Origin of the sequence: Ancylobacter amanitiformis (assembly GCF_030814815.1) — a bacterium.
GTDB lineage: Bacteria > Pseudomonadota > Alphaproteobacteria > Rhizobiales > Xanthobacteraceae > Ancylobacter > Ancylobacter amanitiformis.
Genome location: NZ_JAUSVR010000003.1, coordinates 339119 through 396789, shown reverse-complemented (window position 1 = coordinate 396789; position 57671 = coordinate 339119). Strand labels below are relative to the sequence as shown.

Here is a 57671-nt window from a genome sequence, read left to right as displayed (position 1 = left end):
GCGCGGCGATCTCGGCCGGCGACATGGCGGGCATCGTCGTCTCCTTCGTGATGACGGCGAGCTGGGCGGGGCTGCTGGTGCAGGCCAAGAAGCACGCCGCGCTCGACCTGACGCTGGTCAGCCTGCTCTCGTCGCTCGGCGCGATGATCCTCGTCCTGCCCCTCGTGCCCCTGAGCCTGCCCCCGCTCGATTCCCTGCTCGTCTGCGCCCTGCTTGGCGTGCTGACCTCGGGCCTTGCCACGGTGCTCGCGCTGGTCGGCGGGCGGCATATAGGTTCGGGCGAAACCGGGCTGCTCATGCTGCTGGACGTCGTGCTGGCGCCGCTCTGGGTATGGCTCGCCTTCGGGGAAACGGTCGGGCTGCCCGTGCTGATCGGCGGCGCGCTGGTCGTTGCGGCGGTGGCCGGTTATCTCGTCAGTGGCACGGCCCGCCGCCCCGCGAGCTGCCCGGCCGCGTAGGCGGGCCGGAAAGCGTCCGTCTCACAGCATTTCCAGCGCCCGCTTGCGGCCCGGCGGCGGAAAGGCGGCATCCAGCGCGGCGAGATCGTCGGCATCCAGCGCGATATCCCTGGCGCGCGCGTTCTCGCGCATGTGCTCTGGATCGGACGCTTTCGGGATCGCGATGTTGCCGGGCGCGCGCAGCACCCAGGCCAGCGCGATCTGAAACGGCTTGGCGCCATGCTTGGCGGCAATGTCGCCCAGCACGCCGCGCGTCTTGATGCGGCCCTGCTCGATCGGGCTATAGGCCATGAGCGGCACGTGGTGCTGAGCCAGCCACGGCAGCAGATCGAATTCCGGTCCACGCCTGGTGAGGTTGTAGAGCACCTGGTTGGCGGCGCAGCCCTCCCCGCCCGGCGTCTCGGACAGCTCGTTCATGTCATCCGTGTCGAAATTCGACACGCCCCAGTGGCGGATCTTGCCCTGGCTCCTGAGATGCTCGAATCCGGCAATGGTCTCGGCCAGCGGCACGCCGCCCCGCCAGTGCAGCAGATAAAGATCCAGATGGTCGGTCTTCAGCCGCTTCATACTGCGCTCGCAGGCCGCCACGACACCGGCGCGGCTGGCATTGTGCGGATAGACCTTGCTGACGAGGAACACCTTGTCGCGCAGGCCGGCCAGCGCCTCGCCGAGAAAGCTCTCGCAGGCGCCCTCGCCATACATTTCGGCGGTGTCGACCAGCGTGAGGCCAAGTTCGATGCCGAGGCGGATCGATTCGGTCTCCGCCTTCCGCGCCCCGGCGCGCTCGCCCATCATCCAGGTGCCGATGCCGAGCGCGGGAACACGCGTCCCGCCGGGAAGAACCACGCCGCTCATCATCCGACCTCCCTATTCATACATGCTGCGGAGTGCCATTGCCGCGCGCGCCGCGCAAGCATGCTATCAAGTGCGCCGCAGGAAGTCCCCGCGCCGTGGAGCCCGATGACCCCGTCCCCCGGACCCGACGCACCGCATAGCCAAGAGCCCGACTGCCGGGAGCCCGACAGCCCGGAGCCCGACAGCCCGGAGCCGGGCCTCGCCATCGGCCTCTCCGCCGTCATCGTCGCTGTGACCGGCGATGATCCGAAAGTGCTGGCCATCCGCCACGCCAATGGCCGCGAGGGGCTGCCCTCCGGCCCGCTGGAGCGCGGCCACCGCACGCTGGAAATGGGGCTGCGCTCCTGGGTCGAGCGGCAGACGCTGCAGGAACTCGGCTATGTCGAGCAGCTCTACACGTTCGGCGATCGCGACCGGGGCGAGGATGGCGCGCGCGCGCTCTCCCTCGCCTATCTCGCCCTGGTGCGCGAGGCGCGACCAGCGGGCGACGCCGATGCCGCCTGGCAGAGCTGGTACCGCTACTTTCCCTGGGAGGACTGGCGCGACGGCCGGCCGGCCGTGCTCGACCGGCTGGAACCGGGCCTGCGCGCCTGGGCCGCCGCCGCCGTCAATCCACGCATGGCGGAGACCCGCGTCGAGCGCATGAGGCTGTGCTTCGGCAGCGCGGCGAGTGGACAGGAAGCGGGCTGGCAGGGAGCGGGCTGGAACGAGGCCGGCTGGAATGAGGAGCGCGTGCTGGAGCGCTATGAACTGCTCTATGAGGCGGGGCTGGTCGCCGAGGCCCTGCGCGAGCGCGGCGCGGCGCGCACCGCCGGCACGCCGTCCGGCATCGAGATGCGCGAGGACCACCGGCGCATGCTGGCGCTCGCCATTGCCCGGCTGCGCGGCAAGATCAAGTACCGCCCCGTGGTGTTCGAACTGATGCCGCCCAGTTTCACCCTGCTGCAATTGCAGCGCACGGTGGAGGCGCTGTCGGGCGGGCGCCTGCACAAGCAGAATTTCCGCCGGCTGGTCGAGCAGCAGCGCCTCGTCGAGGAGACCGGCGAGACCACCAGCGAGACCGGCGGGCGCCCGGCCCGCCTCGTGCGCTTCCGCCGCGAGGTGCTGCTGGAACGCCCGGCGCCCGGCGTACGGCTGCCCGGCGGCCATGGGCGGCGGGCGTAGGCACGATTCTTCCGGCCATGGCCGCCGGTGGGCCGCTCGTCCGTTTCGCGGTCAAGCGGCAGGCCGTGCCGTGGAGAGCCGGCACGATCCCCGATTCTCGCGCTATCCCGGCTCGACGGCTTCGCCTTCGGCCGGGATGACGGCGTGAAACGAGCGGCGCGCCGACGCCCGCTCTTCCAGTGCCTAATCCTCCATCGCCTCCAGCTCCGCGATCATCCGCTCGATCAGGCCGAGGCCCGTCTGCCAGAAGGCCGGATCGCGCGCGTCAAGCCCGAACGGCTTGAGCAATTCCGAATGATGCTTGGTGCCGCCCGCCGCCAGCATGGCGAGGTAGCGCTCGGCGAAGCCGTCGGCGGCATTCTCGTAGACGGCGTAAAGCGAGTTCACCAGGCAGTCGCCGAAGGCATAGGCATAGACATAGAACGGCGAATGGATGAAGTGACCGATATAGACCCAGTAATTTTCATAGCCGGGGCCGAGATGAATGGCCTCGCCAAGGCTCTCGCCCTGAACTTCCAGCCAGATCTGGCTGATGCGCTCGGCGGTCAGCTCGCCATTGCGGCGTTCGGTGTGGATGCGGCGCTCGAATGTGTAGAAGGCGATCTGGCGCACGACCGTGTTGATCATGTCCTCCACCTTCGAGGCCAGCATCGCCTTGCGCGCCTTGGCATCCGGCGCGGCCGCCAGCAGGCGCTGGAAGGTGAGCATCTCGCCGAACACCGAGGCGGTTTCCGCGAGGGTGAGCGGGGTCGGCGCCATCAGCGCGCCATTGGGCGCGGCGAGCACCTGGTGCACGCCATGGCCCAGTTCATGGGCCAGCGTCATCACATCACGCGGCTTGCCCATGTAGTTGAGCAACACATAGGGATGAGCCGAGGGCACGGTGGGGTGCGCGAAGGCGCCGGACGCCTTGCCGGGACGCACGCCGGCATCGATCCAGCTCTTGTCGAAGAAATCGCCGGCAATGGTCGCCATGCGCGGCGAGAAGGACGAATAGGCGCCCAGCACCGTGTCGCGCGCCTCGTCCCAGCCGATGGTGCGGGTTTCGACCTCCGGCAGCGGCGCGTTGCGATCCCAGTATTCCAGCTTGTCCTTGCCGAACCACTTGGCCTTGAGCTTGTAGTAGCGGTGCGCGAGCCGCGGATAGGCCTCGTGCACCGAGGACACCAGCGCATCCACGACCGAGCGTTCGACGCGATTGGCGAGATGGCGGGAATCGGCAATGTCCTCGAAGCCGCGCCAGCGGTCGGAAATTTCCTTGTCCTTGGCCAGCGTGTTGGTCACGAGCGTTAACAGCCGGGCATTCTCGTTGAATACCTTGGCAAGCGCCTCCGCGCCGGCCCGGCGCTTGTCCTCCTGCGACTCCGCGAGGAAGTTCAGCGTCTGTTCGAGCGGCAGCTTCTCGCCCTCCACCTCGAAGCGCAGGCCGGCAATGGTCTCGTCGAACAGGCGGTTCCAGGCCCCGCGCGCGGTGACGCCCTTCTCGTGGAACAGTTGTTCGATGCGGTCGTCGAGCTGATAGGGCTTCTCGGCCCGCACATCCTCGATCCACGGCCGGTACCGACCGAAGGCGGGGTCGCCCAGCGCCGCTTCCATCCTGGCGTCATCAAGCCGGTTGAGTTCGAGCGAGAAGAACAGGAGATGCGTGGAGGCGTCGGTCAGCTTCTCCTGCACGTCGCCGTAGAACTTGGCGCGCACCGGATCGGTGGTATCGCCGGAATAGACCAGGCCCGCATAGGAATAGAGCCGGCCCAGGCGATCCTCGATCTTCTCGTAGCGCGCGACGATGTCGGCGAACTGGCCGCCGGCGTCGGCCGCATCGAGAATGCCGGCGAGCTTGCCCTTGTAGGCCTCCTCGAACGCCGCGGTCTCGGCGGCGGCGCGTTCGAGATCGGCGGACAGCTCGGGCGAATCGAGCCCGGGATAGAGATCGCTGAGGTCCCACTGGGGCAGCGTGCCGAGAGCGGTGGCGGCTGCGGAATCAGGCGAGCGGGTGGTGAAGGCGTTCAGGTCGAAACGGCGCAGCATGATCACTCCGGCGGGGAAACGTTCCTCTGTGCCTTGAATATCGTGCGTAGCGGCTCGCTATCAACCACGCCGGCGGCATTCATTGTCGCCACCTGCCCGCCGTTGCGCTCCCCGCCCCCAACCCATCACGGCGCTTGCCGCCGCTTGCAGGTATCTTCATGCTGTCGCCCGAACAGGGATGGAGGGAACTCGCGTGGCGCCGAAACGGGCTGGAATCATCGTCGCGATCGTCACCGCGCTGACGGCGGCGCTCGGCAGCGCGCAGGCGGCGCCGCAGCGCATCATCATCGTTCGCCACGGCGAGAAGCAGGCGCCGCTCACCCTGTGCAGCATCGGCAAGGAGCGCGCGCGGGCGCTGGCGGCGCAATATCTCAGCCCCACCAGCGACATGAGCCTGCTGAAGGACGTGAAGCCGGCCGCCATCCTCGCCATCACGCTGCACACGCTGGAAACCGCCCGCCCGGTCGCGGCGGCGTGGGACATGGCCATCGCCACCAACTCCCTGATGCTCATGCCCATTCGCAACACGCCCTACTTCAACGGCCTGATCAATGTGCAGAACCGCAAGGTGGTGCGCGACCTCATGGAGAACCCGCGCTGGCATGGACAGACGGTGGTCATGGTGTGGGAGCATTTCCACATCGCCAGCGAGGCGCTGGAGAAGGAATTCGCCGGCCAGAAGGTGACGCTGCGCCAGCTGCTGAACCTCGACAAGGTGAAGGGCGTGCCGGGCGGCGTTCCCAAGACCTGGCCGAACGATAACTATAATTTCTTCTGGATACTGGACTATGACAGCGTGAACGCAACGATTCCGGCAAAATTTACCGTCATACGTCAGTTTTTCGCGCCACCCTTCGCGAACCTGCCGTCCAATGACTGGGGAGCGCCGGAGGTGCTGCCGGCGGGAACCGGCTGCACCTGAAGCGCCCTCGCGCGGCGACAGGATTCAGCGACGCCGCGCTCGGCGCCGCGCCGTCATCAGTTGAAGCTGCGCTTCACCTTCTGGCCGGGCGAGTTATAGCCTTGGTAGAGCGGCGCGAAAATCGGCTCGAACAGGCCGTTGCGGTGGTTGTCGCGCACCTGCTGGCGGCGCACCTTCTCGCGGCCCAGCACGTCTTTCTGCTCTTCGCTGCCGATCGTCGGCAGCGGCCGGGTCGAGGTTGAGGTGGCGTGCGCCGGCAGCGCGGCACCCAGCACAAAGGACGCGGCAATCGCGATGGTCGCGGTGACGCCGAAAGTTTTTGACAACATTTCCGTCTCCCGTTGAAGTTGAACTGAAGTCATAACGCTGCCCTCGCGTCCAAGTTCCCCAGGCCGCTGCACCAGCCCCCGCAAGCGCTGTACGCCTGCCCTCGCCAGATCCGGGCCTCCAGCCTGAGGATCGCCTGCGTTCCGCCGGGCGCCCGGAAGCCACGCCTTGGCCAAACGTGCTCCATGGGAACTTGCGCGCGGCGGAAGCGTTGAACCGGCATGTCCCATGCGTCCGCGCCGCCCGCTCTCACGTCGCCCGTGCTCGATCCCCCGCTATGCCTGCGCACGGCGGATGGCGTGGCCTATGTCGGCTCGCTCGACGAGGCTCTCGCCTTCGCGCTGACCCACCCGCTGCCGAAGGGCGATTTTGAGGGGCTGATCCGTCGCCTTGAGGTTGCGCGCGAAAGGGAAGACGTCATCGAGGCCGGCAATGCGTTCCGCTGGTGGGCGCAATCGAACGGAATTCTGATCGAGAACGGCACCGCGCGCTGAACGGCGGGCACATTTCCACGCCGCTCGCTCGATTGGCCGCGCGCCGTATCTGAAACGCACGCATCGGCCCGGCGAAACCAGGCCGGGGCCCTCGCCGTCGACAGAGGGGGCACGCTTGGGTCGCTGCGGCAGGCATAGCGTGAGCCTGTGAGCCTGACGTCCCGGCTCCACGCCGGCATGTTGCCGCAACCCCATCACCATCTTGTTACCTGTCGATGGATCCGCGCGCGCGCCGGCGACCATCCTCACAGGCACGTATTTCGTAAATGAACGAATTGTGCGAGAAAATGACGAGAAATCATTTCGACCCTTGAGACGCATGAGTTACGGCCGAATGCTTCTGGATACCGTCAAACATCGCGTGGTGGCGCGGGTTTCAGGCTGGCCGACATGAAGCCCGCTGTCCGAGACATCCTTGTTCTCGGCCTGATCGGAATTGTCGCCTATGGTATCGCGCTCTATTTCGGCCTGCATGAAACGCTGCACGCGGTTTTTGGGCGTAGCGAAAGCTGGCATGCCGACGAGCTGATCGTCGCCATCCAGATCATGGCGCTGTGCGGCTTCGCCTATGGCGTGATGCGCCTCAAGGATCTGCACGCAGAGGTCGCACGGCGCGGCGCGGCCGAGGCCAAGGCGGAGTATCTCGCCTTCCATGATCTCCTCACCGATCTGCCCAACCGCCACTTCGTCGAGCAGCGTCTGCCCTCGCTCTGCCGGGCGCGGCGATTGAGGTCGTTCTTCCTTGTCGATCTCGACAATTTCAAGCGGGTGAACGACGTGGCCGGGCATCGCGGCGGCGACGCCACGCTGCGGACAATCACCAGACGCCTGAGCGCGGAGCTTCCGCTGGCGGTCATCGCCCGGATGGGCGGCGATGAATTTCTCGTGGCCCTCCCGGTTGGGGCTCCCGAGCAGGCGCAGGCCCTCGCCGAGAGGATCCGCGAGGTGATAAACGGCCCCATCACGTTCAGCGGCATGACGCTGCACGTGACGGCCTGCATCGGCTTCACCACGCTGGCGGCGGCCGACGATCTCAAGGATGCCGTCACCTGCGCCGACCTCGCCCTGCACGAGGCCAAGCGCAACGGCCCGGCCAGTTGCTGCGCCTACACGCCCGAACTGCGGCGGGAACTGGCGGCCCGGCTGGCAACCGAAAGCCGCCTGCGCGAGGCCGTGGCCGCCGACCGGATCGACGTGCACTTCCAACCGCTGGTGCGCCTGACCGATGGCAGCATTCACGGCTTCGAGGCGCTGGCGCGCTGGAAGCTGGAGGATGGCTCCAGCGTGCCGCCGGACGTGTTCATCCCGATCGCCGAGGAGGCCGGCCTGATCAGCGATCTGTCGACGCACCTCCTGCGCCGGGCCTGCAGGACCGCGCTGACCTGGCCGAGCGGCCTGATCCTCGCCTTCAACATTTCGCCGCTGCAACTCGTCGACATCCTGCTGCCGGAACGTATTCTTGCCGTGCTCGCCGAGACCGGCTTTCCCGCGCATCGGCTATCGGTGGAAATCACCGAATCGGGGTTCGCGGCCGATCTGGAGCGGGCGCTGGACATCATCGGCCGGCTTCGCGAACAGGGCGTTCGCATCGCCATCGACGATTTTGGCACCGGCTATTCCAGCCTGTCGCAGCTCGCCAATTTCCCCGTCGACAAGCTGAAGATCGACCGCCAGTTCATCGCCAACTTCCTCACCAGCGACAAGCAGATGAAGATCGTCCGCGCCATCGTGCAGATCGGCCTGGGGCTGGGGATCGCGACACTCGCCGAAGGGGTGGAAACCGAGGAGGAGCATCGCCGCCTGCGCGCGCTGGGCTGTCAGCTCGGACAGGGCTACCTGTTCGCGGCGCCCATGCCGGCCGACGAGGTGGCGACCTATCTCGCGGGTCTGTCCGATCCGGGCGCACCGTAGCGGGCGGCGTCGAAACCCTGGCATTCGGCGCGAGACGTTCCGAGAGGAGACGTTCCGAGAGGAGACGTGCTGACGAGAGACCCGCTGTGGTCACGCTCGGGCGCAATGCCCCATAGGCACGCAGCCACCCTCCCCGGCCGATAGCGTTTCCAGCAAAGCCGATTGCGTGTCGCGCAACGAAACGCGCGTCAGCGCCTGTTCTGCAACTCGCTTGGAAGAAGACCGCCATCCCGGTCGCTGCCGGAGGCAGAGATCTGGAACCGGCCACGACACCGTTGCGATCCCGTACATGGCCTGCGGCCCTTACAGGAGGACGCTGGCGGAGGACGCTGGCGAAATAGGTGCCAGACGGGCTGTCGCAACAGACCCCTGCCCCGGCCCAACCGAAGGGCCGCTCCATGGCGCGGCCCTTCCTCACAAGCGGATGTCGATGATCGCTCGGCCTGGCCCCGCGATCGACGCCGAAGGCCGGGTGCCGGGCCCGTTTTCAGAACTTGTAGTTCACGCCGGCCCGGACAACGCTGAACGCCGTGTCCAGCGTGACGCCGCCGGCGATGACCGGGTCGGTGACGCTGTAGACGACCTGGCTGCCGAGATCGACATAGAGATATTCCGCCCGAATGGTCCAGTTATCGGTCAGCGCGTATTCGGCGCCACCGCCCACGGTCCAGCCCCACTGCGTCTGCGAGGTGCCCTGCGTGGTTGCCATCGTGTAGCCCGTGAGCGAGCCGGACACCGCTACATCCGTGTCGACCGAGCCATAGGCGACGCCGCCCGTGCCGTAGACCAACAGGCGATCCCAGGCATAGCCCAGGCGCGCGCGCACCGTGCCGAACCACTCGACCTTGCTGCCGATGCTGTACTGCGTGCCGCCAATGGCGACCAGCGAACTGAGCGGGCCGTAGAACAGGTTGCTGCCACCGGCACTGTCGCTGAGGTCGGCCCACTGGAAGTCGGCCTCGGCGCCGATCACCCAATTATTGTCGAACTGATAGTTATAGCCGACCTGGACGCCACCGGTGATGCCGTCGGGACTGAGCGAGGCCGAGTCGCCATAGTAAAGCGACATGGCCGAGACGCTGTAGGAATAGTCCATGTCGCCCCAAGCATAACCCAGATTGCCGCCGACATAGAATCCGGTCCAGCTGAAACTCGGGATGACGATAACCGGCTCGGCCTTTACCGGCATGGACATGTCGGCGGCCTGGACGCCCCCCGCCACCATCATGCTTCCCGCAACGAGCACGGCACAGCTCAGCTTGTTCATGACACTCCCCCCGCCTCTAGGCTGCCTCTATGAATATCGGCCAAATAACGACGCGGCTAGTGCAGAATCGCAACATAGGGTTGCCGTATCGAGTTATCGCGAGTCTTCACTCTCTTCTCGCAAGTATCCTGCTGCCGCATGACGATACGATCTGTTCGAAAATGGTATCAAGATATAGATTAACTCTGCGTCATATGCGCCGCGCGCGGGCATCCGCGATAAGACCGATCGCCCGCGCCATAAGGAAACCCGCGACGCACGAGCGGCAAATCCGATGTTCAGAACCGGCCGGCGCGCGGACAAGGAGGGTTCTCGACGGAGGCCGGCGGGTGGTGCCCCTTATGGCATATTGACGCCGCCTTTATGCAGCTGTTATCCATCTGTATAACAATCGCCTCGACCTGTTGCCGCGCAGCGCTGGCAACCGGCAGGGGCGGTGATGGAGGCAGCTGATGTCCGCGCGCGGAGCCCGGGAGATGGCGCCACGGCCCCGATGCCTGACGCAACGGGTTCGCGGACGGCACAGGGCCGGCACGCCCGGTCGCGCGCGCAACGCCTCGCGGGCCCGCGGATGCCCGACCCGGCCCGCCGCCTGGCGGGCGTCATGAGCCGGCGCAATTTTCATCGCTGCACCGAGGCGGAGCGTCGTCACGACCTGATCGAGGCGACGTTGGACTGTATCTCCGAGGCGGGCCTGCCGGGCGCCACGGTGCGCCAGATCGCCATCAAGGCCGGCGTGACGGCGGGGCTGATCCGCCACTATTTCGATTCCAAGGAGATGATCCTCCAGGAAGCCTACAAGGTGGTGATCGCGCGGCTGACCGAGCGGGCCAAGCTGGTCAGCGGCACGCCCGAGGAGCGCCTGCGCGCCTTCATCCTCATCAATCTCACCGAGCCGGTCGCCAATAGCCGCAGCCTCTCGCTGTGGGCGTCCTTCATCAGCCGTGTCGGCGTCGATCCCGCGCTGGCCGCCATCCATCAGGAGGGCTATCTCAGCTTCCGCCTGTCGCTGGAGGGCCTGCTGGGCGATTTCCTCGCCGACCGGGGCGAGGCCCCCGACCCCGCACGCCGGCGCGCGCTCGCCATCGCGATCAGCGGGTTGCTCGACGGCCTGTGGCTGGAGGGGTGCCTGGCCGGAGAACTTTTCGAGGAGAGCGAGCTCATCGCGATCGCCTTTTCCTCGATCGAGGCGCTGATCGGCCACCCGATCGGCGCGGCGACCGCGATAGAGCAGGACGGGGAGTAGACACGATGCATTACGCATCCATCACGGACAGGCTCGCCAGCCTCGGCTCCGAAAAATGGGCCGTTCATATGGAGGCTCGCCGCCGTCGGGAACTGGGCGAGCCGATCATCGAGCTGACCATCGGCGAGCCGGACCTGCCGCCGCACGCGGCGCTGATCACGGAGGCCATCCGCTCCATGAATGCCGGGCGCCACCGCTACTCGAACGGGCGCGGCGAACAGTCGGTGATCGACGCGCTGGTGCGCAAATATGCGCGGCGCCGTCCCGGCGTGACCGGCGATAACGTGCTGTGCTTTCCCGGCACGCAGACCGCGCTCTTTGCCGTCATGCTCGGCCTTGTCGAGGCCGGCGACGCCGTGCTGGTCGGCGATCCGCTCTACGCCACCTATGAAGGCGTCATCCGCGCCACCGGCGCCGATCATGTCACCGTGCCGCTGCGCCCGGAACACGGCTTCCACCTGCAGGCGGCCGATCTCGAACGGGCCATCACCCCGCGATGCCGCGTGCTGCTGCTCAACACCCCGCACAACCCGACCGGGGCCGTGCTGACGGCGCAGGAGATCGCCGCCATCGGCGAGGTGTGCCGCCGGCACGACCTCTGGATCGTCAGCGACGAGGTCTATGAGGAACTGATCTTCGACGGCGACTTCGCCTCGCCCTTCGACGATCCCGCGCTGGCCGAACGCACCATCGTGTGCTCGTCCATCTCCAAGTCGCATGCCGCCCCCGGCTTTCGCAGCGGCTGGGCCATCGGCCCGGCGGAATTCACCAGCCGCCTGCTCGCGGTGTCCGAGACGATGCTGTTCGGCGGCCAGCCCTTCATCGCCGACATGACCGCCTATGCGCTCGACACCTCGCTCGACACCTCGGCGCAGATGCGGCGCGCCTACAAGCGGCGTGCCGACCTGATCGCCGCCCGCCTCGCCGGCGCGCCGGGGCTGGAGCCCATGCCGCCGGAGGCCGGGATGTTCATCCTGGTGGATGTGAGCGGCACCGGCATGAGCGGCGAGGCCTTCGCCTGGACCCTGCTCGACGAGGAGCAGGTCGCCGTCATGCCCGGCCACGCCTTCGGCGCCGGGGCCGGCAATTTCGTGCGTATCAGCCTCACCGTGCCGGACGACAAGATCGAGGAGGCGTGCCGCCGCATGGTCGCCGTCGCGACGCGCAGCCGTCTTCGGGAAGCCAAGCGGGCCTGAGCGGAGCCGGAGCGAACAGCCCGGCGGCGGCCACGGAGGACGGCCGCCGCCGGCCCGGAACCCGATCGCCGGGACCGGCATCCCCGGCCTCAGCCGGCCGGCCTCCGCTGTCCCGCCTCAACCATGGGCACCGAGACGCAGGCCCTTCACCCAGTTGCGGCACAGTTGCATGCCCTCCTCGGGCCGGAACGAGGACGGGTTCAGGCACCAGGCTAGCCACAGCCCGTCCAGCAGCGCGGTGAAGGCGATGGCCGCGAGGCGCACATCGCCGATCGCGAACCCCTCGCTGGCGGCGAGGTCGCCCAGCAGGCGCTCGACGGCAGCGACATAGTCCGAATACTCGCCCTGCTGGGAGGCGCTCATGCGCGGCGAGTGCAGCACCAGCCCCCAGAACACCACCCACACGCCCAGCACATCACGATCGAACAGCACGGGCGAAAACGACGCCTCGATGAAGGCATCGAGCCGCTCGTGCGGGGTGGGCGCGGCCGCCGCCACGGCGTCCATCAGCGCCTGCAGCAAGCTCCCCGACATGATGTCGAAAGCATAGGCGACCAGTTCGCTGATCTCGCCGAAATGATGCGTGACCAAGCCCTGCGTCACCCCCGCCTCGGCGGCGATCTGACGGACCGAGACGCCCGCATTGCCGTGCTTGAGGATGCAGCGCAGCGCCGCCTCGCCCAATTGGCGGCGCCGATCCTCCGGCGCCTGCCGGCGGAAACGCGCCCGCTCTTTCCTCTCGCCACCCGCGTTCACGCCCGCCATGCCCCGCCGCAATGCCTTGCCACCATGCCTCGCCACCTTATGCCATTGACGGCCACTCTGGCCCGACCGCACGAGGCGCGCAAGAGGGGCGCACGCGCATTTGACGCCATAACGCATTGATTATAATCGTTGTTCTTCTCTTGTTATACGATCTTATAATTTCTCTTGCGCACGTCATGCCGCCATGCCTATCCTTTCAACCAATGACCCGCCCTCGATGGCGGGCGGGGAACGGGGTTGAGCCATGGCGCGGGATTCTCGCTACGACGTGCTGTTTGAACCGGTGCGCATCGGCCCGGTGACGGCGCCGAACCGCTTCTACCAGGTGCCCCACGCGAGCGGCATGACCAACGCGCTGCCGCGCGTGCGCGCCGCCTTCCGCGAGACCAAGGCCGAGGGCGGCTGGGGCGTGGTGTGCACCGGGGCCTGCTCCATCGACGAGACCTCCGACGACGCGCCCCTGCCCTTCGCCACGTTGTGGGATCGCAACGACATTCATGCCCACGCGCTGACCACCGAGGCCGCGCACCGCCACGGCGCGCTGGCCGGCGTCGAGCTCTGGCATGGCGGCGCCTCGGTGATGAACCGTTCCAGCCGCCTGCCGCCGCTCTCGCCCTCGGGGATTCCCTGGATGGCGACGCATGTCGGCTTCATGGGCAACCTGCGCCCCAGGACCATGGACAGGTCCGACATTCGCGCGGTGCTGCGTTGGCAGGCCGAGGGCGCGCGCAAGGCCCGCACGGCCGGCTTCGACATTGTCTATGTCTATGCCGGCATGGGCTATCTCGGCTACGAGTTCCTGCTGCCGGAATATAACCACCGCACGGATGAATATGGCGGCCCGATCGAGAACCGGGTGCGTTTCGTGCGCGAGATGCTGGAGGTCACGCGCGACGCTGTCGGCAAGGATTGCGGCGTGGCGCTGCGCGTCAGCCTGGAGGAATTGCGCGGCCGGCCGGGCCGGAACCAAGCTTCCGAGGCGCATGAACTGGTCGCGCTGCTGTCCGACCATGCCGACCTGTTCGACGTGAAGATGGATTCCAGCCCGACCGACTGCTCGCCCTCGCGCTTCTCCGGCGAAGGCAGCCACGAGCCGGTGATCGACTTCGTCAAGACCCTGACCGACAAGCCGGTGGTCGGTGTCGGCCGCTTCACCTCGCCGGACATGATGGTGTCGCAGATCCGCCGCGGCGTGCTCGATTTCATCGGCGGCGCCCGCCCATCCATCGCCGACCCTTTCCTGCCCAACAAGATAAGGGACGGCCGGATCGAGGAGATCCGGGAGTGCATCGGCTGCAACATCTGCATCTCCAGCTGGCATGACGGCGTGCCGGTGCGCTGCACGCAGAACCCGACCGCCGGCGAGGAATGGCGCCGCGGCTGGCACCCCGAGCGCGTCACGCCCGCCGCGCGGCCGGGCAAGGTGCTGGTTGTCGGCGGCGGGCCCGCCGGGCTGGAATGCGCGCTCACCAGCGCGCGCCAGGGCCATGAGGTGACGATCGTCGACGCCGGCACCAGCTGGGGCGGGCGGCTCACCTTCGAGAAGACGCTGCCGGGCCTCGCCGCCTGGAACCGCGTGGCCGACTATCGGCTCGGCCGGCTCAACGACATTCCCAATGTCGCGCTCTATCTCGATAGCCGGCTCGGCGTCGACGACATCGTCGAATTCGCGCCCGACCACCTCGTTCTCGCCACCGGCGCGCGCTGGACCCGCTCGCTCTATTCGTCGATGGAGATTCCGGTCGGGACGCTGGAACGCGAAAAAGTCTACACGCCCGACGACATCGCCGCCGGCCGGCTGCCGGAAGGGCCGACGCTCGTGTTCGACTTCGACAATTACTATTATGGCGGGGTGCTGACCGAGCATCTGGCCAGCCGGGGTATCGAGGTCGCCTATGTCACCCCCGCGGGCCAGGCCTCGGCCTGGACCATCATGACCAACGAATTGCCGCTGGTGCACCGGGCACTGGCCCGTCGCAACATCCCCGTGACGACACTGCACCTGCTGAAGGATTTTGACGGCGAGACCGCGACGCTGGCGCATCTATTCACCGGTGAGGAGACCAGGATGGCCTGCCGCTCGGTGCTGATCGTCGGCCTGCGCGCGCCGCGCACCGATCTGCAGGAGGCGATTGCGGCGCGGCGCGGCGAGATCGATGCCGCCGGCATCCGCAGCCTTGTCACCATCGGCGACGCGCTGGCGCCCGGTGCCATCGCCCATGCGGTGCATAGCGGCCATCTGGCCGCGCGCGAACTCGGCCGGAGCGGCGGCCGCGCCTATTATCTGCGCGACACGCCGATCACCGACCGGGAACCGGCATTCGATCGGGCGGAAGCCGCCGAATAGGGGGAGTGCCATGTCCGTAGCTCCCGCCGCCCCGCCAGCCACTCCGCCGGCCACCCCGCCAGCCACTCCGCCAGCCGGTCCTCCCTCCGGCATGTCGCGCTTTTCCATCGCCTCGCCGCTGGCCGGCGGTGCGTTTCACGCCATGGGCTCGGGCCTGTTCCACACGCTGCTACCGCTGCGGCTGGTGGCGGACGGCCATGGCGCGGAGGCGGTCGGCCTGGTGGTCGGCGCGGAAGGCGCGGGCTTCCTGCTGGGATGCATCGGCTCGGTCCGGCTGATCCGCTCGGTGGGCGAAGTCCGTGCCTATGCCGCGCTGTCGGCGAGTTCGGCCGTGCTCATCCTCTCGCTCGGCACGCAGCCCCCGCTCATCGCCTTCATGGCGATACAGGCGGTGATCGGCTTCTCCAATGCCGGCCAGTCGGTGGTCATCGAGAGCTGGATGAACGCCATGGTGCCGAACCGCAGCCGCGGCCGCATGCTCACGCTTTATGTGGTGCTGCTCGGCCTGTTCTACGGGCTCGGCCAATTGCTGGCGACCGACATCGATCCGGCCGGGCTGCCGCTGCTCATGCTGACGGCGGCGTTCTACCTCGCGGCCATCGTGCCGGTGACGGCGATCTGGGTCGGCGAGCCGCAATTGCACGTGCCGATGGGCGTCCGGCTGTTCCACACCTTCAAGGTCTCGCCCATCGGGGCGCTGGCCTGCCTGATCACCGGCCTGATTTCCTCGACCTTCTCCTCCATCGGCCCGCTTTACGGGCTGGACATGAACTTCCCGCAGAAGACCATCGTGCTCCTGATGGCGGCCACCCAGCTCGGCGCGCTGTTCCTGCAATTCCCGCTCGGTTACCTCTCCGACCGTACCGATCGCGGCGTGATGATGCTGTGGCTGGCCATCGCGCTGGCACTGCTCTGCGCAGGCTTCCTGCTGGTGGACGGAACGACGCCGGTCTGGGTGTTCCTCATCCTGTTTTCGGTTTTCGGCGGCATTTCCGAGATCTTCTATCCGCTCGGCGTCGCCCATGCCAACGACGCCGCCGAGCCCCGCGAATTCGTGCCGCTCTCGTCGAACCTGCTGCTCATCTGGGCCTTTGGCGGCACGGTGGGGCCGGCCGTGGTGACGATGGGGATGCCGGCTTTCGGCTCGGCCATCTTCTTCGTCTACGCGCTCGCCATCGCCGTCCTGTTCGCCGCCCTCACCGCCTGGCTGCGCTATGGCCGGCCGCCGGCGAAAGCGCGCGAGCAGTTCGTGGCGTATCCGCAGACATCGCCGATTGTCTACGAATGGGGCCCCCACGACCAGCCGGACGAGACCGGCAGGGGGGCGCCATGAAGAGCCATATCAAACGCCCCGCCAGCCTCCGGCGCCGGTGAGTTTCCACCGCGTGACGTGCCCACCGCGTGACGTGCATCCCGCGTGACCTGCATCCCGCGCGCGCCCCCCCGGTGGGCGGTGCGACGGGCTGCGGATTTCCTGTCCACCGACACGCTGCGCCCCGGCAAAAGGGCCAGCCTCGTCCCGCCGTGGAGGTCCTGGTCCATGCTTGGCTTCATCCTTCGCCGAACCGCGATCGCGATCGCCATACTGCTGCTGGTGGCGCTGCTGCTGTTCGCGATGATGCACATGATTCCGGGCGATCCCACCGTGGTGGCGCTCGGCCCGCGCTCCACGCCGGAGATGCGCGAGGCCTTCCGTGCCATGATGGGGCTCGACCGGCCGGTGCTGGATCAGCTCGGCCTGCTGCTCGTGCGCCTCGCGCAGGGCGACCTCGGGCTGGACGTGTGGAGCCGCCGCCCGGTGCTGACCATGGTGCTGGAAGTGCTGCCCTATACCGTGGCGCTGGCGCTGGCGAGCTTCGTCTGGGCGCTGGCGCTCGGCCTCGTGCTCGGCTGCGTCGCCGTGGTGCATCACGGCAAATGGGGCGACTGGCTCATCGGCGCCGTCTCGGTGTCCTTCGTCGCCGTGCCCTCCTTCGTCGTCGCGCTCTATTCGCTCTTGATCTTCGCGGTGTGGCTCAACTGGCTGCCGGCCATCGGCGCCGGCGAGCCGGGAGATATCGGCGCCCAGCTGCGCGCGCTGATCCTGCCCTCCTTCGCCGTCGGGCTCGGCTGGGTCGGGTATATCTCGCGGCTGGTGCGGGCCGCGATGATCGAGGCGATGGGCGAGGATTATGTGCGCACGCTGCGCGCCTATGGCGTGGGCGAAGGCCGCATCATCTACCGCTACGCGCTGAAGCAGGCCCTGCTCGCCATCCTCTCCGTGATCGCCATCGGCTTCGGCAGCCTGCTCACCGGATCGATCTTCGCCGAAATCGTGTTCACCCGACCGGGCCTCGGCAAGATGACCTATGACGCGGTGATCTCGCGCAATTTCCCTCTTGTCATGGGCACGGTGCTGGTGACGTCGGCGCTCTATGTCACCTGCATGATCCTCGCCGACGTCCTCAGCGCGTGGCTCGACCCGCGCGTGCGGAGCGCGATCTGACCATGGCGATGCTGACGGACGCCGCGACGCCGAACCCTACGACCGAGGCCACGGCCTCGCACGAACCGCGCGCCCTCGCACGGTTCGCCACCACACTCGCCCATGTCCTGTCGACACCGCTCGGCGCCATCGGCCTCGCCCTCGTGCTGCTGATCGTGCTCACCGCGCTGCTGGCCCCAACGATCGCGCCTTATGATCCCACCGCGATCAACGTGAAAAATCGCCTCGCCGATCCCTCGCTCGCCCATCTGCTCGGGACCGATCAACTCGGCCGCGATCTGTTCTCGCGGGTCATTCTCGGCACGCGCACGGCGATGACGGTGGCTCTCACCGCGCTGGCCACCGCGCTGGCGCTGGCGCTGCCGCTCGGGCTCGTCGCCGGCTATGGCCCGCGCTGGCTGGATGGGCTGATGGTGCTCATGTTCGACAGCATCAGCTCGCTGCCGATGATCATGCTGGGCCTCGCCGTGGTGGTGCTGATCGGGCCGGGCCTGCCGACCGTCATCCTGGTGATCGTGCTCTACTGCGTGCCCTCCTATGCCCGGCTGGTGCGCACGCAGACGCTCAGCCTCAAGTCGCGCGATTTCATCAAGGCCGAGCAGGCGATGGATGCCGGCACGCCGCGCATCCTGTTCCGCCACCTGCTGCCGAACGTCATCGGCCCGCTGCTGATTCTCGCCTGCCTCGACATTTCCACCGTCATCACGCTGGAGGCGGGCCTCTCCTTCCTCGGCCTCGGGGTGAAGCCGCAGATCCCGAGCTGGGGCAACATCCTCAGCGACGGCTTCGCGGTCATCCGCAAGAGCGCCGTGCCTGTCGTGGCGGGCGGCGTGCCGCTGGTCCTCGCCACGCTCGGCTTCACCTTCTTCGGCGAGGCGCTGCGCGATGCGCTCGACCCCAGGCTCGCACGGGAGCGCCGCCCATGAAACCGCCAGTGCTGAAACCGCCTCCCGTGAACGCGCCGGTGCTGGACATGCACAATGTATCGGTGTCCTACGGCGCGCATGTTCCCGCCGTCCTTGGGGTCGACCTCACGGTTCGCCCGCGCGAGATCGTCGGCATCATCGGCGAGAGCGGCTCGGGAAAGTCCACGCTCGCCCATTCCGTGCTCGGCCTGCTGCCGAAGACCGCGCGGATGAGCGGCGAGCGCTTCATGCTGGCCGGCGCCGACATCCTCAAGGCGGACCGCACGGCGCTCGCCGCGCTGCGCGGCCCCTCGGCGGCGATGATCTTCCAGAACCCGATGACCGCCTTCAGCCCCATCCACTCGCTGGGGCGCCAGCTCACCGATCTGCTGTGGCGCGATCATGCCCAGTCGGGCGCGCAGAAGCGGGCCCGCATCGTGGCCGCGCTGGCCGAGGTCGGCATTCCCGATCCGGTCGGCCGGCTGGATGCCTTTCCCTTCCAGCTCTCGGGCGGCATGCTGCAGCGCGTGGCGATCGCCGCCGCCCTGTTGATGCAGCCGGCGCTGCTGATCGCCGACGAGCCGACCACCGCGCTCGACGTGACCATGGAGGCGCAGATCCTCCATCTCATGCGCTCCCTGCGCGAGCGGGCCGGCGTGTCCATTCTCATCATCTCGCATCACCTCGGCGTCATCGCCGAGATCTGCGACCGCGTCGCGGTGATGTATGCCGGGCGGATCGTCGAAGAGGGAACCGTGGAAGCGATCTTCCGCGACCCCCGCCATCCCTACACGCAGGCCCTGTTCGCCTGCGAGCCGGCGCTGGTACCCACCGGCGTGCGCCGCCTCCCGGTCATTGCCGGCGAGGTGCCCCGCCCCGGCGGCCGCCTCTGCGACTTCGCCGCGCGCTGCGCCGTCAAGGCCGCGCGCTGCCTGGAGCAAGCGCCGCCCTGGACACGCTCGGGCGAGTTCCCCGTGCATCATGTCCGCTGCCACGGCAGCGCGCTGTCGGGAAACGTACCTTCGGGGCGCGGGTCATGAGGAAGCAGCCAGCCCTCATCGAGGCCGACGGGCTCTCGGTCGCCGTGCCGGGCCGCGGGCTGCCCTTCCTCAGGGGTGCGCCGCTGTCGATCCTCGCCGAGGTTTCGCTGGCCGTCCGCCCGGGCGAGATCGTCTGCCTGATCGGCGAGAGCGGCTCGGGCAAGACCACGTTCGGGCGTGCGCTGCTCGGCCTCGTCCGGCCCTCGTCCGGCAGCATCGCGGTCGATGGCGTGGCCCTGCCCGATTTCTCGGCCCGCAGCTTCCGTGCGCTGCGCCGGCAGGCGGCGCTGCTGTTTCAGGATCCGGTGAGTTCGTTCAACCCGCGCCAGCGCATCGGCGCGATGATGGCGGAGCCTCGCCACATCGCCGGGGTGGGCTCCACGCGGCTGGCCGATATCGTCGCGCTGGCCGGGCAGGTGGGCCTTGCCGAGCGCTTCCTCGCACGCTTCCCGCATGCGCTCAGCGGCGGGCAGGCGCGGCGCGCGGCGGTGGCGCGGGCGCTGTCGGTGACGCCAAGGCTGATCGTCGCCGACGAGCCGACCGCCGGGCTGGACGTCTCGGTGCAGGGCGGGGTGCTCAACCTGTTCCTCGACATACGCGAGCAGCACGACACCGCGTTCCTGCTCATCACCCACAACCTTTCGGTGGTGCGCCACATCGCCGACCGCATCGTCATTCTCTATCTCGGCCGGGTGGTGGAGAGCGGGCGCGCGGGCGACGTGCTGCGTTCCCCCCGGCATCCCTACACGCGCGCGCTGCTCGATTCCGAGCCGGTGCCGGACCCGGCCCGGCGGCGGGCCGAGCCGCCGGTGATCGGCGAGGTGCCCAGCATCGCCCGTCGCCCGACCGGCTGCGAGTTCCACACACGCTGCCCCCGCGCCCAGCCCAGATGCAGGAGCGAGGCGCCGGTTCTGCTGGATGAGCCCGGCGAGCGCCAGGTTGCCTGTCACTTTCCGCTGCCGGAGGCGGTCAACATCCCCGCACCGGGCCGGCGGATGGCCCAGTCCTGACAGTGCCGACACGTTGCAACAAAAACACAGAGGGAAGACCAGCATGCTCCAGCTTTCCACCAACCGGCGGCGCTTCCTCACGGGCGTGGCTGCCGGCGCCGCCGCGCTCTCGCTGCGCCCCGGCCTGTCCTATGCCGTCGAGGGCGACACCCTGCTCGTGCGTGCCGCCTCCGATATCGAGATCCTCGATCCCGCCTTCCAGAACGGGCTGCTGGAAGAGGAGATCGGCCGCTGCCTGTTCGTCTCGCTCAACCGGCTGGACGACATGCGCAGCGGCGTGCATCTGCGCCCCTATGCGGCGCGCAGCCTCAACCAGACATCGCCAATCGAGATCGCCTTCGAGCTTCATGACTGGCTGGCATGGACCGGCGATTTCGGCCCGGTGACGGCCGAGGACGTCAAATATTCCTTCGAGCGCGTCGCCAACCCGGCCAATGGCTCGGCCTGGGCCTATGCGTTCGACGCGCTCCGGGAGGTGGAAGTCACCGGCACGCGCACCGGCATCATCCATCTGAAAGCCCCGTCGGCGCCGTTCGCGGCGACCTCGCTGCCCTATTACATGGGGCACATTGTCTGCAAGAAAGCGGTGGAGGCTGCGGGCGGCAAGTTCACCACGGAGGTTCCCGCCACCGCCGGCCCCTATCTCATCGACAAATGGGTGCCCAAGCAGAGCGTTGCGCTCAAGCTCAACCCGGGCTGGAAGGGCGAGCCACCGGCCTTTGCCCGCGTGAAGTTCCAGATCATCACCGATGACGAGGCCGCCGCCCTCGCCTATGAATCCAGGGCGGTCGACTATTCCCGCATCAGCCTCAACACGCTGGCGATCTACAAGGACAAGCTGCCGGAGAAGACGGCGCTGATCCAGCACAGCGGCAACCGCTTCGCGTGGCTCGCCATCAACGTCAACAACCCCAAGCTGGCCGACCCGAAGGTGCGGCGCGCCATCCAGCACGCGATCGATGTCGGCCAGATCATGGACGGTTCCTATTCCGGCCTCGCCGCGCCCGCCACCGGCGTCGTGCCGCCGGCGCTGATCGGCCATCGCGAGGCCATTCTCTATCCCGCCGACGCCGCCAGGGCGCAGGCCCTGCTGGCCGAGGCCGGCGTTTCCGGGCTCAGCCTCGAACTGGCGGCGATGAACGACAAGACCAGCCAGCTGACCTGCCAGATCGTCCAGGCGCTGCTCGGCTCGGTGGGCATCACGGTCGACATCAAGCCCTATGACGAGGGCGTCTACTGGACGCTCGGCGACAAGAGCGCCGGCGATACGTGGAAGACCCTCGATCTCGTGCTGATGAACTTCGCCGGCGGCGTCGACCCCTCGGAGAACCTCACCTGGTTCCGGCCCAAGCAGATCGGCATTTACAACTGGTCGCAATTCGACAGCCCGGAATTCGAGGCGCTGTACGAGCAAGGCATGGCGGAGACCGACCCGGACAAGCGCGGCGCCATCTACCGCAAGATGCAGGATCTGATGGAGGAATCCGGCGGCTTCGTCTTCATCACCCACGAAACCTTCGCGGCGGTGGCGCGGCAGGGGTTGGAACCCTGCATCCTCGCCGACGGCTATGTCGACGTGACGCGCTTCCGCAAGGATTGAGGCAAGCGCCAACGCGCGCGGAACATGCCGGTTCGGGGAACTCCCCCGGATCGGCAAGCTCGTTACCCATGATCGCGCGCGATCCACCGCTCGCCGCTGCGCTCGAACACCGTTTCGCCGCCCTCGCGGGCGGTGAGTTGCCAGCTCAGGTGAAACCGCGTGGCGTCACAGGTGAGCCGGACGCGGGACCGCGTCTCGACATCCGCCCCGCCGGCGACGAAACCCATCTCCCAGCCGGTGTCCAGCACGGCGGAAAGCGGATCGCCACCGGTGATCTCCATCCGGTCCACCGCGCGGGCGGCGGTGACGATCTGCCGGTCGGGAAGGCCGACGCGTCCGAAATCGCTGGTCAGCTCCAGCGTCTCGCGGCCTGAGCCAACATCGATGGCCATCGCGCGGCGGTGCTGCTCCGGCGCGATCTCCACCGTCTCGATCGGTGAGGAAATCTCCACGGCGGCAAAGGCCGGCGCCCCCTCCCCCGGCACGGCCCGGCGCACCGGCAGCGACAGCGTCGCGGTGCCCGCGGCGAGCCGGATCACCGACGGCTGCGGCGAGGGCCAGAGAATGGGCCACAGCCCGGTCGAGAGCACCAACCGGAGCCGATGCGTGGGGGCGAAGCGACGGCCGGCATGGTTAAGCGCGATCCGCGCGCGGAACGCGTCCCCCGGCATCAGCGGCTGCGGCTCGCCGCTGCCCTGGCGATGCGTGAGATTAAGGCATCCCCAGGTGACGAGGGTGGAGGTGCCGTCGGGCGCCACATCGCAGAGCCGGGCGACGAGTTGAGCCCCGGCGACATCGCAGCGGGCGCGCAGGTCCACCACCGGCGCCCCGAGCAGATCGAACGCTTCCGTGAGCGGCTCGGTGTCGAAGCTGAGGCCGAGGCCGTCGTCGCGCCGCTGGTCCAGCGCCATGTCGGGCACCGTGCCGCCATAGCCGCCATAACGGCCGAAAGCCTGCGCCGTCGTCACCGGCGACGCGATCACCAGTTCGCCACCCGGACGGGCGTCGGGCGCGAGCGTTCCCGTGTTGAGACGCAGCACCTGCGCCGCGATGTTCGGCGAGGGCCAGCCGGGCTCGGCCACCCAGCGCCCGGGATGCTCCGCATAGAAGGGCGCCGGCGCGTGCGGCTCGGTGATCCAGGCGGTATAGGCGGGCTCGTCCATGATGCCGGTATCGACGCCGCAGAGCCAGTGCCGCCACCAGCGGATGGCCTCCTGCAGATAGCCGATCGCCGGCCCCGGTTCGCCGAGAAAGGGATAGGCATGCGACCACGGGCCGACCAGCCCCTTGCAGGGGCCGGACAGGCCTTCCAGCAGCCGCGGCACCGCGTTGGAATAGGTGTCGTCCCAGCCGCTGATCGCATAGACCGGGATCGCGATGCGGGAAAAATCCTCGCAGACCGAGCCGCGCCGCCAGTAATCATCGCGCCGCTGATGCTGCAGCCAGCGCTCCGACCAGCAGGTCGACGCCTCCAGCCGCTCCCGCCACATCGACCGCCAGCGCTCGCCGACAATCTGCGGATCCGGCGGAAGGGCGCCCAGCGCCAGCATGAAGGACGACCACATGGCGTCCTCGGTCAGGAGGCAGCCGCCGACATAGTGCACGTCATCGGCATAGCGGTCGTCGGAGCAGCACAGGGCGATGATGGCCTTCAGCGCCGGCGGCTGGCGCGCGGCGACCTGCAGCGCATTGAAGCCGCCCCAGGAAATGCCGGTCATGCCGACCGCGCCGCTCGACCAGGGCTGTGCCGCCAGCCAGGCGATGATGTCCTCGGCATCGTCGAATTCCAGCTCGCTATATTCGTCGGTAAGCACGCCCTCGCTGTCGCCGGAACCGCGAATGTCGACCCGGCAGCAGGCAAAGCCGTGTCCGGCGACATAGGGGTGCATCTTGGCGTCGCGGAACACCGTGCCGTCGCGCCGGCGATAGGGGATCAGTTCCAGGATCGCTGGCACGGGGTTCTCGCCGGCATCGGCGGGAAGCCAGAGCGTCGCCGCCAGCCGCACGCCGTCCCGCATGGGGATGAAGACCGGATCGAAGCACGTCACCGCGCGGGGAAAAGCGTTCACGACGGACATGAGGTCTGCACTCCTGCGCTGCGGCCAGCGGACGGGACGCCGGCCGACGGCAATGGACGGGGTTCAGGCGGCCTGCCCCCGCCGGCCATCGAGCAAGGTCGGCGGCAGAAGCCGGCGACGGACGAGCAAGGTCGGCGGCCGAAGCCGGCGACGGACACCTTGGCGGGTGTCGCGGGACCAGGAGATGAGCCTCCGCGCCCGCGCCTTCGCCTTCGCCTTCGCCTTCGCCTTCGCCAGCGTGACGTAAGGCAAAGACGCGCGATAGCGGACGCGCCGTCGTCACTGCCCGTCACTCGTTCGAAGGCATTCACGGGGCCCAAATCCACGCATCGCCGGCGCGCTCCATAAGCGGCCTCGTCGTGACAAGGGAGCCGGCTACAATCATGTTGGCCGGCCCGCCACCGCCGGTGAATGGCCGGCATGCTTGCCCCGAGGCCGACATGTCCGGTGACGGCAGGGTGCGGCGCGCCGGTTCAGCTCTCGAAATCGGGGGCCACGGCGCGGATCAGCCGCACGAAGGCGTTCCATTCGGGATCATCCAACCCGCTTTCGGCGTGCAGCGAATCCCAGCTCTCCGTCTGGCGAGCGGTGAGCTCGGCGATCTCGGCCGTCGGCAGCCGCAGCGCACGCCCGGTGGACAGCGCCGCCAGCTGCGCCTGGCAGGCACGTTCGAGATAGTACATCAGGATGAACGCCTCGCCGACCGTGCGCCCGCAGGTCATCAGCCCGTGATTGCGCAGGATCATCGCGTTCCTGGTGCCGAGGTCGGCCACCAGCCGGTCGCGCTCGGACATGTCCAGCGCGATGCCCTCATAGGCGTGATAGGCGACGCGATCATAGAATTGCAGCGCCCACTGGTTGAGCGGCAGCAGGCCCTCCTCCATGCAGGAGACCGCGACGCCGGCCACGGTGTGTGTGTGGAGCACGCAGGCCGCATCCGGCCGGGCCGCGTGCACCGCGGAGTGAATGGTGAAGCCGGCGGCGTTGATGCCGTGGCCCAGAGGATCATCCACGATGCTGCCGTCGAGGTCGACGGTGACCAGTTCCGAGGCCTTCACCTCGTTGAAGCGCAGACCATAGGAATTGAGCAGAAACAGTTCGCGACCGTGCATCTCGGCCGACTGCGGCGCCTTGGCGGAAATATGCGTGAAGATGCTGTCATCCATCCTGAAATGGGCGATCAATCGATAGGCCGCCGCCAGATCGATGCGTTCCTTCGAAAGATTGCGGTTGTCTGCCTGAGCGGCCAGCACACCCATGTCGAACTCCCTGCGATGGTCTTGTGTTTAAAGGGTTCGCGACGCACGCATCCGCGCGAGCGCCGCCCTCGGGACGTCACGTGCTCACACGTCATGCCCAAATGTCATGGCCAAAGGTCTCTTGCCGGCGGGAGCGCCCGCGGGGCCGCTCCCATTCCGCCCCGATCAATGCGCGTCGGCAATCACCAGTGCATTGGCGGGGATTTCCTCAAGCTCGGCCTGGCGCCGTGCCGCCGCGGCCCGCGCCACCTCGCGCCGGCGCATGATCTCGTAGCCCACCGCCCCGACAATGGTCAGCGCGATCAGGATCACGCCCAGCGCGTTGACCGCCGGAGTGAGGCCGGTGCGCACCTTGGAGGCGATGTAGATGGTCAGCGTGATGTCGGTGCCACGGGTGAACAGCGTGGTATTGTAGTTCTCGAAGGACTGGAAGAAGGCCAGCACCCCGCCCGCGACCAGCGAACTGCGCAGATAGGGCAGCAGGATCTTGCGGAATACCTGCGGATGCGAGGCGCCCAGATCAAGCGCCGCCTCCTCCTGGCTGCGGTCGAGCCGCTGCAGCCGCGCCAGCACCATCAGCATGATATAGGCGGTGATGAAGCTGGACTGGCCGATCACCGCCAGATGCAGGCCGCCCTTCACGCCGAGCCGGTCCCAGAACACCAGCGTCGAGATGCCGATGATCACGCCCGGCGTCAGCAGCGGCGAGACCATCACCGCATAGACGAAGGTGCGGGCCTGCCGGTGCAGATTGTCCAGCACCATGGCGGCGGCGGTGCCGAGCGGCACCGACACCAGCACCACCGCCACGCCCACGATGAGCGAATTGACGAGGCCTTCCCACATCTGCGGGTCGTTGAAGAGGGCGTCGAACCACTTCGTCGTCGTGCCGAGCCACGGCGTCACGGTCGGGAAGCGGCTGGAGTTGAAGGTCGCGATGACCATCACCCCGAGCGGCGCCAGCAGGAAGAAGAAGAACAGCACGAGATAGGCGCGGATGAGGATGTCGCTGCCGGTCAGTTTCCGCATCGACCCGCCCTCACTTCGCGATGTCGGTGAGGCCGACGCGGAAGATCCGCATGACCGACAGGATGAACACGACGCAGAGACCGAGCAGGATGAAGGCATAGGCCGAGCCGCGCGGCCAGTCCTGTCCCTCGAAGAACCAGATGTAGATCGTCTCGGTGAACCAGCGCGTGCCCGGCGAGCCCAGCACGGCCGGCACGATATAGCTCGACGCCGCCAGCACGAACACCATGATCGAGCCCACCGCGATGCCCGGCTTGGCGTGGGGAATGACGATGCGGCGATGGATCTGCCATTCCGGGGCGCCGAGATCGCGCGCCGCCTCGACCTGGCTGATGTCCAGAGTCTCGATGGCGTTGATCAGCGGGAACATCATGAACAGGATGAAGGCATAGGTCATCCCGATCAGCACGCCGCCCGAGCCCGACAGCCAGCGATAGGGCTTGTCGAGCAGCCCCATTCCGAGCAGCGCGCTGTTGAGCGGGCCGTTATAGGCGAGGATGATGTACCAGGCGAAGGTGCGCAGGATCTCGTTGATCCAGAACGGGATGATGAGCAGCAGGATGAGCAGGCCGACCTGCTCGGGCTTGGCCGCCTTGGCGAGATGCCAGGCCACGGGATAGCACACCACCAGCGAGATGAAGGTGACGAGCGTCGACCCCCAGATGGTGCGCAGGAACACCCGGAAATCATCGGGCAGCTCGCCGTTCAGCAGGTCGATGCCGGAGAATAGCGAGGCATAGTTGGAAAGCGTATAGACGTCGTTCGGCCCGCCCTGCTGCGTCATGGGCAGATTGGGATGGAACGAATATTCCGCCATGACCAGATAGGGCAGCACCACCATCATCAGGACCCAGATGGCGGTCGCGGCGATCAGCAGGGTGGCGAGCAGCGCGCCGTAGCGGTGATAGAGTTGCACCATCCCGGTCAGGCTCCGTTGGCCGCCAGGACCAGCGCGTCCTGCGGAGCAAAACCCACGGTGAAGACGCGATCGCCGACGAGATCGGTCAGCGAGCCGTCATTGGAAATGTGCATCGACAGCGGCTTGGCGCCATCCGGCTGCTTCAGGTGGACATTGGCGAAGGCGCCTTCGAAATCGACATGGTCGACCGAGCGCGACAGCACGTTGGGATTCTCCGGCGTCGGCCCGGCCACCGCGAGCGGCTTCAGCCGTTCGGGTCGCACCAGCATCACCACCTGCGTGCCGACGCGGATGCCGCGCGGATTGCGGCCTATGAGGCGCCCGTCGCCGGTCTCCACCACCGCCTGACCGCCGGCCACCTCGGTGATGCGGCCGGTGAACACGTTGTTCTCGCCGACAAAGCCGGCGACGAAGGCGGTGGCCGGCTCGTTATAGATCTCCGAGGGCGGCCCCACCTGCTCCAGCTGGCCACGCGACATGACGCCGACGCGGTCGGACATGGTGAGCGCCTCGCCCTGGTCATGGGTGATGTAGATGAAAGTCAGGCCGGTGCGGCGCTGGATGGCGCGCAGTTCGGCCCGCATGTGCTGGCGCAGCTTCAGGTCGAGCGCGGAGAGCGGCTCGTCCAGCAGCATCACCTGCGGCTCCACCGCCAGCGCACGCGCAATGGCCACGCGCTGCTTCATGCCGCCCGACAATTCGTCGATCCGCTTGTCGGCAGCGTCGGGCAAGGCGACCAGTTCGAGCAGTTCCTCGGCCCGACGCCGGCGCACGGACTTGTCGACGCCGCGCATTTCCAGGCCGAAGGCGATGTTGTCGGCCACGGACATCATCGGGAACAGCGCGAGATTCTGGAAGATCAGCGCGGTCGGCCGCTTGTTCGGGCCGTTGCCCTTCATGTCCTCGCCGCCGATCAGGATGCGTCCCTCGGTCGGGTTCATGAACCCCGAGATCATGCGCAGGATCGTCGTCTTTCCGCAGCCCGACGGGCCGAGGAAGGAGAAGAACTCACCTGCCTTGATGTCCAGGGACACATTGTTGACGGCGACATAGCTGGCGAACCGCATCGTCACGCGGTCGAGTGAAACGTCCCGGCTCATCGGTACTCCCAGCGCTGGGAACCGGTCGACCCTCGATCGGCCGACCGGCACCGCTTCAATCAGGCGGACATGAACTTCTTGGCGTATTCAGTGCGCCGCGTGACGAACCACGAGGCCTGGCCGGGCTGCCACCACAGCTTCTTGAGCGCGTCGCCGGGATAGGCCGCTTTGAGGAAGGCCTTCTGCGAAGCATCCGCCAGTTCGACCGCGCCCTTGGCGCAGGGGTTGGAGCCGAACGCCTTGGCCCACAGCGCCGAGCCCTCGGGCGAGTTGACCCACGATACCCAGGCATAGGCCTGGTCGACATTCTTCGCGCCCTTGAGCAGCACGAAGTTCTGCAGCCACGACATCGCGCCTTCGGCCGGGGCGAGATAGGCGACCGGGAATTTCTCGGCCTGGAGCGCCGCCGCCGAGGTATCCCAGCAATGGCCGATGACGCAGCCATTGGTGCGGAAGGCGCCCTGCGCTTCGTTCTCGTTCGACCAGAACTGCGCGACATTGCCGCGCTTGGGCGCCAGGAACTTCAGGATGGCGTCGTAATTGGCGATCATCTTGGATTCGTCCTTGTACGAATCCAGGAACTTGTGCGGCAGCTTGCCTTCGGCATCGAGCGCGCGGCCGGCCGCCACCAGGCCGGAATGGCCGCGCAGGGTCAATTTGCCGGCATAGGCATTGTCGAACAGGTCCATGAGCTTGGCCTTGCCGTATTCAAGCTTCACGTCGTCGGTATTGAAGGTCAGCGCCTCGGTGCCCCACACGGAGGGCAGGGAGATGCGCTTGCCGCCCATCGAGGTCATCTCGCCGGCCATGCCTTCGAGGAAAGCCGGCTCGATGCCCGCGGCATTGGCCTTCTTCTCGTCCCAGGGCTGGATGAAGTCGTTGTCGGTCCAGCTCGCCAGACGGTCGGCGGTCGGCTCGCTGATGTCGAAGGCGCCATTGGTCGCCGCGCCGGTCTTGGCCTGGGCGACGAACTCGTCCTGGCTGCCGAGGCCGGTGAACTTGACCTTGATGCCGGTCTTCTTCTCGAATTCGGCGAACACGGCCGGGAACTGGTCATAGCCGGCCCAGCCGAGGAAGTTCAGCTCGCCCGAAGAGGCGAGAGCGCTCTTCACGAAAGCGGGGGCGGCGACCAGCGCCGCGCCGGCGGCGGCGGTTCCCTTGAGCAGGCTGCGCCGGGTCAGTCCGGAAGTGGAAATGCGCGACATCGTGTTTTCCCTCTGTGGAATTTTTGCCTGCGGTAGTTTCGACGTTCAGCGAACCGAGGTCGTCTCTCCGTCTGTTCGTTGGTGACGCACGGTGCCGGCAGAGCCGGATGTCATGCGATTTTCTTGCCAAGATCCTTCAGGATTTCGCGCGCCGCATTATGGCCGGGGATGCCGGACACCCCGCCGCCCGGATGCATCGACGAGCCGCAGATATAAAGGGAGGCGATCGGCGTGCGATAATCAGCATAGCCCGAGATCGGCCGCTGGAAGAAGAGCTGATCGGGCGATAGTTCGCCGTGGAATATATGCCCCTGTGGCAGGTTGACCACGCGCTCGATGTCGGGCGCGACCAGCAGCTGTGCCTCGATCACGTCGTTCCGGAAACCGGGCGCGAAACGCTCGATGGTCTTGAAGATCGTGTCCTTGAAATTGTCCTTCTCGGTCGCCCAGTCGCCGCCCTTGAGCGTGTAGGGAGCATGGCCGCCGAACAGGTTGACGACATGCTTGCCGGGCGGGGCCAGCGTGTCGTCGACAATGGTCGGCACGACAGGCGTGATGAAGGGCTCGCTCGAGTACCAGCCATATTTCGCGGCGTCATAGGCCCGCTCGAGATAGTCGATATCCGGCGCGATGTGCATGTAGGTGGGATAGGAAAACGACCCGATGGCGCCCTCGCGCCGGACCCGTTCGAGGATCTTGTATTGGGGCGGGCGCTCGCAGGCGATGTTCATCTTGAACGCGGTGCCCATGGTCCGGTAGCCCTTGATCTCGCGCACGACCTCATCGGGGAGATTTTCCGCGCCGACAAGATCGAGATAAAGATGCGGGGCTGACGCATTCGAGGCGAAAATCTTGGCGCGGTAGGTCCGCCCGTCGGCGGTCGCCACTTCGGTGGCGCGCCCATTGCTCGTGCGGATTTCCTTCACTTCCGCCCCGGTGATGATCTCGACGCCGAGCGAGGTGACGGACGACGCCAGCGCCTGGGTGATGGATCCCATGCCACCCTTGATGAAACCCCAGCCGCCGGCGCCCTCATGCTCGCCCATCACATGGTGCATGATGACATAGGCCGAGCCCGGCGATTTCGGCCCGGCAAAGGTGCCGATGGACGCATAATAGGCAAGCACCGCCATCACGCGTTCATCTTCGAACCACTCCCGCAGGAAGTCATAGGCCGACATGGAGAGCATATCGACGATGCGATACATCTTGCGGCCGACCTTGCGGTACTTCCACAGGAGCTTGCTGGCGTCCTTGAAGGTCTTCCAGTCCCGCCGTGCGGGGTCGATCGGCGTCTCCCACAGGACCTGCCGGACGATCCGGGTCGCCTCCTGCAGATAGGCGTCGAAGGCGGGATAGATCTCGGCATCGTGCTTGGAGAAGCGGGCGAAGGAGGCCTGCGTCTTCGCCATATTGTCGGAGAAGGTGATGTAATTGTCGCTGTCATCGACCGGCGACACCATGTCCGAGCAGGGCAGCACCACGAGCCCGTGCTTTTTCAGCTCGAAATCGCGGATGACGCGCGGGTGCAGCAGGCTCATCAGGTAGGAGAAAATCGAGGCGCGGAAGCCCGGCGCGATTTCCTCCGTCACCGCCGCGCCGCCGACGACGCCGCGCCGTTCCAGCACGGCCACCTTGAGCCCGGCGCGGGCGAGATAGCCGGCGCAGACCAGGCCATTATGGCCGCCACCAATGATAACGGCATCGAAATCGCGCGCGAGCGCGTTCGGAACCACGGACATGGTTTCACCATCGAGAAAGACGAAATTACAGGAGAAGCGGCGGAATTTCTACACGATTACTAGTAGGAAGGCGGCGTGATCGCCCAGATCACCACCGTCTCCTGGGTCGAGATATTGCGGTATTTGTGGGGACGCACGGAAGCAAAGCCGAAGCTGTCGCCCGTGTTCAGCAGATGCGTGACCCCGTCGACGATGAGTTCCAGGGAGCCGGCCATGACATAGCCGGCCTCCTCGCCGATATGCGTATAGGCTTCGCTGCCGACGCTGGCACCGGGCGCGAGACGGCAGAGCAGAAGTTCGAGCTGGCCTTCCAGCGAGGGCGACAGCAATTCGTCGACGATGCCCCCGCCATAATCGAGCGTCTTGCGATGCCCGCGCCGGACGGTGATGCCGTCCGCCGCCGGCTCGACAGGCCCCTCCTCGCGGAAGAACCAGCCGATCGAGACGCCGAGCGCCGTGGCGATCAGGTGGATGGCCTTGACCGAGGGTTCGGACAGCCCGCGTTCGACCTGGCTGAGCAGACCCACGGACAGGCCCGTCTGCTCGGCGAGCGCGGTCAGCGTCATGCCCTTGTCGTGCCGCAGCACCCGGATCGCATTACCCAGCCGCGCGCTGATCAAATCGGCCTTCTTCGGAGAAGCCGGCGAATCCTCGACCGTCGCGGCGCTGCGACTCATCCCGCGTCCTCACTCTGCCGCCGCGGCGATCGGTCCATCGAACCGCAGCGCCTCCTCGCACATGCGATCGAAGGCGATCACCGCATATTCCTCGGACTTCGATAGCGGGGCCCGCGGGAAGACGCCACCATTAATATTCTTCTGCACCTTGGTGATCACTTCCAGATCTTCCGTGATGATCTGGGCAGACCAGTCCGCCGTCTTCTGGTTTTCTTCGGCCTTCTCGGGCGAGATGTCCTCGAAGAAATACCAGTTGATATGCTTGAGCTTGCCGGGGCCGAGCGGCTCGACGGTAGCGATCGAGGAGCCCCAGTCGTAGAGGTTCAGCATCAGGAAGGGGAAGCGGTAGAGATAGCAGCCCTGCGTGTCATCCGCCGCGCGGCCCGGCGCCTGCAGGTGGAAGTATTTCTGCTCGGGAAATACGTTGATCTCGTAGCGATCAATGTCGAGCGTGGCACAGAGGCCGGGATGCATCGCCCGGCAATGATAGCATTCCAGATAATTCTCGCCGTAGATCTTCCAGTCGACGTCGACGACGCGCTCTTTCTTGTTGAAATAGTGCTGCCGCTCCAGCGGGAAAGGCGCGGCGAGATCGACCACCGGGCCGAGCCATTCGACCAGCGAGGGGCCGCCGCGGTCGAGGCGCACGAAGACGAGGCCACGCCACTCCTCGCAATCGGCCGCGACCAGCCCCCATTCCGAGGCGTCGAACTTGGTTTCCGTGCCGAAATTCACCGCCTTGAAAAGGCGCCCGTCCCGGCGGTAGCTCCAGCTGTGATAGGGGCAGACGATCAGCCCGCCGCAGGAACCGGTCTCGCCCGAGACGAGCTGCGCGGCGCGGTGGCGACACAGATTGTGAAAGGCACGAACCTTGCCGTCATCGCCGCGGATGGCGAAGATGCCATGCCCCGAGAGTTCTCCGGTCACATAGTCGCCGGGGTTCGGGATCCGCTCCGACCACGAGAACAGCAGCCAGTTCTTCGCGAAGATCTGCTTGCGCTCGGCCTCGAAACGTACGGGATCGCGATAGGCGGATGCGGGAAGGGACCATTCGGCGTCATTGCCAAGCATCATCTCATTACCCCGGCTGGATTGTTCTTATCTTCATGCTAGTGAAAATTGGACGTGTTGCAAGGTGGTTTTTTTTGAGATATGAAATTTCGTGTCGACGGCCCGCTTCCCTCGGCCGCATGGCCCTTCCGCCTGTCGTTGGAAGTCGAGGCCTCCTGATAAGATCGCGCATCCGTCGCGATAATACTGCCGATGACCTCCGCGGTCGCGACACTAACCGTTCCATCGAACAGGAGTTTCACTCCTGCGCGACCCATCAGGTTGGCTCTTCATGAAAAGCGCAGGCATCTATCTGTCGCAACTGCTCGAGATCTATGGCGTCGACACCGTCTTCGGCATTCCGGGCGTGCACACGGTTGAACTGTATCGCGGACTGGCCGGAAGCTCCATCCGGCATGTGACGCCGCGCCACGAGCAGGGCGCCGGCTTCATGGCGGATGGCTACGCCCGCGTGACCGGGCGCCCGGGCGTGTGCTTCATCATCACCGGCCCGGGAATGACCAACATTCTCACCGCCATGGCGCAGGCCTATGGCGATTCCGTCCCCATGCTGGTCATTTCCACGGTCAACGCACATGGCCGGATGGGCTCGGGCGAAGGCTGGCTGCATGAACTGCCCCAGCAGCAGGCGCTGGTCTCCGGCGTCTGCGCCTTCAGCCGCACCCTCCACACGGTCGAGGAAATCGCCCCGGCGCTCGCCCAGGCCTTCGCCGTGTTCGGCGGCGAGCGGCCGCGCCCGGTGCACCTCGAATTGCCGATCAACGTGATGCTGGCCGCGGCGGATCACCTGCCGCTGCCCGCCACGGTCAGCCGGCTCGCCCTGCCCTCGCCCAATGCCGCCTCGCTCGAAGAGGCGGCGCGCCGGCTCGCGGCCGCGCGGAAGCCGCTCATCCTGGCGGGCGGTGGCGCGGCGCGCGCGGCCGCGGAGGTGCGCGCGCTGGCCGAACGGATCGATGCCCCCGTGGCGATGACGATCAACGGGCGTGGCATCCTGCCGCCGGAACATCCGCTCGGCGTCCACCTCACCGCCAGCCTGCGCGGCACGCGCGAGTTGATCCGCGAGGCGGACGTGGTGCTGGCGCTGGGCACGGAATTCGGTGCGACCGATTATGATTTCAATGCCGATGGCGGCTTCGCCATTCCCGGCCAGCTGATCCGCGTCGACATCGACCCGCGCCAGATCATGCGCACCATCCTGCCGCAGCTCGGCATTGTCGGCGATGCCGGGGCGGCGGCCCGCGCGCTGGCGGCGCTCATCCCGCCGCGTCCGCGTGGCGGCGGCGCGGCCCGCGCCGCGGCGGTGGCGGCTCACTACACCAGGGATATCGCGCCCGACATGCGCGGCGATCTCGTGCTGCTCGACGCGGTGCGCGAGACCCTGCCTGGTGCCATCATCGTCGGCGATTCCACGCAGCTGGTCTATGCCGGCAACATCGCCTTCGCGGCAGCGGCGCCCTCCAGCTGGTTCAACTCGGCCACCGGCTACGGCACGCTGGGCTATGGCCTGCCGGCGGGCATCGGCGCCAAGATCGCCGCGCCCGATCGCCCGGTCGTCGTGCTCTCCGGCGATGGCGGCCTGCAATTCACCCTTGCCGAACTCGCCAGCGCCGTGGAAGCGCAGGCGCCGATCATCCTGCTGCTGCACGACAATGGCGGCTATGGCGAGATCAAGTTCTACATGACCGCGGCGCAGGTCGCCCCGCTCGGGGTCGACCTCGTCAACCCGGACTTCCTCGCCGTGGGAACGGCGTTCGGCTGGGCGGCGGAGCGGATCCACGATCCCGACCAGTTGGCGCCGGCGCTGCGGGCGGCGGCGTCCCGAGCGCGCCCGACCCTGATCCTGTTCGGCGATGATCTCCGCCGGATCGCCCGGGAGCGCGCACCCGCTTCCCGATAGAACGCCCGGCCGGTTCATCCGCGCCTCACCAACGCCCCTGCCCCTCGCCGGCCACCCCCGCCGGATCGAGGACGGCCGCCCTTTTCACGCCCCTCGCTGGAGACTGTCCATGTCCAAATTTGTATTCCGCACCGGCGAAGCCACCGTCCTCGCGGCCAAGGGCCAGTACACCGACGCCATGCCCGAAATCCTGATCGGCTCGGTCGACGGCCCGGTCGGTGCCGGCTTTGCGAGCATGCTCGGCCAGGTCCAGGGCCACACGCGCATGTTCGTCATCCGCGATCTCAACCAGCTGGTGCGGCCGGCCACCATCATGACGACCAAGGCCACCATCGAATCGGCGGCCTATGTCGGCCTGCTCGGCGGGGTGGTCCAGGGTGCGCTGGGCGATGCCATCGTCGATTCGCTGGCCGAAGGCGTGTTCCCCGACGACGCGACCGAAGAGCTGTGCATGATCGCCACCGTGTGGCTCGATCCACGCTGCGCCACCCATGCCGAACTCGACAAGCGCGACCTCTACCGCACCAATTATGAGGCGATGAAGCTCGCCATCAGCCGGGCAATGCGGGGCGAGCCCACGCGCGAGCAGCTCATCGCCAATCGCCAGACCATCCAGCACTACGCCCTGAAGGGCGTGCTCGGCTGAGCGGAACGCGCATTCCGACTCTCCCCTCCGGCGGGCCATTGCGCCGGAGGGGAGAGCCTCGCAGCCATCTGACGCAAACAGCGCCCCCGCGACACGCCGGGGCGCTGTCTGATTCGTGCGTCATCCTGTTCGGCATGCCCCTCGCGGCCGATGGCGCGCACGGGGGCGAATGGCGCCCCTGGCTACGGCGCCATGATCTGCGGCACGCCGCAATTGGGCGGCACGCAATCGGGCAGCTTGATGTCGGCCGCCTTGCCTTCGGGCGGCGGGCCCGGCAGCGGCACCAGTTCCCCCGTCAGGGGCTGGGGTCCATCCGGGCCCGGGCTGAGATTGTCCGAGTTGCCCGGCTGCGGCGGTGGCGGATTGATGATGCTGTTCAGCGACGGGTTCGCCTCCTGGGCCAGCGCAGGCAGGCCCAGCGCTGTGAACAGCAGAGCGACGGCGAAACAGCTAGCGGAAACGATCTTCTTCATTGCGAGCCCCCCGGCACGAGCCGACGAGGACATTACCACCGGTAATGCCTGTGAAGAAGCCGCGCCACGCGGGAATCGCACGCGGATTCGGTTGCCCACGGGCGCAAATGCCGATGCCGCGCAATCGGCAGGATAGCGCCCGCCCCGCCCCCGTGTCGCCACGTCCGGCAAAGCCGCGTCCGCGCACCAGCCATGACGCCAGGGATGGGTCAAGACTTCGCAGCCAGACAAGACTTCGCAGCCAAACGCGATACCCGCGCGCGGGCGCCCGGCGGATTGGCCTGAGGATATGGAGGGGCTTGGGGAATGGTGGGCGCGACAGGGATTGAACCTGTGACCCCCTCGATGTCAACGAGGTGCTCTCCCGCTGAGCTACGCGCCCATTCCGTGGTCTCTTGCGAGCGGGGTTTCCCTATATCCATAACGCCGTCGCGGCGCAAGCGGTCCTCGGCGACTTGATGGCCGCCGTGGATAACTCACGCCGCGAGCATCTTGCCCACCTCGTTGACGAGGTCGCGCAGGTGGAACGGCTTGGACAGCACCTTGGCATCCTTCGGCGCCTGGTTGCCGGCATTGAGCGCGACCGCGGCGAAGCCGGTGATGAACATCACCTTGATGTCGGGGTCGAGCTCGGTCGCCTTGCGCGCCAGCTCGATCCCGTCCATTTCCGGCATGACGATATCGGTCAGCAGCAGTTCGAATGGCTCCTCGCGGAGCCGATCATAGGCCGAGCGGCCATTGTCGAACGAGACGACCTCATAGCCTGCATTCTCCAGCGCCTTCACGAGGAACCGGCGCATGTCGTGGTCGTCCTCGGCGAGCAGGATCTTCAGCATCCCTTGCACCCTGATTCCCCCGGGCCCCCTTCCCCGTCGGCCGGCAGTGCCGGTTGCACGGGAAAGCGCCCTGACTTCAATGAACTGAGCGGAGACGAACCGTCCGGATCGCCTTCATCCGGCACGCGTCACGCCCAGGCGACGGGAGCCGGCGGACCGGTGCACGTCGACACATTCCCAACCGGTACTCCCGCGGCTGTTAGCACATCGTGAATCCGCGCCGGATCGGGGCGGCAAATCCCGCATTCGGCCCCCACGCGGGAGCAGCTGTGTCTTCATCCCCACACATCTCGCGCCAGCGTACACTCATCGCGTGCGGCGCGCGGCCCGCGTTCACATGTTTGCAAAGGCACGTTAGCCGGCGAGTTGAACGTTTCCGCCGCGAAACGCTCATGTTAGACAGGCCAATCAGTTCAATGCCTCGGGTCGCGGCGCCGCAGCGCCGGCACGCCCGGGATGCACGGCAGGCAGGCGGGTCGAAGGGGCATGATGGCCGTCATAGCGGACACGATCGACCCGGCCTTCGAGGTCGTGCAGCCGAGCCAGCCGACGGCCCTGCCCTTTCTGTTCAATTCTCCCCATAGCGGGGTGGTCTATCCGCGCAGCTTCGTGGAACAGGCCCGGCTCAAGCTGCCCATGCTGCGGCGCTCGGAGGACACGCTGGTCGACGCGCTGTTCCGGGACGTGACCGGATTTGGCATGACCTTCATGCGCGCGCATTTTCCACGCTGCTATCTCGACGTGAATCGCGAGCCCTATGAGCTGGACCCCCGCATGTTCGAGGGCCGTCTGCCGGCCTATGCCAACACGCGCTCGATGCGGGTTTCAGGCGGGCTCGGCACCATCGCCCGGATTGTCGGCGAGGCACAGGAAATCTACGGCCGGCGCATCCCGGTGGACGACGCGATCCATCGCATCGAGACGCTGTACAAGCCCTATCACCGCACGCTGCGCCAGATCATGGCGCAGATGCAGCGCCAGTTCGGCGTGGCCGTGCTGGTGGACTGCCATTCCATGCCCTCCAGCTTCCAGCAGGAGCGCTCGCGCATCGATTTCGTGATCGGTGACCGCTACGGCACCAGCTGCGCCACCATCATCACCGATGTGATGGAGACCGAGCTGCGTCGGCGCGGCTATTCCGTGGTGCGCAACAAGCCCTATGCCGGCGGCTTCATCACCGAGCATTACGGCAATCCCGCCTCGGGCATGCATGCCATCCAGATCGAGATCAATCGCTCGCTTTATATGCATGAGCCTAGCTATCAGGCGTCTTCTGCCTTCGATGATGTTCGTCGCGACCTGCTCGACATGGCGGTGTCGCTGACGAGAATCGCCCAGATCGAGCTGGCCGGCATCCGCACCGCCGCAGAATGACCAATCGTCTCAAGACGATAGCTCGATCCTGACGAAAATTTTATCGGGTGATGCAAAAGGCCGCATAAGAGCCTTGCATTTTGGACATGAGACCTATACCAATTCTGCACGCTCGGTTCCGGAGCGCCATCCCCCTCCCTTGTCGAGGCGACGCCGCGAAGTGCGGAGGGGATAGGTTGACCCGGAAAGCCGGCTGCCCTTCTGGGCCTCGGGACGCCAAGTGAGGAATGCCCCACAGAACGGCCATAGCCGTCCGGGTAACGCCTCGCCCCGATGCAAAAGAAAGAGGCCGCTCACGCAAGGCGGGAGCGGCCCAAGTCTAGGGAGGAAACGCCCAAGGAGGGCTGTACGGAGCGACGCCAATCGCTGCGTACGAGAAGCAAGATGTAGGTGCATTGCGGAATAATCAAGGCGAACAGCCGATTTTCTGGCATACCAGATACACCTTCCACCCCGTTGTGGCATTAATGTCGCGAAAGGGGTAACAGAGAACCGCTTACCGCACCCGATTGACGCCCGACGCATGCCGGGAAGGCATGGCTCACACGCCCCACTGGCTTGAGCCCTCCCCTCCCGTGCGCGCGTCGGGTTTGTTTTTGCCGGAATCTCCCCCGCGCATCGCCCGCCCCTCCCCTCGCTGAATGACGATACCCCTCGCCGGCCGGCGGACGCGTGCGACGTTCGACGCCGGCCGGTCGGAACAGGCGCGCGCGGCGGCGGCGCTTCGCGAAGGCACGCGACATGCCGACAGGCCGGCGAGCGCAGCCTGACGCAGCGGCGGCGAGGACCGAGGGGAATGGAGGGGCCCGGATCGGCGCGTCCGAGGGTGCCGCCTGGGGCGCCGCCTGCGCGTTCGGCAGGCCGGAAAAGAAAGAGGCCGCTCACGTTGCCGGAGCGGCCCAAGTCTAGGGAGGAAACGCCCAAGGAGGGCGGCAGAACGGCAACGCCAATCACCGTACTGCACTGCAGCAATATATACCCCTGCGCCGCACAACAGACAAGAGCCAAAGCGAAAGAAACGAAACCAAAAAGCCGCGATCAACGTGCGAATATCGAAATTCGCGCCCTCGACGCGCCTCGACGCTTGATCCATATCAGATCGCGATGACGGACGGATCACGGTCGCGGCCGCGCCGGCGACGCACCGGTCCACAGGCCGGCAGGCTCGCGCAGCCGGTGGATCAAAGCGTTAATTTTCAGAGGGTTATAAAAAGAAAGGGGCCGCTCACGTTGCCGGAGCGGCCCAAGTCTAGGGAGGAAACGCCCAAGGAGGGCGGCGGAAGGGCAACGCCAATCACCCTGCCGCACTGGAAATAATATGGCAGCTTCACTTCCCGAGTGCAACAGCAGGCGCTGCCCAATCCTTGATCCTGCCGGAATAGCAGCCATGCGTGGAACGCAGGCCATCGCCGCCCACCAGCGCGCGCAGAGGCGTGCCGGGCGCAGGGCTGGCTCTCCATGGCGCCCGGCACGCCTCTCGCCGCGAATGCCTCGTTCGGAGGCTCGCCCGCTTTTGCGGCGATGGCGTCGCGCGGCCGGTCCCGCTGCCGCCAGCCTGTCATTGCCGAGTGGCGCGCCGGCCGATATGCGTGTGCGGCGGATGGCGGCGGCGACCGCGCGCAGACCAGCATGGAGTGGTGCGGCTATGGGTGCGGTGGATTTCGAGAACTTCGTGCACGAACTGGCCACCGTGTCGGGCCAGGCGATCCTCCCCTTCTTCCGCACCGCGCTCAGCGTGGAGGACAAGAGCCGCGGCGCGGTGTTCGACCCCGTCACCGCGGCCGACCGCGCCGCCGAGCAGGCCATGCGCACGCTGATCCGCCGTACCTTTCCCAGCCACGGCGTGCGCGGCGAGGAATTCGCCGACGAGAGCCCGGACGCGGACTATGTCTGGGTGCTGGACCCGATCGACGGCACCAAGTCCTTCATCGCCGGCATGCCGGCCTGGGGCACGCTGATCGGCCTCACGCATGAGGACCACCCGGTCTACGGCATGATGCACCAGCCCTTCATCGGCGAGCGCTTCTATGGCGATGGCGCGCAGGCCCGCTACCGTGGCCCGGCCGGCGACCGGCGTCTCGGCGTGCGGGCCTGCCCGGCGCTGGAGGAGGCCGTGCTCATGACCACCAGCCCGCTATTGATGGGCGAGGTGGACCGCGCCCGCTATGTCGAGGTCGAGAAGCGCGCGCGCCTGCCGCGCTATGGCGGCGACTGCTACGCCTATTGCATGGTCGCCGCCGGCCATGTCGATCTCGTCATCGAGACCAATCTCAACGAATACGACATCCTGCCGCTGATCCCGATCGTCGAGGGCGCGGGCGGCATCGTCACCAATTGGGAAGGCACCGGCGATCTCTCCGGCGGCCGGGTCATCGCGGCCGGCGACAGGCGCGTGCTGGAGGCCGCGCTGAAGGTGCTGCAGGCAGCCTGAGCCCCGCATGCGCGCGACCTCCCTCGCCCATCCGGAACTGGTTCATGCGTCGCTGCCGGGAATGAAGGCATCGAAGGCGGCGAAGAGCGGCTCGCGAAAAATGTCGCGCTCCTGCAGCAATTCGTGCCGCGCGCCGGGAATCACGATGTGCGAGCCGGCAATCAGCCGCATCGCGAAACGCTCGATCGCCGGTGTCGAGACGATGCGGTCGGCGCCCGCGGCAATGATCAGCAGCGGCTGGCGGATGGCCCGCGCCGTCGCGGGATCGTTGAAGCGCTCCATCAGTTCGAAGGCGCTCGCCATCCAGCCAATGGTGGGCGGACCGACATCGAGTTGCGGCTGCTCCAGCGTGACGGTCAGGTTGCGGGCGAAGCGCGCGGGGTCGGAGGTCAGCCGGTTGCCCTCGAAATGCAGTTCGCTGAGCCGCTTCACCTTGCCGGTCGGCACATAGGCCCGCGACAGGCCAATGCCGTTCAGCACGCGCGCCAGCCGGCGCGCCGCCACATCATGCTTGATAAGCGACAATTCCAGCATCGGCGCGGTGAGGAACATGCGGTCGAACAGCCGTTCGCCGAGCCGCGCGGATTCGAGCAGGATCGCGGCGCCCATGGAATGGGCGAGTGCATAATAGGGCGGCGGGCATTCCGGCAGCACCACCTCGCGCATGAAGGCTTCCAGATCGAGCTGGTAATCGGCGAAGTCGCCGACATGGCCCTTCATCGCATTGCGCAGCAGCCGGTCGGATCCGCCCTGCCCGCGCCAGTCCGGCATCGCCACCGAAAAGCCGCGCCGGAGGAGGTCGCGCGCCGTCTCGTAATATTTCTCGATCTTCTCGGTGCGCCCGTGGAAGACGCAGACCGTGCCACGGCTCGCCCCTTCCGGCCGCCAGCGGGCAAAGCGCAGCCCGAGCCCGTCCTCGGTTCTGAAGACGCCGCTTTCCGCGCCCTCGGGAACCGGATTGTCCTTGGTGCTGAACAGCGTCATCCGTGCGGCATCTTTCGGTCTGCGCGTGGGCCCGGAGGCCTTACACCGGAGCCGAGGCGCTTCACAAGGCGCACGGGCGCTTATGTCCCGCGCGCCGGGCAGGAAGCGCGGCTCAATAACGCTGGTCGCCGAAGCCGATCACCTTCATGCCGTTAATGGCCCCCGACAGGGCATCGACGATCACCTGAACCCGCTCGCCGCGCGGTCCGTTCGCCTCCAGCACCAGCGTCGGCCCCCGGCGGCGCACCACCGAGACATTGTTGAACCCGCGCGCGGTGAGCATGCGGATCGCCGCGCCGTCATCGACCGGGCCGCCCCCGCCCCCGCGCGGCGGCGGTACGTCATAGGGCGCATAGGCGCCCGGCGCGGGACCATAGGGACCGGGCGCAGGCCCATAGGCGCCCGGTGGCGGGGCCGTCTGGGCATGCACCATTCCCCCGCCCGGAACGCCGGCCAGGATCACAGCCACGGCCCCGGCCCCGAAACCGGCCACGACCAGGGCAACCCGCCTTGCAGAGATGCGCGAGACCACGCTGTCGCACTCCACGCGCTTGGGGAACGTTCCGCCCCCTCCCTATACCGCCGGCACTGAATAGCGCCCGATCCGCCTGTTCATCCGCCGTTCATGTTGGCGATCGGAGCGGAGGCAATGATTGCGCGGGCACCCTCTTGCGCGCCTGCGCGGCCTTCCTATCTCGAACCTGTACCGGCCCTGAGGCGGTACATCGAACGGGTCCGGCTCAGGCGAGAGGACCCGCCCCTGCATGTCGCTTAGAACTGAGGATATGCCATGCGTACGTTTGACTTTTCCCCCCTCCACCGTTCCACCGTCGGCTTCGATCGGCTGTTCTCGCTGCTCGACCAAGTCGGCAACGTGGATACCGGCACGACCTATCCGCCCTATAATATCGAGCGGACCGGCGAGAATGCGTATCGCATCACCGTGGCGGTCGCCGGCTTCACCGATCAGGATCTCGATCTTGAGGTGAAGGAGAACACCCTGTCCATCCGGGGCGAGCGGCGACCCGACGTCTCCGCCAAGGGCGGCGAGGTGCTCTATCAGGGCATCGCCGCGCGCGCCTTCGAGCGCCGCTTCCAGTTGGCGGACCATGTGGAAGTTCGTGGCGCCAGCCTTGCCAACGGCCTGCTGCACGTCGATCTCGTGCGCGAGATTCCCGAGGCGATGAAGCCTCGGTCGATTCCGATCACGGTCGGCGCTTCCGCTCCCCGCGCGATCGAGGCCAAAACCGCCGCAGCGAAAGCGGCAGCCTAGGATTGACGCCCCGGCCGCGGCGAAAGCGGCGGCCGGGGATCGATGTTGCCGACCTGTCGCCCCGGATCACCTCTCCCCCGCACGCGCGGTGCTTGGGGAGGGCAACCATCCACACGGCGTCCCGGGAAACCGGGGCGCCTCTTGCATTTTCACGGCGCCAGCACAGGCGTTCCCGACGGCGCCGTGTCCTGCGGCGGCGCCTCCGTGGCCGCGGTGCCCCGCACCACCACCGAGGCCGTGCCGGCGGAAGGCTGACCGCCACCCGTCCCGGTTCCCACACCCGTCTTGCTGGTCGTCGTGGAGGGCGCAGCGGCAGCGGGGGGGGCCGTCGGGCCGGTGCCCGGCGGCACGGCGACGCCCGGAATGACGCGCACGCCTCCTGCCGTCGGCGCCGCATCGGCCGCGGGCTTCGCAGCCTCCTGTTTGCCGGTCTCCTGCTTTGCCGTCTCGGGCGGGGAATCGGGGAGCGATTGAGCGGAAGGCGGCGTGGAGGCCGGCGCCGGATCCGGCGCGATGACCGCCGTCGCCGGCGCGGCGGACGGCTCGATGGGCGCCGGGGCGGGAACGGTGGCGACCTCCGGCGGCCGGGCCGGGGGGCGGGGCACGGCGCGCGGCACGTTCGCGACCGGCGGCGCGGAAACGGCCGGTGGCGGGGCATAGCGGCGCCCGTCCGGCGCGGGGCCGAGCGGCCGCATCGCCAGGATCTGGCCGGAACCGATATCGATGCGCACGCGCTGGCGCGTTCCGCTGCGATCGGTGGCATCGACCACATAGGTCGGGCCATCGGCGCGCACACGCCCGATCGCCCGCATGCCCATGGAGCGCAGCATGGGCTCGACATCCTGCGGCGGCAGCCCGCCACGCGACCCGTAAGTCGGCGGCGGGCCATAGACGGGGGGAGGACCGTAGGCCGGCGGAGGTCCGTAGACGGGCGGGGGGCCGTAAACAGGTGGGGGGCCCGGATAATAGCCGGGCGGCGGGCCCTCGTAGCGATCGACATAGACACCGCCGAAGGGCCGGAAATAGACCTGCGCGCCGGCCGGCGACACGGCCAGCCCCGCCATTCCCGCAACCAGCGGCAGCAGCAGGGCACAGGGCAGGCGCCGCACCCGCCGCGACCGGCGGGAGGCCGCGACGGCAGACGAAAGGACTGGCTTCATGGGCAGCGTCCAGGTTGAATCATTCCGGAAGGTCATTGAAGGCAGCGAATGCGGCACGGGCGAGACCACGGGCTTCGGCAGCGCGCGCCCCCGCATGACCGGCGGCGGCCGAGGCGGGCCGGCCCGCCCAACGCGGCAGCGTGCCTCATTTACGCCCAATCCAGACAGTGCCGGCCGGGCAATGGCGTTGCGCCAACCGGCATATCCCCTTAACGTTCGTTGCGCCGGGATCGCCCCCTTCGCAACAAGTATGAAAATTCGCCGGGCTGGGATGCACGGGGGCGCTTGTCGGCACGCGCCAATTCTGGCATCTTCGCGATTGATAGGGAAGCGATGCTGTCCTATAATCGCGACAGGCCAAAGCCGGGCACCGCCATGGCATGGCCGATGCAGATCGATAATGACGGCGGCGTGCATCTTCGCGCAGCAATGCTCTGCGAAGCTGGGCAAGGTCCGGGACGCCGATGGACAGACCCGAAGGGAGATACGGGGATGAGTGAGGAATTTGGCGGCACTGCCGCGCGCATGATCGGCGAGGCTGCGGTTCGTCCGGCCACGACGGATCGCGCCGCCAAAACCATTACCCATCTCGATCCGGGCCTGCCGCGCGCGCAGGGACTCTATGACCCGCGCAATGAGAAGGATTCCTGCGGCGTCGGCTTCATCGCCGACATCAAGGGCCGCAAGTCGCACGCCATCGTGCAGGACGGGCTGAAGATCCTGCTGAACCTGGAGCACCGCGGCGCGGTGGGTGCCGACCCGCGCGCCGGCGACGGCGCCGGCATGCTGGTGCAGATCCCGCACAAGTTCTTCGCCAAGGAAGCGGCCAAGCTCGGCTTCGCGCTGCCCGAGCCGGGCAAGTACGCGGTCGGCCACGTCTTCCTGCCGCGTGACGGCGAAGGCCAGCAGATCGTGCGCGAGACCTTCGAGCGCGTGGTGGCGGCCGAGGGGCAGGTTCTGCTCGGCTGGCGCGACGTGCCGACCGACAATACCTCGCTCGGCCACACCGTGCTGCCGACCGAGCCCCGGCATGTGCAGGTATTCGTCGCCCCCGGCGAGGGCAGCGTGGATGAGGCGGCGTTCGAGCGCCGCCTGTTCATCCTGCGCAAGGTGGTGTCGAACGCGGTCTATGCCGCCAAGGACCCGCGCACGGCGGGCTATTACGTCGTGTCGCTGTCCTGCCGCACGCTGGTCTACAAGGGCATGTTCAACGCCGATCAGCTCGGCGCCTATTATGCCGACCTGCATGACGAGGATTTCGAGAGCGCGGTGGCGCTGGTGCACCAGCGCTTCTCGACCAACACCTTCCCCGCCTGGTCGCTCGCCCATCCCTACCGGATGGTGGCGCATAATGGCGAGATCAACACGCTGCGCGGCAACGTGAACTGGATGGCGGCCCGCCAGGCTTCCGTCGACAGTGAGCTGTACGGCAACGACATCTCCAAGCTCTGGCCGATCTCCTATGAGGGCCAGTCGGACACCGCCTGTTTCGACAACGCGCTCGAATTCCTGGTGCAGGGCGGCTACGAGCTGCCGCACGCGGCGATGATGCTGGTGCCCGAAGCCTGGGCCGGCAACCCGCTGATGGACGAGGAGCGGCGCGCCTTCTACGAATACCACGCCGCCATGATGGAGCCGTGGGACGGGCCTGCCGCCATCGTCGCCACCGACGGGCGCCAGATCGTCGCCATGCTCGACCGCAATGGCCTGCGGCCGGCGCGCTACATGGTGACGACCGACGACAGGATCGTGCTCGCCTCGGAAATGGGCGTGCTCACCTTCCCCGAGGACGAGATCATCACCAAGTGGCGCCTGCAGCCGGGCCGGATGCTGCTGGTCGACCTTGAGGAAGGCCGCCTTGTGCCGGACGAGGAGGTGAAGACCGCGCTCGCCCAGGCTCATCCCTACAAGGAATGGCTCAAGCGCACCCAGCTGGTGCTGGAAGACCTGCGCGCGGTGGAAGCGCGCGAGGTGCGCACCGACGTGTCGCTGCTCGATCGCCAGCAGGCCTTCGGCTACACGCAGGAAGACCTCAAGCTGCTGATGGCGCCGATGGCGACCACCGGGCAGGAGGCGGTCGGCTCCATGGGCAGCGATACGCCCATCTCGCCGCTGTCGAAGAAGTCGAAGTCGCTGTTCACCTATTTCAAGCAGAACTTCGCGCAGGTGACGAACCCGCCGATCGACCCGATCCGGGAAGAGCTGGTGATGAGCCTGGTCTCCTTCATCGGGCCGCGGCCGAACATCTTCGACCTCGAAGGCAATTCGCGCCGCAAGCGGCTCGAGGTGCGCCAGCCCATCCTCACCAATGCCGACCTGGAGAAGATCCGCTCCATCGGCTTCATGGAGGAGCGCTTCGACACCCGCACGCTCGACATCACCTACCCCTCCGACAAGGGCGCGGCGGGCATGGGCGATGCCGTGGAGCGGCTGTGCGAGCGCGCCGAGGCGGCGGTGCATGGCGGCTACAACATCATCATCCTGTCCGACCGCCTCACCGGGCCGGACCGCATCCCGATTCCCTCGCTGCTCGCCACCGCGGCCGTGCACCATCACCTGATCCGCAAGGGCCTGCGCACCTCTGTCGGGCTCGTGGTGGAGACCGGCGAGGCGCGCGAGGTGCATCACTTCGCCTGTCTGGCCGGCTATGGCGCGGAAGCGATCAACCCCTATCTCGCCTTCGAGACGATGATCGACATGCGCGTCGACATCCCCGAGGAGGTCGACGAGTACGAGATCGTCAAGCGCTACATCAAGTCGATCGACAAGGGCCTGCTCAAGGTCATGTCCAAGATGGGCATCTCGACCTACCAGTCCTATTGCGGCGCGCAGATCTTCGACGCGGTCGGCCTGAACAGCGAGCTGATCGCGAAGTATTTCTTCGGCACCGCCTCCTCCATCGGCGGCATCGGCCTCAATGAGATCGCCGAGGAAACCGCCATGCGCCACCGCGACGCCTTCGGCGACGCGCCGGTATACCGCACCTCGCTGGATGTCGGCGGCGACTACGCCTACCGCCTGCGCGGCGAGGAGCATGCCTGGGACCCCGAGACGGTCGCGGTGCTGCAGCACGCCGTGCGTGGCAACGCGCAGGACAAGTATCGCCACTTCGCCAAGCTGGTGAACGAGGCCGGCCACAAGACGCTCAATATCCGCTCGCTGTTCCGCGTCCGCCACGCGGAGGAGCTCGGCCGTCCCGCCATCGCGCTGGACGAGGTCGAGCCGGCGGTGGATATCGTCAAGCGCTTCGTCACCGGCGCCATGTCGTTCGGCTCGATCTCGCGCGAGGCGCACACCACGCTCGCCATCGCGATGAACCGCATCGGCGGCAAGTCGAACACCGGCGAGGGCGGCGAGGAAGCGACCCGCTTCAAGACGCTGCCCAATGGCGACAGCATGCGTTCGGCGATCAAGCAGGTGGCTTCCGGCCGCTTCGGCGTGACGGCGGACTATCTCGTCAATGCCGACATGATCCAGATCAAGATGGCGCAGGGTGCCAAGCCCGGCGAAGGTGGCCAGCTGCCCGGCCACAAGGTGGATGCGGTCATCGCCAAGGTGCGCCATTCCACCCCGGGCGTCGGCCTCATCTCGCCGCCGCCGCACCACGACATCTATTCGATCGAGGATCTGGCGCAGCTGATCTTCGACCTGAAGAACGTGAACCCGGAAGCCGACATCTCGGTGAAGCTGGTCTCCGAGGTCGGGGTCGGCACGGTCGCGGCCGGCGTCGCCAAGGCGCGCGCCGACCACATCACCGTCTCCGGCTTCGAGGGCGGCACGGGCGCTTCCCCGCTCACCGCCATCAAGCATGCGGGCTCGCCCTGGGAGATCGGCCTCGCCGAGGCACACCAGACGCTGGTGCTGAACGGCCTGCGCGGGCGCATCGCCCTGCAGGTGGACGGAGGCCTGCGCACCGGACGCGACGTGGTGATCGGCGCGCTGCTCGGCGCCGACGACTTCGCCTTCTCGACCGCGCCGCTGATCGCGGCCGGCTGCATCATGATGCGCAAGTGCCACCTCAACACCTGCCCCGTGGGCGTCGCCACGCAGGACCCGGTGCTGCGCAAGCGCTTCAAGGGCACGCCGGAGCATGTGATCAACTACTTCTTCTTCGTCGCCGAGGAAGTGCGGGAGATCATGGCCTCGATGGGCATTGCCAGCTTCAACGAGCTGATCGGCCGCTCCGAATGGCTGGACAAGCGCGTGGCCATCGAGCACTGGAAGGCCAACGGGCTCGACTTCTCGCGCATCTTCGCCAAGCCCGATGTCGGCCCCGAGGTCGCCATCCGCCACACCGAGCGGCAGAACCACCCGATCCAGCACGTGCTGGACCGCACCCTCATCCACCAGGCCATGCCGGCGCTGGAGAGCGGGGAAAAGGTGGTCATCCACACGCCGATCAAGAGCATCAACCGCTCGGTCGGGGCCATGCTCTCGGGCGAGGTGGCCAAGCGCTATGGCGATGGCGGCCTGCCGGATGACACGATCGACATTCATCTGACCGGCACCGCCGGCCAGGCCTTCGGCGCCTTCCTCGCCGGCGGCGTGTCGATGACGCTGGTGGGCGAGGCCAACGACTATGTCGGCAAGGGCCTGTCGGGCGGGCGCATCGTGGTGCGCCCCGCGGAAAATGCCATCATCGTGCCGGAGAACTCGATCATCGTCGGCAATACCGTCCTGTACGGGGCGACATCCGGCGAGGCGTATTTCCGCGGCGTCGGCGGCGAGCGCTTCGCGGTGCGCAACTCCGGCGCCATCGCCGTGGTCGAGGGCACGGGCGACCATGGCTGCGAGTACATGACCGGCGGCGTCGTCGTCGTCATCGGCCAGACCGGGCGGAATTTCGCGGCCGGCATGTCCGGCGGCGTGGCCTATGTGCTGGACGAGGATGGCACCTTCAAGAAGCGGTGCAACCTCTCCATGGTCGATCTGGAGCCGGTCGAGGAGGAAGAAGACCTTCTGGAGCGCCTGCATCACCATGGCGGCGACCTGGAGTTCAAGGGCCGCATCGACATCATGGCGGATATGGGCCACCACGACGAGGAGCGCCTGCACCAGCTCATCGCCAAGCACCTGCACTATACCGGTTCGCAGCGGGCCCAGACCATTCTCGACAACTGGACCGAGTATCGCGGCAAGTTCGTCAAGGTCATGCCGGTCGAGTACCAGCGGGCGCTGCGCGACATGGAGAAGATGCGCGGCCTGCAGGCGGCCGAATAGGCCGCCGCCTCGCCCGCGCGGGGTTCGACGCGGGACGGCCCGAAAGGGCCGTTGGCGCGGCCGTGTGCCGCGCTGTCATTTCCCAACTGGCATGATTGATGTATCTGCACCGGGGGCTGGAACGCCTCCAAGGTGGCGGTGCTCCGCGAATAGAGGGCGCAATGGGTAAGGTTACGGGCTTTCTCGAGATCGATCGGCGCGAGGCGAAGTATCAGCCGGCGTCCGACCGCATTCGCCATTTCCGCGAGTTCACCCTGCCGCTGCCCGATTCCGAGGTCGTCAACCAGGCCTCGCGCTGCATGGATTGCGGCGTGCCGTTCTGCCACGGGCCCAATGGCTGCCCCATCCACAACCAGATCCCGGACTGGAACGACCTCGTCTATAACGGCAACTGGGAAGAGGCTGCGCGCAACCTCCATTCCACCAACAATTTTCCTGAATTCACCGGCCGCATCTGCCCCGCGCCCTGCGAGGAGGCCTGCACGCTGAATCTCGAGGACGTGCCCGTCACCATCAAGACGGTGGAGCAGGCCATCGCCGACAAGGCGTGGAAGGCCGGCTGGATCAAGCCCGAGCCGAACCCGCACAAGACGGGCAAGAAGGTCGCCGTGGTCGGCTCCGGCCCGGCCGGCATGGCGGCTGCCCAGCAACTCGCCCGCGCCGGCCACGAGGTGCATGTCTATGAGCGCGAGCCCAAGGCCGGCGGCCTGCTGCGCTACGGCATTCCCGACTTCAAGATGGAAAAGCACTATATCGACCGCCGCGTCGCGCAGATGGAGGGCGAAGGCGTCACCTTTCACTACGGTGCCAATATCGGCGTGACCGTGCCGCTCGACGAGCTGCTGGCCGGCCACGACGCCGTGCTGATGTGCGGCGGCTCGGAGGCCCCGCGCAACCCCGGCCTGCCGGGGCACGAGCTGGAAGGCGTGCACTATGCCATGCCCTATCTGGTGCAGCAGAACCGCCGCGTCGGGCGCGAAAAGGAGGGCGACGAGCAGCCTATCCTTGCCGCGGGCAAGCATGTCGTGGTGATCGGCGGCGGTGACACCGCCTCCGATTGCGTCGGCACCGCCTTTCGCCAGGGCGCGCTCTCCGTGCACCAGCTCGACATCCGCCCGGTGCCCCCGATCAAGGAAGACAAGCTGGCGGTATGGCCCTACTGGCCGACCAAGTTCCGCACCTCCACCAGCCAAGCGGAAGGGGCCGAGCGCGAATTCGCCGCCGCCACCCTGTCCATCGAGGGCAAGAAGGGCCGCGTCACCTCGGTGAAATGCGCCCGCGTCGATGCCCGGCGCCAGCCCATCCCGGGCACCGAGTTCCACATCAAGGCCGACCTGATCTTCATCGCCCTCGGATTCGTGCACCCGCTGCATGAGGGAATGCTGGAGCAGGATGGCCTGTCGCTGGACCCGCGCGGCAACGTCGCCGCCTCCGATAATGACTACGCCACCAGCGTGCCCAAGCTGTTCGCCGCCGGCGACATGCGCCGCGGCCAGTCGCTGGTCGTGTGGGCGATCCGCGAGGGCCGGCAGGCCGCGCAGTCGATCGACCTGTTCCTGATGGGCGCTTCGGTCCTGCCGCGCTGAGCCGTCCGGCCATCCGCGCCTCGACCACCGCGCGCATTCTCTCACGGCGCCCTCCGGGGCGCCGTTTGCTTGTTGGCCCTCCGCGGCGCCATCGGCTCGTTGGCCCGATGACCCTCCGGGGCGCCGTTTCCTTATCTCAGATGACAGCCCTCCGGGGCGCCGGATCAGGGCGCCACAGCCGCATCAGGGCGCCACAGCCGTGCTGCCCGTGCCCGAGGCGGGCGTGTCGGGCGCGGCGATGGTCGGCAGCGGCGCGTCGTCCGGCATGGGTCCGACGAGCGGCGCGCTGGTCGCCGCCGGTTGCCCGACCGGCCAGCGAAAATCATCCGTCCTCCCCGTGACCGCAGGCAGCGCCGCGCCGCTGACCAGCACGCGGGCCGGCTCGGGTGTCGCCTCGGCAACACCTTCCTGCCCCACCGGCGTCACCACCGCACTGGCGGCAGCCCCCCCGGCCGCCAGAGGCGCCGCCCCCGGCGCGCCGGCCAGCGTACGCGCTCCGCTCACCGCCCCGCCCGTGAGCAGGATGATCGAGGGACGGGCATCGGCCGGATTGGCCGCGGCCGCCGGCGGCTCGCCCGGCCGGGCGAGCAGATCATCAAGCTCGCGATCGACGAAGAACGCGAGCTTGCGCCCGCCGGCCCGCGTGAAGCCGAGCCCGTCGGAGCTGCGCAGGCGCCGGCGCTGACCATCCACCGCCGGCCCCGACATCATGAACTTGCCATTCTCATCGACGAAGCCGTCCGTCACATCCACGAAGATCAGCCCGGCGCGCTCCACATGCTCCTTGAGCAGCACGTTGAACTGCGTGCGGCGCTGGTTGGCCGCGTCGTCCTCCACCGGCGGCAGGCCGACCACCACGACCGGGCGTCCCGCGAGCTTGAGCCCGAGCAGCACGTCGTCGAGACGGCGGCCATAGATCTCGCGCCAGCGCTCGTCCAGCGGCTCGGCGCGCCCGGCGGGATCCTCGATCGGCACCAGATCATTGGCGCCGGCGAACAGCACGGTCACATTGGCCTGCTCGCCGGCGGGCAGCTGGCGGGCGGTACTCAGCCAGTCGAACGGGCTGCCCGGCCCGAGACCCGAGCCCGCCTCGCTCTTGCCGACCACCACCACGCCCTCGCGGTCGGCGGCGAAGGCATCGGCCAGCCCTTGCGCCAGCGACGCGGCATAGTCGTCGCCAAGCACCAGCACGATCTCGGACACTTTCGCATCGGCACGCGCCGCGGCCGCATTGTCATAGACCGCGCCGCGCGGCTCGGCCGGCGGCGCGATCACCGGCGCGCGGGCGACCGGCGGCGCGGGCGCCGCATCGCGCGGCACGCGCGGGGCCACCGCGCGCGGCGGGCTGTCGCCTCGGAACAGGTCAATGAGCGGCTGGAACGGCGACCAGCTGCGCGGCGCGGCCGGCGGCGCCTGGCGGGCCTGCTGGCGCTGCTGGGACTGGAACTGGCGCGAGGGCTGCTGTTGCTGGCGTGTCGGCTGCTGCTGCCGGGCGGGCGCCTGGCGCTGCGGCGCGGGACGGGCCGCCGGTTGGCCGACATCGCCCGGCGGCCGGAACCAGTCGCTCTGCGCCTGAGCCGGCAGGTTCCCGACCGACAGGAGAGCGCTCAGCAACGCGCCGGCGAGGAACGTCCTGAACGCCTGCCGGATCCCTCGCCCCTGTCCGAAGCCGCGCGCACGCATGAACTGCCCTTGCCTGACGTCACCCGCCGGTCCCGTGAACCATTATAACGGTTCTTTCAAGACCCGCATCGCGGACCGATGTCCGGGCGACCAAGTGCCGTCACTCAAGTGCCGTCACTCAAGTGCAATCACTCAGGTGCCGTCGCGCCCGCGCAGCGAAGCGAGCACCTCGTCGGACGCGAGCCCATCGGGCACCAGACCGGCGCTCACCTGATATTCACGCACCGCGGCGCGGGTCTTCTGGCCGAGAGCGCCATCATGGGTGCCGACATCATAGCCGCGCGACGCCAGCCGCTGCTGCAATTCCGTGCGCTCCAGCCGCGAGAGTGCCCGCGCATCCTCCGGCCAGGGCTGCACGAAGGGCCCGCCGCCGCGAATGCGGTCCGCGAGATGCCCGATCGCCAGCGCATAGGCATCCGCCGGGTTGTAGGAGAGGATCGCCTTGAAATTGTCGGTCATCAGAAAGGCCGGCCCCTTGGCACCCGCCGGGAGCAGCAGGAAGGCCATCTCGTCGCCGCCGGGCATCGCTCGCCCATCCGGGCGCCGCACGCCCAGCGCCCACCATTCGCGCATCGGCTTCTTGAGCTTCTTGTCGGCCAGCAGATAATCGAAGCCGCGCGGCAGATCCACCTCATAGCCCCAGCTGCGCCCCGCCACCCAGCCGCCGCGCTTGAGCTTCGCGGCGGTCGAACCCATCGCATCGGCGACCGAATCGACCACGTTGCGATGCCCGTCGCCATCGAAGTCCACCGCGTCGCGCTGGAAGGCGGTGGGCATGAACTGGGTGAGCCCGAAGGCGCCCGCCCACGAACCGCGCAGGTGGGTCTCGGGAATGTCGCCCTTGTCGAGAATGCGCAGCGCGGCGACGAACTCGTCGCGGAAATAGGGCTGCCGCCGGCCGACACAGGCCAGCGTGCCCGTGGCCTGCAGCACGGGATAGGACCCGCGCGCGCTGCCGTAATTGGTCTCGATGCCCCAGATGGCGGCGACGACATAGGGGTCGACGCCATAGGTGCGGCCCACGGCCTCGAACACGGCGGCGTTCTGCGCCATGGCCTCGCGGCCGCGGGTGATGCGGGTTTCGGAGACCAGCATGGTCACGTAGTCGCCCGTGGTCCGGGTGAATTCGGGCTGCGTCTGCAGCTTGTCCATGATGCCCATGTCGGGCTTCAGCCCGGCCGTGTAGCGGCGGAATCCGGCCGGGGACACGCCCTGCGCCCGCGCCATCGGCTCCAGCGAGGCGATGCAGCGGTCGAAATTCGCCTCGGCACGCGCCAGCGCCTGCGGGGTCATTTCCGGATGGGTCGATGCCGTCGCCGGCGCCGCCGCGCGGGCGGGCGCGGCCGGCCGGGGCGACGGGGCATTGGCAACCGCGGCGGCGCGCATGGGGGACGGCGACGCGAGCGCCCCCGTCACCTCGTCGGGCGAGGCGCAGCCGGCAAGGCCGAGACATAGCAGCGCCGCACCCGCAAGCTTTGGCCCCGCAAGCTTTGGGCCTGCAAGCATCGGCCCCGCAAGCATCGCCCCCGCAAGCCCGCCGGCCGGCTGGCGGCCTCGCACCGATATCGCCGATGCCGGAATTCCGGATGCCGCTGTGCCTTTCGTCATGACGCCTACCCTTACGCAAACCGCAGGGCGGGATTAGGAACCCCTCAAGGTTTCATCGATCTTAACGGCGGGGCGATTCGCGCGCGAACATGCCCTTGCGGTAGGTGACGTTCGCCGGCGCCGATGCCGCGCGGACGTGCTAGCGTGCGGTTCGCGGCAGATGCGACGGTATCGCAGGGTGCAAACGGCATCGCCGTCACAATGCGTTTACCGAGCCTGTGTGAAACGCGGGGGTAAGGCGTTAAGTTGAACACAGGCAGTCTCCTGCCATCCCGTCACCGGTGTCTTAGGCTCCCCAAGGCAGTTTCCCGTTCATATGGCTAAAAAGATCCGCAAGGCGATCCTCCCCGTTGCCGGTCTCGGCACGCGCTTCCTTCCCGCCACCAAGGCGGTGCCCAAGGAAATGCTGACCGTCGTCGACCGACCCGTCGTCCAGCATGTGGTGGACGAGGCGCGTGCCGCCGGCATCGAGCATTTCGTGTTCGTGACCGGGCGCAACAAGGGCGTCATCGAAGACCATTTCGACCGCCAGTACGAGCTTGAGGCCACACTGTCCGAGCGCGGCAAGCATCAGTTGCTCGACACGTTGCGCGAGGAAACGCTCGGCCCCGGCAAGACCAGCTTCACCCGCCAGCAATTGCCGCTCGGCCTCGGCCATGCGGTGTGGTGCGCGCGCGACCTCATCGGCAACGAGCCCTTCGCCCTGCTGCTGCCGGACATGCTGCACAAGCCGCGCAACGGCCGCGGCTGCCTGGCGCAGATGGTGGAGGCGTATGACCACACCAATGGCGGCAACCACATCGCCGTCTATGAGGTGCCGCCGGAGCAGACCGACCAGTACGGCATCGTCGGGCTCGGCGACGAGGTTACCGAAGGCGTGCACAAGATCGGCCGCATGGTCGAGAAGCCCAAGAAGGAGGTCGCCCCCTCCAACCTCGCCATTTCCGGCCGCTACATCCTGCAGCCGGAGATCTTCGACCTGCTCGCCACGCAAGAGCGCGGCGCCGGCGGCGAGATCCAGCTGACCGATTCCATGCTCAAGCTGGCCAAGAAGCAGGATTTCTACAGCGTCACCTTCGACGGCGCGATCTATGACTGCGGCTCGAAGCTCGGCTTCCTCACAGCCAATGTCGCCTATGCGCTGGCCCGCCCCGACATTGCCGAAACCTTCCTGCCCGAATTGCAGGCGCTGCTGGCACGCAGCTGAGGCGGAACGTCCTCCCGGCCGGCGCGGCGACCACCGCGATCGGCCGGGGCGATCCGAAGGCACCGGCGCGCCCCCCTACGACCTCCAGAAATCCGCGGCACCGTCGGGCAGCGTCGCCAGCAGCCGGTCGAAGGCATCGCCGTCAATATGCCGGCGCAACGCCCGCGCGACGTCGGCCAGGCACGTCTCGGGCGCGAAATTGTGGTGCTGGCGCAGGGCCTGGACCTCGCGCGTCATCGCCACCCGATCGGAAAAGGGCAGGACCGGCGCCAGCGGGTCCCAGTCCGCCACGAAGATCGCCCGCAGCACTGGGGGCAGGATGCCGGCGAAACGGATCGCCTCGGCAAGTTCGAGCCGGCGCCGGAAAACCCGCAGCACGCCCTCGACCATCGTGTAGGTCTGGTTGCGGGTCGTCAGGCCCGCCTCATCGCGCGCCGCCGCGAGAAATCGCTCGAAATCCTCGCTGGCATGCTGAAGCTCCATCGGCATCGGCACGGCTCGTCCTCCCCTCATTCCGCAAAAAAGAAGGCCCTCCCCGGGGGGGGGGGGGGGGCCTTCCATGTCCAACGGCGTCGCGCCCGTGCCGAGCGGTCAGGCCGCTTCGTCCACCGCGCCGGGGCGGGTGTCGAACAGCAATTCGTTCGCCCCGCGCTCGACCCGCACGATGTCGCCGTCCTTCACCGTGCCGGCGAGGATGCGGCCGGCCAGCGGGTCCTGCAGCAGCTTCTGGATCACCCGCTTCAGCGGGCGCGCGCCATAGGCCGGGTCGTAGCCCTTCTCGGCGAGGAAGTCCCGCGCCTCGGGGGTGATCTCCAGCGCGATCTTGCGCTCCTCCAGCAGCTTGTCGAGCCGCTTGACCTGGATGTCGACGATCGCGCCCATCTGGTCGCGCCGCAGCCGGTGGAACAGCACGATCTCGTCGACGCGGTTGAGGAATTCCGGGCGGAAGTGCCCGCGCACCACGCCCATCACCTCCTCGCGCACTCCTTCCGAATCCTCGCCGTCCTTCTGGTTGACCAGATACTCGGCGCCGAGATTCGAGGTCATGATGATCAGCGTGTTGCGGAAGTCGACCGTGCGGCCCTGCCCGTCCGTCAGGCGCCCGTCGTCGAGCACCTGCAGCAGCACGTTGAACACGTCCGGGTGCGCCTTCTCCACCTCGTCGAACAGCACGACCTGATACGGCCGGCGCCGCACGGCTTCGGTGAGCGCCCCGCCTTCCTCATAGCCGACATAGCCGGGAGGCGCGCCGATCAGCCGGGCCACGGAGTGCTTCTCCATGTATTCCGACATGTCGATGCGCACGAGGGCGGTATCGTCGTCGAACAGGAAGGAGGCCAGCGCCTTGGTCAGCTCGGTCTTGCCGACGCCCGTGGGGCCGAGGAAGATGAACGAGCCGATCGGCCGGTTGGGGTCCTGCAGACCCGCCCGCGCGCGGCGCACCGCGGTCGAGACGGCCTCCACGGCCTCCTTCTGGCCCACCACGCGGGAGGACAGCACTTCCTCCATGCGCAGCAGCTTCTCCTTCTCGCCGGTCAGCATCTTGTCGACCGGAACGCCGGTCCAGCGCGAGACGACGCCGGCAATGTGATCGGGCGTCACCGCCTCCTCCATCATGGTGCCGGAAGCCACCTCGGCGGCGAGGTCCTTTTCCTCGATGGCGGCGAGCTTCTTCTCCAGCGCCGGAATGGTGCCGTAGGCGATCTCGCCGGCCTTCTGGTACTCGCCATTGCGCTGGGCGATGGCGAGGTCGGCCCGCGCCTTCTCAAGATCGCTCTTGATCTTCTGCGCGTCGCCGAGCTTCTCCTTCTCCGCCTTCCAGCGCGAGGTGAGCGAGGAGGACTGCTCCTCCAGATTGGCCAGTTCCTTCTCCAGCTTCTTCAGCCGGTCCTTGGAGCCCGCGTCGGTCTCCTTCTTCAGCGCCTCCTGCTCGATGCGCAGGCGCACGATCTCGCGATCGATGCTGTCCAGCTCTTCGGGCTTGGAATCGACCTGCATGCGCAGCCGCGAGGCCGCCTCGTCGATCAGGTCGATCGCCTTGTCGGGCAGGAAGCGGTCGGTGATGTAGCGGTTCGACAGCGTCGCCGCCGCCACCAGCGCACTGTCGGTGATGCGCACGCCGTGGTGCAGTTCGTACTTCTCCTTGATGCCACGCAGGATGGACACCGTGTCCTCCACCGACGGCTCATTGAC

The 57671-nt window shown here is 67.5% G+C and carries 45 protein-coding genes and 1 tRNA gene (2 of these 46 running past the window's edge); 22 read left to right on the top strand and 24 right to left on the bottom strand.

What is annotated here, in order from left to right; translation table 11 throughout:
- A protein-coding gene (locus tag QOZ99_RS07250; protein ID WP_306889301.1) for a DMT family transporter crosses the window boundary here: on the top strand, window positions 1-458 show its 3' portion. Its footprint begins 424 nt before the window's first position; 458 of the gene's 882 nt are visible here — the last part of the coding sequence; its start codon lies beyond the left edge, outside the window; the stop codon is at window positions 456-458.
- A gap of 21 nt (window positions 459-479) precedes the next feature.
- Here the strand turns inward: QOZ99_RS07250 and QOZ99_RS07245 are convergent, their stop codons facing one another.
- Window positions 480-1313, bottom strand: coding sequence for an aldo/keto reductase (locus QOZ99_RS07245; RefSeq protein WP_306889300.1), 834 nt, complete (start codon window positions 1311-1313; stop codon window positions 480-482).
- 105 nt (window positions 1314-1418) lie between these two features.
- On the opposite strand from QOZ99_RS07245, the gene QOZ99_RS07240 reads away from it, so the two are divergent.
- Complete coding sequence (locus QOZ99_RS07240; protein ID WP_306889299.1) at window positions 1419-2477, top strand: NUDIX hydrolase; 1059 nt, start codon at window positions 1419-1421, stop codon at window positions 2475-2477.
- A gap of 183 nt (window positions 2478-2660) precedes the next feature.
- Here QOZ99_RS07240 and QOZ99_RS07235 read toward each other — a convergent pair whose 3' ends face one another.
- On the bottom strand, window positions 2661-4505 hold the full coding sequence (locus QOZ99_RS07235) for a M3 family oligoendopeptidase (RefSeq protein WP_306889298.1): 1845 nt from the start codon (window positions 4503-4505) through the stop codon (window positions 2661-2663).
- A gap of 193 nt (window positions 4506-4698) precedes the next feature.
- Between QOZ99_RS07235 and QOZ99_RS07230 the strand changes: the two genes are divergently transcribed.
- On the top strand, window positions 4699-5427 hold the full coding sequence (locus QOZ99_RS07230; protein ID WP_306889297.1) for a histidine phosphatase family protein: 729 nt from the start codon (window positions 4699-4701) through the stop codon (window positions 5425-5427).
- Window positions 5428-5483: 56 nt separating this feature from the next.
- Here QOZ99_RS07230 and QOZ99_RS07225 read toward each other — a convergent pair whose 3' ends face one another.
- Window positions 5484-5756 carry a hypothetical protein gene (locus QOZ99_RS07225; protein ID WP_306889296.1) on the bottom strand — a complete coding sequence of 91 codons (273 nt, stop codon included), beginning with the start codon at window positions 5754-5756 and terminating at the stop codon, window positions 5484-5486.
- A gap of 219 nt (window positions 5757-5975) precedes the next feature.
- Here QOZ99_RS07225 and QOZ99_RS07220 point away from each other — a divergent pair, with 219 nt between their 5' ends.
- Both QOZ99_RS07220 and QOZ99_RS07215 read left to right on the top strand, forming a co-directional pair.
- Entirely contained in the window at window positions 5976-6248 is a 273-nt protein-coding gene (locus QOZ99_RS07220; protein ID WP_306889295.1) for a hypothetical protein, read from the top strand.
- Window positions 6249-6638: 390 nt separating this feature from the next.
- The gene (locus QOZ99_RS07215; RefSeq protein ID WP_306889294.1) at window positions 6639-8159 is read left to right on the top strand and encodes a putative bifunctional diguanylate cyclase/phosphodiesterase; all 1521 of its coding nucleotides are present in this window, start codon (window positions 6639-6641) and stop codon (window positions 8157-8159) included.
- Between the two features lie 487 nt (window positions 8160-8646).
- Here QOZ99_RS07215 and QOZ99_RS07210 read toward each other — a convergent pair whose 3' ends face one another.
- Window positions 8647-9426: an outer membrane protein gene (locus QOZ99_RS07210; protein ID WP_306889293.1), complete on the bottom strand. Its 780-nt coding sequence runs from the start codon at window positions 9424-9426 to the stop codon at window positions 8647-8649.
- A 604-nt stretch (window positions 9427-10030) separates the two neighbouring features.
- On the opposite strand from QOZ99_RS07210, the gene QOZ99_RS07205 reads away from it, so the two are divergent.
- Both QOZ99_RS07205 and QOZ99_RS07200 read left to right on the top strand, forming a co-directional pair.
- Complete coding sequence (locus tag QOZ99_RS07205) at window positions 10031-10672, top strand: TetR family transcriptional regulator C-terminal domain-containing protein (protein ID WP_306889292.1); 642 nt, start codon at window positions 10031-10033, stop codon at window positions 10670-10672.
- A 5-nt stretch (window positions 10673-10677) separates the two neighbouring features.
- Window positions 10678-11868 (top strand): pyridoxal phosphate-dependent aminotransferase, encoded by a 1191-nt coding sequence (locus tag QOZ99_RS07200; protein ID WP_306889291.1) that lies wholly within the window; start codon window positions 10678-10680, stop codon window positions 11866-11868.
- A 117-nt stretch (window positions 11869-11985) separates the two neighbouring features.
- Here the strand turns inward: QOZ99_RS07200 and QOZ99_RS07195 are convergent, their stop codons facing one another.
- Window positions 11986-12633 (bottom strand): TetR/AcrR family transcriptional regulator, encoded by a 648-nt coding sequence (locus QOZ99_RS07195; RefSeq protein WP_306889290.1) that lies wholly within the window; start codon window positions 12631-12633, stop codon window positions 11986-11988.
- Window positions 12634-12877: 244 nt separating this feature from the next.
- Here QOZ99_RS07195 and QOZ99_RS07190 point away from each other — a divergent pair, with 244 nt between their 5' ends.
- The 7 genes from QOZ99_RS07190 (at window position 12878) to QOZ99_RS07160 (ending at window position 22020) form a co-directional block, all read left to right on the top strand.
- Window positions 12878-14980, top strand: coding sequence for an oxidoreductase (locus QOZ99_RS07190; RefSeq protein WP_306889289.1), 2103 nt, complete (start codon window positions 12878-12880; stop codon window positions 14978-14980).
- A 10-nt stretch (window positions 14981-14990) separates the two neighbouring features.
- Window positions 14991-16313 (top strand): MFS transporter, encoded by a 1323-nt coding sequence (locus tag QOZ99_RS07185; RefSeq protein ID WP_306889288.1) that lies wholly within the window; start codon window positions 14991-14993, stop codon window positions 16311-16313.
- 207 nt (window positions 16314-16520) lie between these two features.
- Window positions 16521-17465 carry an ABC transporter permease gene (locus QOZ99_RS07180; protein WP_306889287.1) on the top strand — a complete coding sequence of 315 codons (945 nt, stop codon included), beginning with the start codon at window positions 16521-16523 and terminating at the stop codon, window positions 17463-17465.
- A gap of 2 nt (window positions 17466-17467) precedes the next feature.
- On the top strand, window positions 17468-18391 hold the full coding sequence (locus QOZ99_RS07175; protein WP_306889286.1) for an ABC transporter permease: 924 nt from the start codon (window positions 17468-17470) through the stop codon (window positions 18389-18391).
- Window positions 18388-19410: an ABC transporter ATP-binding protein gene (locus QOZ99_RS07170; protein ID WP_306889285.1), complete on the top strand. Its 1023-nt coding sequence runs from the start codon at window positions 18388-18390 to the stop codon at window positions 19408-19410. The genes QOZ99_RS07175 and QOZ99_RS07170 overlap by 4 nt, the downstream gene beginning before the upstream one ends.
- Window positions 19407-20420 (top strand): oligopeptide/dipeptide ABC transporter ATP-binding protein, encoded by a 1014-nt coding sequence (locus QOZ99_RS07165; protein ID WP_306889284.1) that lies wholly within the window; start codon window positions 19407-19409, stop codon window positions 20418-20420. The genes QOZ99_RS07170 and QOZ99_RS07165 overlap by 4 nt, the downstream gene beginning before the upstream one ends.
- A 43-nt stretch (window positions 20421-20463) precedes the next feature.
- Entirely contained in the window at window positions 20464-22020 is a 1557-nt protein-coding gene (locus QOZ99_RS07160) for an ABC transporter substrate-binding protein (protein WP_306889283.1), read from the top strand.
- A gap of 62 nt (window positions 22021-22082) precedes the next feature.
- Here the strand turns inward: QOZ99_RS07160 and QOZ99_RS07155 are convergent, their stop codons facing one another.
- The 9 genes from QOZ99_RS07155 to QOZ99_RS07115 form a co-directional block, all read right to left on the bottom strand.
- The gene (locus QOZ99_RS07155) at window positions 22083-24098 is read right to left on the bottom strand and encodes a CocE/NonD family hydrolase (protein WP_306889282.1); all 2016 of its coding nucleotides are present in this window, start codon (window positions 24096-24098) and stop codon (window positions 22083-22085) included.
- 473 nt (window positions 24099-24571) lie between these two features.
- Window positions 24572-25357, bottom strand: a complete 786-nt coding sequence (locus tag QOZ99_RS07150; RefSeq protein ID WP_306889281.1) for a class II aldolase/adducin family protein — start codon at window positions 25355-25357, stop codon at window positions 24572-24574.
- Window positions 25358-25522: 165 nt separating this feature from the next.
- Window positions 25523-26386 (bottom strand): ABC transporter permease, encoded by an 864-nt coding sequence (locus QOZ99_RS07145; RefSeq protein ID WP_306889280.1) that lies wholly within the window; start codon window positions 26384-26386, stop codon window positions 25523-25525.
- A gap of 10 nt (window positions 26387-26396) precedes the next feature.
- Window positions 26397-27305 carry an ABC transporter permease gene (locus QOZ99_RS07140; protein WP_306889279.1) on the bottom strand — a complete coding sequence of 303 codons (909 nt, stop codon included), beginning with the start codon at window positions 27303-27305 and terminating at the stop codon, window positions 26397-26399.
- A 5-nt stretch (window positions 27306-27310) separates the two neighbouring features.
- Entirely contained in the window at window positions 27311-28405 is a 1095-nt protein-coding gene (locus QOZ99_RS07135; protein ID WP_306889278.1) for an ABC transporter ATP-binding protein, read from the bottom strand.
- 59 nt (window positions 28406-28464) lie between these two features.
- Window positions 28465-29610, bottom strand: coding sequence for an extracellular solute-binding protein (locus tag QOZ99_RS07130; RefSeq protein ID WP_306889277.1), 1146 nt, complete (start codon window positions 29608-29610; stop codon window positions 28465-28467).
- Window positions 29611-29720: 110 nt separating this feature from the next.
- Window positions 29721-31352 carry a phytoene desaturase family protein gene (locus tag QOZ99_RS07125; protein WP_306889276.1) on the bottom strand — a complete coding sequence of 544 codons (1632 nt, stop codon included), beginning with the start codon at window positions 31350-31352 and terminating at the stop codon, window positions 29721-29723.
- A gap of 59 nt (window positions 31353-31411) precedes the next feature.
- Window positions 31412-32029, bottom strand: a complete 618-nt coding sequence (locus QOZ99_RS07120; protein WP_306889275.1) for a helix-turn-helix domain-containing protein — start codon at window positions 32027-32029, stop codon at window positions 31412-31414.
- 9 nt (window positions 32030-32038) lie between these two features.
- Window positions 32039-33103: an aromatic ring-hydroxylating oxygenase subunit alpha gene (locus tag QOZ99_RS07115; protein ID WP_306889274.1), complete on the bottom strand. Its 1065-nt coding sequence runs from the start codon at window positions 33101-33103 to the stop codon at window positions 32039-32041.
- A 268-nt stretch (window positions 33104-33371) separates the two neighbouring features.
- Between QOZ99_RS07115 and QOZ99_RS07110 the strand changes: the two genes are divergently transcribed.
- Window positions 33372-34997, top strand: coding sequence for a 5-guanidino-2-oxopentanoate decarboxylase (locus QOZ99_RS07110; protein ID WP_306889273.1), 1626 nt, complete (start codon window positions 33372-33374; stop codon window positions 34995-34997).
- Window positions 34998-35106: 109 nt separating this feature from the next.
- Complete coding sequence (locus QOZ99_RS07105) at window positions 35107-35643, top strand: formaldehyde-activating enzyme (protein ID WP_306889272.1); 537 nt, start codon at window positions 35107-35109, stop codon at window positions 35641-35643.
- A 182-nt stretch (window positions 35644-35825) separates the two neighbouring features.
- On the opposite strand, the gene QOZ99_RS07100 is transcribed toward QOZ99_RS07105, so the two are convergent.
- The 3 genes from QOZ99_RS07100 to cpdR all read right to left on the bottom strand — a co-directional run bounded on the left by QOZ99_RS07100 (window position 35826) and on the right by cpdR (window position 36952).
- Complete coding sequence (locus tag QOZ99_RS07100; protein WP_306889271.1) at window positions 35826-36116, bottom strand: hypothetical protein; 291 nt, start codon at window positions 36114-36116, stop codon at window positions 35826-35828.
- A gap of 307 nt (window positions 36117-36423) precedes the next feature.
- Window positions 36424-36498, bottom strand: a tRNA-Val gene (locus QOZ99_RS07095).
- Window positions 36499-36592: 94 nt separating this feature from the next.
- Window positions 36593-36952 carry a cell cycle two-component system response regulator CpdR gene (gene cpdR / locus QOZ99_RS07090; protein ID WP_183190370.1) on the bottom strand — a complete coding sequence of 120 codons (360 nt, stop codon included), beginning with the start codon at window positions 36950-36952 and terminating at the stop codon, window positions 36593-36595.
- Between the two features lie 486 nt (window positions 36953-37438).
- On the opposite strand from cpdR, the gene QOZ99_RS07085 reads away from it, so the two are divergent.
- Complete coding sequence (locus QOZ99_RS07085; RefSeq protein WP_306889270.1) at window positions 37439-38326, top strand: N-formylglutamate amidohydrolase; 888 nt, start codon at window positions 37439-37441, stop codon at window positions 38324-38326.
- Window positions 38327-39971: 1645 nt separating this feature from the next.
- Window positions 39972-40757, top strand: coding sequence for a histidinol-phosphatase (hisN, locus tag QOZ99_RS07080; protein WP_306889269.1), 786 nt, complete (start codon window positions 39972-39974; stop codon window positions 40755-40757).
- A 42-nt stretch (window positions 40758-40799) separates the two neighbouring features.
- On the opposite strand, the gene QOZ99_RS07075 is transcribed toward hisN, so the two are convergent.
- Window positions 40800-41741, bottom strand: coding sequence for an alpha/beta fold hydrolase (locus QOZ99_RS07075; RefSeq protein ID WP_306889268.1), 942 nt, complete (start codon window positions 41739-41741; stop codon window positions 40800-40802).
- A 112-nt stretch (window positions 41742-41853) separates the two neighbouring features.
- Window positions 41854-42210 (bottom strand): hypothetical protein, encoded by a 357-nt coding sequence (locus tag QOZ99_RS07070; protein ID WP_306889267.1) that lies wholly within the window; start codon window positions 42208-42210, stop codon window positions 41854-41856.
- 321 nt (window positions 42211-42531) lie between these two features.
- Between QOZ99_RS07070 and QOZ99_RS07065 the strand changes: the two genes are divergently transcribed.
- Window positions 42532-43014: an Hsp20 family protein gene (locus QOZ99_RS07065; RefSeq protein ID WP_306889266.1), complete on the top strand. Its 483-nt coding sequence runs from the start codon at window positions 42532-42534 to the stop codon at window positions 43012-43014.
- 149 nt (window positions 43015-43163) lie between these two features.
- Here the strand turns inward: QOZ99_RS07065 and QOZ99_RS07060 are convergent, their stop codons facing one another.
- Window positions 43164-44174, bottom strand: coding sequence for a hypothetical protein (locus QOZ99_RS07060; RefSeq protein WP_306889265.1), 1011 nt, complete (start codon window positions 44172-44174; stop codon window positions 43164-43166).
- Between the two features lie 492 nt (window positions 44175-44666).
- On the opposite strand from QOZ99_RS07060, the gene gltB reads away from it, so the two are divergent.
- Together gltB and QOZ99_RS07050 are read left to right on the top strand one after the other, a co-directional pair.
- Complete coding sequence (gene gltB, locus QOZ99_RS07055; protein ID WP_370876808.1) at window positions 44667-49394, top strand: glutamate synthase large subunit; 4728 nt, start codon at window positions 44667-44669, stop codon at window positions 49392-49394.
- A 161-nt stretch (window positions 49395-49555) separates the two neighbouring features.
- A complete protein-coding gene (locus tag QOZ99_RS07050) occupies window positions 49556-50980 on the top strand; it encodes a glutamate synthase subunit beta (protein WP_306889264.1) in 1425 nt (474 codons plus the stop codon).
- A 183-nt stretch (window positions 50981-51163) separates the two neighbouring features.
- Here the strand turns inward: QOZ99_RS07050 and QOZ99_RS07045 are convergent, their stop codons facing one another.
- The gene (locus QOZ99_RS07045) at window positions 51164-52663 is read right to left on the bottom strand and encodes an SGNH/GDSL hydrolase family protein (protein ID WP_306889263.1); all 1500 of its coding nucleotides are present in this window, start codon (window positions 52661-52663) and stop codon (window positions 51164-51166) included.
- A gap of 132 nt (window positions 52664-52795) precedes the next feature.
- Window positions 52796-54169: a lytic murein transglycosylase gene (locus QOZ99_RS07040; protein ID WP_306889262.1), complete on the bottom strand. Its 1374-nt coding sequence runs from the start codon at window positions 54167-54169 to the stop codon at window positions 52796-52798.
- Between the two features lie 418 nt (window positions 54170-54587).
- On the opposite strand from QOZ99_RS07040, the gene galU reads away from it, so the two are divergent.
- Window positions 54588-55478, top strand: coding sequence for a UTP--glucose-1-phosphate uridylyltransferase GalU (gene galU / locus QOZ99_RS07035; protein ID WP_306889261.1), 891 nt, complete (start codon window positions 54588-54590; stop codon window positions 55476-55478).
- Between the two features lie 75 nt (window positions 55479-55553).
- On the opposite strand, the gene QOZ99_RS07030 is transcribed toward galU, so the two are convergent.
- The gene (locus QOZ99_RS07030) at window positions 55554-55961 is read right to left on the bottom strand and encodes a DUF2267 domain-containing protein (protein ID WP_306889337.1); all 408 of its coding nucleotides are present in this window, start codon (window positions 55959-55961) and stop codon (window positions 55554-55556) included.
- A 108-nt stretch (window positions 55962-56069) separates the two neighbouring features.
- Window positions 56070-57671: the 3' portion of an ATP-dependent chaperone ClpB gene (clpB, locus tag QOZ99_RS07025; RefSeq protein ID WP_306889260.1), read on the bottom strand. Its footprint extends 1017 nt past the window's final position; the window shows 1602 of its 2619 coding nt (coding positions 1018-2619); the start codon falls outside the window, past its right edge; its stop codon occupies window positions 56070-56072.

Excerpts from the sequence above, each read along its gene's own strand:
- gltB (WP_370876808.1), top strand. The coding sequence starts at position 44,667 with ATGAGTGAGGAATTTGGCGGCACTGCCGCGCGCATGATCGGCGAGGCT.
- QOZ99_RS07030 (WP_306889337.1), bottom strand. The coding sequence starts at position 55,961 with ATGGAGCTTCAGCATGCCAGCGAGGATTTCGAGCGATTTCTCGCGGCG.
- QOZ99_RS07100 (WP_306889271.1), bottom strand. The coding sequence starts at position 36,116 with ATGAAGAAGATCGTTTCCGCTAGCTGTTTCGCCGTCGCTCTGCTGTTC.
- QOZ99_RS07155 (WP_306889282.1), bottom strand. The coding sequence starts at position 24,098 with ATGTCCGTCGTGAACGCTTTTCCCCGCGCGGTGACGTGCTTCGATCCG.
- QOZ99_RS07160 (WP_306889283.1), top strand. The coding sequence starts at position 20,464 with ATGCTCCAGCTTTCCACCAACCGGCGGCGCTTCCTCACGGGCGTGGCT.
- QOZ99_RS07135 (WP_306889278.1), bottom strand. The coding sequence starts at position 28,405 with ATGAGCCGGGACGTTTCACTCGACCGCGTGACGATGCGGTTCGCCAGC.
- QOZ99_RS07180 (WP_306889287.1), top strand. The coding sequence starts at position 16,521 with ATGCTTGGCTTCATCCTTCGCCGAACCGCGATCGCGATCGCCATACTG.
- QOZ99_RS07140 (WP_306889279.1), bottom strand. The coding sequence starts at position 27,305 with ATGGTGCAACTCTATCACCGCTACGGCGCGCTGCTCGCCACCCTGCTG.
- QOZ99_RS07110 (WP_306889273.1), top strand. The coding sequence starts at position 33,372 with ATGAAAAGCGCAGGCATCTATCTGTCGCAACTGCTCGAGATCTATGGC.
- QOZ99_RS07170 (WP_306889285.1), top strand. The coding sequence starts at position 18,388 with ATGAAACCGCCAGTGCTGAAACCGCCTCCCGTGAACGCGCCGGTGCTG.
- QOZ99_RS07215 (WP_306889294.1), top strand. The coding sequence starts at position 6,639 with ATGAAGCCCGCTGTCCGAGACATCCTTGTTCTCGGCCTGATCGGAATT.
- QOZ99_RS07245 (WP_306889300.1), bottom strand. The coding sequence starts at position 1,313 with ATGAGCGGCGTGGTTCTTCCCGGCGGGACGCGTGTTCCCGCGCTCGGC.
- QOZ99_RS07185 (WP_306889288.1), top strand. The coding sequence starts at position 14,991 with ATGTCCGTAGCTCCCGCCGCCCCGCCAGCCACTCCGCCGGCCACCCCG.
- QOZ99_RS07060 (WP_306889265.1), bottom strand. The coding sequence starts at position 44,174 with ATGAAGCCAGTCCTTTCGTCTGCCGTCGCGGCCTCCCGCCGGTCGCGG.
- QOZ99_RS07105 (WP_306889272.1), top strand. The coding sequence starts at position 35,107 with ATGTCCAAATTTGTATTCCGCACCGGCGAAGCCACCGTCCTCGCGGCC.
- QOZ99_RS07240 (WP_306889299.1), top strand. The coding sequence starts at position 1,419 with ATGACCCCGTCCCCCGGACCCGACGCACCGCATAGCCAAGAGCCCGAC.
- QOZ99_RS07165 (WP_306889284.1), top strand. The coding sequence starts at position 19,407 with ATGAGGAAGCAGCCAGCCCTCATCGAGGCCGACGGGCTCTCGGTCGCC.
- QOZ99_RS07150 (WP_306889281.1), bottom strand. The coding sequence starts at position 25,357 with ATGGGTGTGCTGGCCGCTCAGGCAGACAACCGCAATCTTTCGAAGGAA.
- QOZ99_RS07200 (WP_306889291.1), top strand. The coding sequence starts at position 10,678 with ATGCATTACGCATCCATCACGGACAGGCTCGCCAGCCTCGGCTCCGAA.
- QOZ99_RS07175 (WP_306889286.1), top strand. The coding sequence starts at position 17,468 with ATGGCGATGCTGACGGACGCCGCGACGCCGAACCCTACGACCGAGGCC.
- QOZ99_RS07065 (WP_306889266.1), top strand. The coding sequence starts at position 42,532 with ATGCGTACGTTTGACTTTTCCCCCCTCCACCGTTCCACCGTCGGCTTC.
- QOZ99_RS07210 (WP_306889293.1), bottom strand. The coding sequence starts at position 9,426 with ATGAACAAGCTGAGCTGTGCCGTGCTCGTTGCGGGAAGCATGATGGTG.
- QOZ99_RS07130 (WP_306889277.1), bottom strand. The coding sequence starts at position 29,610 with ATGTCGCGCATTTCCACTTCCGGACTGACCCGGCGCAGCCTGCTCAAG.
- QOZ99_RS07145 (WP_306889280.1), bottom strand. The coding sequence starts at position 26,386 with ATGCGGAAACTGACCGGCAGCGACATCCTCATCCGCGCCTATCTCGTG.
- QOZ99_RS07225 (WP_306889296.1), bottom strand. The coding sequence starts at position 5,756 with ATGTTGTCAAAAACTTTCGGCGTCACCGCGACCATCGCGATTGCCGCG.
- QOZ99_RS07050 (WP_306889264.1), top strand. The coding sequence starts at position 49,556 with ATGGGTAAGGTTACGGGCTTTCTCGAGATCGATCGGCGCGAGGCGAAG.
- QOZ99_RS07075 (WP_306889268.1), bottom strand. The coding sequence starts at position 41,741 with ATGACGCTGTTCAGCACCAAGGACAATCCGGTTCCCGAGGGCGCGGAA.
- QOZ99_RS07235 (WP_306889298.1), bottom strand. The coding sequence starts at position 4,505 with ATGCTGCGCCGTTTCGACCTGAACGCCTTCACCACCCGCTCGCCTGAT.
- galU (WP_306889261.1), top strand. The coding sequence starts at position 54,588 with ATGGCTAAAAAGATCCGCAAGGCGATCCTCCCCGTTGCCGGTCTCGGC.
- QOZ99_RS07195 (WP_306889290.1), bottom strand. The coding sequence starts at position 12,633 with ATGGCGGGCGTGAACGCGGGTGGCGAGAGGAAAGAGCGGGCGCGTTTC.
- QOZ99_RS07120 (WP_306889275.1), bottom strand. The coding sequence starts at position 32,029 with ATGAGTCGCAGCGCCGCGACGGTCGAGGATTCGCCGGCTTCTCCGAAG.
- QOZ99_RS07085 (WP_306889270.1), top strand. The coding sequence starts at position 37,439 with ATGATGGCCGTCATAGCGGACACGATCGACCCGGCCTTCGAGGTCGTG.
- QOZ99_RS07205 (WP_306889292.1), top strand. The coding sequence starts at position 10,031 with ATGAGCCGGCGCAATTTTCATCGCTGCACCGAGGCGGAGCGTCGTCAC.
- cpdR (WP_183190370.1), bottom strand. The coding sequence starts at position 36,952 with ATGCTGAAGATCCTGCTCGCCGAGGACGACCACGACATGCGCCGGTTC.
- hisN (WP_306889269.1), top strand. The coding sequence starts at position 39,972 with ATGGGTGCGGTGGATTTCGAGAACTTCGTGCACGAACTGGCCACCGTG.
- QOZ99_RS07040 (WP_306889262.1), bottom strand. The coding sequence starts at position 54,169 with ATGCTTGCAGGCCCAAAGCTTGCGGGGCCAAAGCTTGCGGGTGCGGCG.
- QOZ99_RS07190 (WP_306889289.1), top strand. The coding sequence starts at position 12,878 with ATGGCGCGGGATTCTCGCTACGACGTGCTGTTTGAACCGGTGCGCATC.
- QOZ99_RS07125 (WP_306889276.1), bottom strand. The coding sequence starts at position 31,352 with ATGTCCGTGGTTCCGAACGCGCTCGCGCGCGATTTCGATGCCGTTATC.
- QOZ99_RS07220 (WP_306889295.1), top strand. The coding sequence starts at position 5,976 with ATGTCCCATGCGTCCGCGCCGCCCGCTCTCACGTCGCCCGTGCTCGAT.
- QOZ99_RS07115 (WP_306889274.1), bottom strand. The coding sequence starts at position 33,103 with ATGATGCTTGGCAATGACGCCGAATGGTCCCTTCCCGCATCCGCCTAT.
- QOZ99_RS07045 (WP_306889263.1), bottom strand. The coding sequence starts at position 52,663 with ATGCGTGCGCGCGGCTTCGGACAGGGGCGAGGGATCCGGCAGGCGTTC.